This window comes from Psychrobacter sp. CCUG 69069, assembly GCF_021023115.1.
GTDB classification, from domain to species: Bacteria; Pseudomonadota; Gammaproteobacteria; order Pseudomonadales; family Moraxellaceae; genus Psychrobacter; species Psychrobacter namhaensis.
The window spans coordinates 1-57671 of the sequence record NZ_QQAI01000011.1 but is presented as its reverse complement, the minus strand read 5'-3'; the positions used below and the strand labels follow the sequence as shown (position 1 = coordinate 57671).

The window sequence follows — 57671 nt, the reverse complement described above, 5'->3', positions numbered from 1 at the left end:
CACTGTTAGAATGACGCGAAGCCACGGTATTTAATAAAACTAGCACACACTCAAGGCAGCAATCAATATACAATAACATATATTAACCTGATTATTTTTAAGACTCTCTACGCTTCTGCCGTATGGTTCGGCCACCGTTTCTGTGGTTTGAACTCACTTAGTGCCTTATACTTTGTTAGATTTCAATTTTTATCCTTATATATCCTTAAAAACGATATTGCTAATGCTTGATATTAATGAGCATCCAAGCTTTGCTCGGCATCAGGTTTGTCATGCACGCCGAATTTTTCTATCATCGCTTGGCTTGCTTCATTGAGACCTATCAGCTCAACGTCAGTCCCTTCGCGGCGAAACTTAATCATGACTTTGTCTATGGCAGCGACGGCCGTCACATCCCAAAAGTGCGCTCGCGATACATCAATGACCACTTTAGAGACAGACTCTTTGATATCAAATGAGTCAATCAAGCGCTCAGCTGATGAGAAAAAAACTTGTCCATCGACCTGATAATAACGCGTTCGTTCTGCTTCATCTAATTGCGTATGCACGCTCATATAACGCTCAATCTTATTGGCAAAAAATAGCGCTGATAGTAATACACCAATGAGCACGCCATACGCCAAGTTATGAGTCGCGACCACTACCGCAACCGTGGAGATCATGACGATATTACTTTGTAATGGCTTCGTTTTTAGCTCTTTAAAAGAACCCCAGTTAAACGTACCAATTGATACCATAATCATCACAGCGACTAATGCAGCCATTGGAATAATCTTTAACCAGTCGCTTAAGAACACCACCATTAATAGTAAGAATACCCCAGCAACCAAGGTCGAGAGACGTGTGTATCCGCCAGATTTTACATTGATGATAGACTGTCCAATCATGGCACAGCCTGCCATACCACCAAAAAAACCACTGACGACATTGGCTATACCCTGACCTTTACACTCTTGGGTGCGATCACCTTTGGTATCGGTTAAGTCATCCACAATGGTCATGGTCATCATAGACTCAAGCAAACCGACGATCGCAAGACTGATGGCATACGGCAAAATAATGAGTAGAGTATCTAAGTTTAAAGGAATATCAGGCAGTAAAAATATGGGTAAGGTATCCGGTAGCTGACCCATATCATTGATGGTGCGCGCCTCTGCGCCTAATAAAATAGCGACTGCCGTCACCAGTACAATACTGACCAGCGGTGACGGAATCACTTTGCCGATTTTTGGGAGGTAGGGATAACCATAGATGATCACTAGACCGAGAGCCACAAGACCATAGACGTGTATTAGGTTTGAGCCGTCTTGCGGCATCAGCTCGGGGATCTGCGACATGAAAATCAAAATCGCCAAGGCATTAATAAAGCCTAGGACAACAGATTGAGAGACATACTTCATCAAATTACCCAGCTTTAAAAAGCCAAAGATAATTTGTATGACCCCTGTCAAGACACTGGCAGCCAGTAGATATTGCAAGCCATGCTCTCTCACCAGCGTGACCATGAGTAATGCCATCGCGCCGGTTGCGGCCGAAATCATCGCTGGACGTCCGCCAACGAACGCAATCACGACGGCAATACAGAACGAAGCGTATAACCCAACTTGGGGATCGACACCAGCAATGATAGAAAACGCAATGGCTTCAGGAATAAGGGCTAACGCAACGACCGTACCAGCTAGGACGTCGGCTCTAACATTGGATAACCAATGCTCTTTAATGGTATTTAACATGTTGAACTCAGTTTTTAGAAACTGCTTTAGTCTGTCAATAATCGCGATATTTGAGATAAGAAATATCTCAAATAAGAGATACTTAAAATCAAAGGTCTAACACATTTTTAGCTAGGCACAACGCCCATTAAATAACGAATACAAAAATGTGAACCATCATATTGAGCGAGTTATTGTCATAACTTGCCTTTAATAGCTTGCTCTTAATAACTCAATAGATAAATCGATTATGGATACAAACATTAAAGCCGTGCACGTGCACAGGAAAAAGCGTCAGACGCTCTATGAGAGTAATTGCTATAGGGAGCAATTATTTACTGAGGAGGGGGAGAGACAACTAGATTGGCATATTCATCTTTATAGTAAGGTTTATATCGCATGACATGCTGTGACTTTGTTACTATTATAGCTAGGCCTATAACTAGGCGCCACAGCAATATCCTTTTAATAATGGCACTAATGTTAGCACACTAGCACATTCAAAGTAAGACACTATCAGACTGGCAGCGATGCTGTCGGATAAAAAATAGACTTTATACGCTCATCATTCTACCAGAAAAGAAAACCCTAAGCCGTCATTGAAAAGGCTTAGGATCAAGTAGAACCTCAGCAATTAGTCATCACTATCCGCGGCGCGGGCTTGACTGCGAATGATATTACCAGTCGTGCTATCAACAACGATTTTATAAACCTGATTGTCTTTACCAATTTCAACCTTATAGACAGGTTTGCCAAAATCTGTCTCAAACTCAGCTTCTAGCACGGTACCTTTTAGGGTTTGGTTGGCCTTGCTGATGGCTTGCGTCAAGGTAAGTTTAGCTTGTTTCATGGCTTTGTATTCTGCCAAATCCTCTTTAACTAAGCGCTCTACTTCCTCTTTTGTGACCTTACCTGTATTGGCGTGGACTTTTACTTCCTGTTCATTATTATTGGTAATAATTTTGATCTCATAATTTCCATTTACCGTACGATCTTCTTGATCATACTCTACACTGACGATGTCCCCTTTCACTGCTTTATTGGCGAGTAACAGCGCTTGCTCTAGATCAATCTTGCTCTGTGAAGCCGCCTGTAGCTCACTGCTCGGTGCTTTGGAGGTAGCAGCTTGACTGACTGCCACAGTTGCCACACTGATACTGGCCATACTTAGTGCCATTACGAGAGGTTTGCTCAATGTTGATAGTTTTTTCATAGTGTTATCCTAGAGTGCTCCAATTTTTCTAAAGACTGTTTATGAGTTTAGGCAGTGCCGTGCAACCTGCCTATCTTCATAAGATATTGATTTCGATTTGAATAATGACATAGAGTCAATTGGGATGTCTAAGTGATTTATGCTGTCAAAGCGTAACTGCTCGATTTATTTAGAGATGCCACGCTTCGACTACAGCTATGAAAATACTGGAGTGCTGAGTAATAACAAACGCTATTTAACAAGCGCTCTTTGCAAAACATAAACCACAAATCTGGCCTCAGTCCTAAACGCCTCTTTTTCAACGGTGGTCACTAACGCTTGTCTTTTCTCACTTTTGGCACGATAGGCATACGGGGTCATAGTCATTAGATCAGCCAAATCATCGGCTGACAAAGACATCTCATCACTGACGCGATAAGTATTCATCAGCGTAAAATAGGGGGCTAATTCTTGTAGGAACTTATCTGAATCGTGCTCGCGGACGCTATCAAATAACGCCTCACGCATTGACGCTAAATGCCCCTCATCTGGTTTGGCAATGATTAAATAACCATCCTTAGTCAACACCTCAGCAAAAGCCTTGGGCAAAATCGGACTAAAAATACTGCTGATACCCGTCATACTGTGAGCACGTAACGGTAGATGAGCAGCGCTCGTTACGAGGGGATAGATGGCGGTTGCCTTGTCGGTGTTATCTGTGTTTTTCTGATACCAAAGCCTTCCCGCCGCCTTGCTCTCTTTTGCCAATTCAACCAATGCAGGCTTGCTGATGTCAGCTGCGATTAAGGCATCTATGGTAACTACGGTATCTGACCCCATTTGTGCCATAGCCTGCGTGTAATAGCCCTCACCGCAACCGACATCTAACCAATTAACAGGCATGTTATGCGATGTCGCTACTGGCTCACGCTGCGCGAGTAACTGCCCCATTGTCTGACCAATTAACGCTTGCAACTTTTTATAATGTCCCCTATTCAAAAAGCGCTTTCGCGCCTCGATAGACGCTTGGCTATCACCTGGGGCCTTGGACTTCTTTTGTTGCACGGGCAACAGGTTGACATAGCCTTGCCGTGCCACATCAAAAGTATGGACGGTTTGTTTAGAGTTTAAGCTGCCATCACAGCGCCACGTATCTAGCGCGGGCTGTAGTGGTGATTGACAAAGCGGGCAAACAAATAAGGACACAAGCATCTCAAGATCATCGCAATATGGCGAGTATTTTAACAAAGTTCAGACTCGCTAAGTAATAAAAGGCGCAATAAAAAAGCCACCTCAATCACATGTGAGATGGCTTTTGATTGAATGATACAGCTGTCAATCAGGTATGTCTGCTTTAACGCAGTTTGAGCGTCATTAATCCAAGGATGACTAATATGATGGCAATGATCCAAAACCTTGCCACCACTTGCGTCTCTTTCCAGCCAATTTCTTCAAAGTGATGATGCAGTGGTGCCATGCGAAAGACGCGTTTTTTGCGCAGTTTATACGAACCAACTTGTAACATCACTGACAGCGCTTCGGCCACAAATAGCCCGCCCATAATCGCAAAAGCAATCTCTTGCCGCGTCATGACGGCTATGGTACCGAGCATCGCACCCAGTGCTAGCGCCCCAACATCACCCATAAACACTTGCGCTGGATGAGCATTGAACCATAAGAAACCAAGTCCGGCGCCAATCATCGCACCGCAGACAATAATCACTTCAGAGTTGTAAGCAATATAAGGCACATGCAAGTAATCAGCAAAACGTACGTCGCCTGACACATAAGCCATGGCACCCAGACCTGCCGCGACCAAGACCACAGGCAAAATTGCCAAGCCATCCAAGCCGTCGGTTAAATTAACAGCGTTAGACGCGCCATTAATCACAAAATACGTAAAAATAATAAAACCAATACCAAAAGGCACCGCCGAAAACGGAATCATCCAATCCTTAAAGATGGGCAATAACAAGTCTTGCATCTCACGAGTGGTGGCGACATCTGGTTGGAGCGTCGCGATATAATACAAAGAAACGCCGACGAATAACGCCCCCATGGATAACCAAAAGTACTTTTTGCGCGCGATTAACCCTTTCGGATCTTTGTATTTAATCTTGAGCCAATCATCCGCCCAGCCGACTGCGCCAAAGACAACCATCACAACGAGCAAAATCCAAACATACGGATTGTTCAAACGAGCCCACAGCAAGGTCGATACCCCAATCGCGCTCAAAATCAGCACCCCACCCATGGTCGGTGTGCCAGTTTTGGCCAAATGCGATTGCGGACCATCATTGCGAATGGCCTGACCATACTTAAGCGCCCGTAGACGCCGAATGACACGTCCGCCAAAAATCATGCTGAATGCGAGGGCGGTAATGACCGCGAGTAACGCACGTAGCGTGAGTGAGGAAACCGCAGAAAACGGTGTATAATACTGGCCAAGCCAGCCAAACAACCAAACTAACACCGCCTACTCCTCTACTAGCGCATGAATAAGGGTTTCCATCTGCATGGAACGAGAGCCTTTGAACAGCACAGTGCAAGGCTGAGACTGTTGCGCCTGCAAATACGGTTGTAAATACTGTAGTAAAAGGTCTTTATCGGTAAAAGCATGGGCACTGATATCAGAAATCTCTTGCGCACCCGCCACAGTGTAAGGCGCATATTCACCAACACAAAGCAGTACGTCAATACCAGTAGTCGCAATCGTACGTCCCAAGCTTTGATGTTCGCTAACGGCTGCGTCACCCAGCTCTCCAATGTCTCCTAACACCATGACCTGTATTCCCGTTTGCGCCGCCAGTACTTTTGCAGCTGCACGCACCGAGTGTGGGTTGGCATTATAAGTGTCATCAATCAAGCGATGCATCCCAAGCAGCTGACTGTTTAAACGGCCTTTAGCAGGTCGCGCATTTTCTAGCCCAATCACAATGTCACTCGCAGCAATATTTAACGCATGCGCACAAGCAGCAGCGGCTAACGCATTGTTGACGTTATGCTCCCCTGCCAGCGGCAAGTTAATGTCATGTAATTGGTTGCCAATATGCAGTTTAAACTCACTACGCTCAGGCTCTACATCCAAGTGACTCGCACTCACGTCGGTATTACCAAAACCAATGACATGCGAGGTGTATTTTTCAGCGATACGGCGTAGCTGATTGGTAAAATCATCTTTGTCAGGAACAATGGCGAACTGCGTGTCTGATAAGGTGTGATAAATCTCCGCTTTGGTTTGGCAAATGCCTTCACGACTACCAAACTCACCCAGATGGGCGGTACCGATATTTAAGATACAGGCCACGTCAGGCTGGACAATCTCAGTCGTGTAAGCAATCTCGCCAATATGATTGGCACCCAACTCTAAGATGGCATAACGATGATGATCTGACAGCTCAAGAAGCATCATCGGTACACCCAAATCATTGTTTAGATTGCCACGGGTAATCAGTGTCGGTGCCAGTCGGCCAAAGATACTACCGAGCATCTCTTTACAGGTGGTCTTACCGCTAGATCCAGTAATCGCAATCACAGTCAAGTCTTTATGCTGCTGGCGACGATACGCGGCCAATTGGCCGAGCGCCAAACGTGTGTCTTTCACCACCAACTGCGGAATACTCGTAGAAATAGGACGCGAGACGATAGCAGCGACCGCGCCTTTTGATGCCGCCATGTTGATATAATCATGACCATCAAAATTCTCACCACTGAGCGCCAAAAAGATGTCGCCGTTTTTTATGGTGCGCGTATCGGTGGCGATACGGTTACTCACCACTGCGTTTTTTGCTAGCTCTGACTGCCCGGTACTTACTTGCTCTTCTGAGAGCTGCCAATGCCCAGCAAGTGCGGTTGTCGCTGCGAGCAAATTGTCTACTTGCCACACATACAGCCCTTGTGACTGGATGGTGTTATCGTTATCGGCTGTCATAGTGCTTACCTTATATGATGACTACTTATTTTTTATATTTGAATTTTTTGTGAAACATGAAAAACCGCATGCAGCCGCTACTGTCTACACTCGACCAGCGTTGCTGAGGGCATGTTGTAAGACCACACTGTCATCAAAATCATAACGTACATTGTCAATTTCTTGATAGGTCTCATGACCTTTACCCGCGATAACCACAATGTCATCGACAGCCGCATGACTGACCGCATATTCAATGGCGGCTTGGCGCGCAGGTTCAATATGGGTGCGCTGGTATTGCTCGTCACTCATACCGGCTTGCATGTCTTGCAAAATCACATTGGGATCTTCGCTACGTGGATTGTCTGCCGTTAGAATGACTTGGTCTGCACCCGCCAGACCTGCCTGCGCCATCAATGGGCGCTTGCCAGCATCACGGTCACCGCCACACCCAAATACTGCCCATAGCTGACCTTTACAATGGGTCTTAAGACTTGCTAATACCTGACGTAGGGCATCAGGCGTATGAGCATAATCCACGATAAAACAACCATTATTAGAGGGCACGCGCTGCATACGTCCAACCGCACCTTGCAGCTTTGGCACGGCAGCAGCAATAGGCTCGATATCAGTATCAACATCAGAACCAAGTGCCACTGTAGCCGCCATAGCGGCGAGCAAATTTGCCACGTTAAAGCGTCCCAACAGTGGACTAACGACATTGATACTGCCATCTTTTTTGCCACCAAGATCCGTACCATCACAGTCAGTACTATCAACATCGACGCGCAGAGCAATCTCGACACCTTGTAGGCTTGGTTTGATGTCAGCGGCGACAAAAGTCGCAGTTTTGGACGCGTCTAAGCTGTATGTCCACACGGTTAAATCGCTGGCATGCGCCGTGTCCAGCATCACTTGTGCATACTCGTCATCGATATTAATAATGGCGTGGGTCAAATCTGGAAAGTGCGCTTTATCAAATAATTTGGCTTTGGCCGCCGCATATTCTGTCATATCAGCATGATAGTCTAAATGGTCACGGCTCAAGTTGGTATAAATCGCAACCGACACCGGTACGCCTTGCAAACGCTGCTGATCCAGACCGTGTGAGCTCGCCTCGAGTGCGAGTAACTCAGCGCCATCACAGCCCATTTGATATAAGAACTGCTGTACGGCTAGCGCATCACCTGTAGTGTGGCTGGCTTGAACCAACGCCCCCAGCTTACCATTGCCTGCCGTCCCCATCACCGCACTGCTCATGCCAGTCAGCTGGGTTAACTGTGCAACCAATTGACTGATGGTGGTTTTGCCGTTGGTGCCTGTCACTGCTACGACGGTGGGTAAACTCACTGGTTGTTGGTACTGCAAACGCGCTTGACACAAATCCCCTAAAAAATCACGAATGTTGGGTACGTATAAAACTGGACTAGGCAGCGCTGTGAGTTGCTGCTGTGCCGATGACTGAAAAGTATCAGAGGTTAAGGCAATATTGGCATGTGGGGGTACATTGGCGGTCGCGAGCAGCGCGATAGGATCGATTTCTGATAGGATAAAAGCCGCCTTTTTAGCGGCTTGATAGAGGTAGTCGCGGCTTTTTTGACAGTTTGGTATTTGGCTTTTTAATAAGACAAACACATCGCTGGTTGCTAACTGACGACTGTCTAAACGAAACTGGTGAAACGGGATATGGACAACCAAAGACACTTGATTTTCAGTCACTTGATTTTCAGTCACTTGATTGACTGATGTTTGCGCCGATGTCGTGATCATCGCGTTTAAGGCTTGCTGTAAACCATGTCTATGACTACTGCTGGCTTCAGCCAGTTGCTGCAAGGTGACAGTAGCGCTGCTTGGCGATGAAGTAGACGTGGTCATTGGCATATCCTAAACGGTTAAAACAAATCAAATAGTGAGTGGTGAAACAGGCAAAAATCTTATAGCAATATCTACTGAGCTTCCGTCTTTAATGGCTTATCCAAGGGCACATTATATAAACGTAGTGCCTCTTTCATAACATTATGAAAGACAGGTGCCACCGTTAAACCAGCATAAATTTGACCGCGTGGGTCTTCGATTAACATCACACCAACCAGCCTTGGGTTCGACGCTGGCGCCATACCAGCAAAAACGTTACGATACTGATCGGTATGATAGCCGCCTTCTGGATTGATACGGCGCGACGTTCCGGTTTTACCGGCGACGCGATAGCCATCGATAGCAGCGCCTTTAGCCGTACCGCCATCTTCGGTCACACTTTCCATCATTTGTACGATCGCCATCGCTTGTTCATGTGCCATGATACGTTTGCTGGGCTGTGGTTCGTTATCTTTAATGAGTGTTAAAGGATGCATAACCCCACCTGCCGCCAGTGCTGAGTAAGCCTGTGCGACCTGTGCCAGCGTCACTTGTAGACCATAACCATAACTGACCGTCGCGCGCCTTGCTGTTTCTTTTTCTTTTGGCGTGACCACCAGCCCGCTACCTTCGCCTGGGAACTGTAACGGCGTTTTTGTCCCAAAGCCAAACTGTTTTTGCATATTGGTAATAGCATCAGCGGGTAGCGATAGCGCAATCTTGGTTGAAGCCACGTTACTAGACTTCTGTAACAGCGTCGCCATATTAATCATGCCCAAATTATTATGATCGCGAATGGTATAACCACGAACACGGATAGAGCCAGGATTGGTATCAATTAAAGAGGTGGCTGTATATTTGCCTGAATCTAAGGCGGCAGCAACCGTGAAAGGCTTCATCACTGAACCGGGTTCAAAGACATCAAGGAGCGCACGGTTACGCTGGTTTTCACCCGTCATCTCATTGAGGTTATTGGAGTTAAATGATGGCCAAGTTGATAAGGCGAGCACCTCCCCAGTTTGTACATCGACGATCATGCCAGTAGACCAACGCGCTTTTTGTAAACGTCCGGCTTTTTCCAGCTCTTTATACAGCAAGTATTGCAAACGCGAATCAATGGTCAATGCCACATCTTTGCCCGCTATTTCAGGTTCAATCTGCTTAATTTCTTTAAGACTGTTTTGTTTGGCATCTTTTAGCACCAGTACTTTACCATCGGCACCCGCCAGCTCAGCTTCATACTGGCGTTCAACACCGGCACGCCCTTCGTAACCGCCTTCAGGGTCATTGGCGTTTTGTCCCATAAAGCCTAACAGTTGGGCATTCGGTTGCGGCTGTGGATAATAGCGCTGAAAGAAGTTTTTTTCATAGACGCCAGGAAAATCCAGCGAGCTGACACTTTGGGCAATCTCGGGCGTCACTTTATTCAAAAGAGGAAGATAATGCGAGCCTGCACCAGATGGCAGTGCCGCTTTGACGGCTTCTTCATCAGTCACATCGATACTGTCATCGATGGCAGTTGCTTTTTTTAGCTCACCGACCGAGATGTTGGCTGCCGCCGCCAATTGAGTTAAGTCCATGTTGTCCAAGCGCTTTTGCATACGCGCGACCAGCTGCGGACTCTCAGGGTTGGTGATGATAATGCGTTTAAGCTCGTAATATTCGCGAGCATAATCGTGTGGACTAAAAGAGACCGTCGCCAGTGGCGCACTAACCGCTAATGGCAAATGATTACGATCCGTAATCATACCGCGATAAGATTTTTGCGTCCGCACGCTGGTGATAAGCTCATCGCCTTTATCTTGATAAAACTGGGCATTAGCGACTTGTAAATAATAAGCACGGGCGATTAGCAAGCCCAAGATGACAAGAGCAATAGCCCAAATCATACGAAAGCGATTTTTATCCTGCTCAAAGCCGCCGCGAGATGAAGCCCCAGAGGCTTTCCCCAAAAACGCTCTTTTATTTTTCAGGTTTTTGACACTGGTATAAGCGCCTTGTTCTTCGTTCTTTTTTAGACGGCCAAATAGCGTGGATTTGCGGTTATCGGTGGATTGATTGTCAGCTTTGCTGCTCTTTTGTCCAGATTTAGCCGCACTCACACGGCGTAAAGGCTTGGTGACTTTTCCACTGGTGCCGCTGGTTGGTTTTTTGCTCGTATTCTTTGCGGTGGCTTTGTCGCTATTGGCGTTAGACTTCTTATCCGTCATTGTCCTGCCTCCGCTAGGTCGGAATCGGGCACAGACATCTCATTAGCGATTGCTGGTGCGATAATATCTGAATCATTAGCTGCAACCACCCCATCCGAGCCACTAGAACCGACTGGTGCTACCGCGACCGCCGCCCCCGGCTGGATAATCAGCTTATCTTTTAGAGTTGGTGAAAACATACCCAACTCTGCAACCGCACGACTGGCAATTTGCGGTGTCGCGCTAAATGTCTGCTGCTCAATCAACAGGCGCTGATGTTCAACTTGTAGCTTACGCTCTTGTTTTTTCATATCTTGCAAGGTTTTATAGTCCTGATGGTATTGCTGAACGCCGTCGGCCGTTTTGATACCACTCCATATAATAGCCGCTGCCAACAGCAACAGTATGACCACATAAATACTAACCACATTAAATCGGCGCACAAACAGTTCGCCAACATCAGCATTGTAGGCCGCTGCGGTACGACGGTTTGCAGGTTTGTCAGATATTGCCATGACCATCTCAAAAAAGTGAACTTCAAAATATAAAAAACGATAACGGTTGGTGAGTTATTAAAAACTCATGAGCCATCAGCACCATCAACAAAAGTAAAACCAAACCAAAAAGTAACTGCCGAGCCTAGCAGATAATGTTTACAGCTTTTTAACAGCAGCGTAATCATTAAAGCATTTACTCGTCTCTAGTCGCTAGAAAGCCGATTAAAATGATTTCCAGCAAAAAAGGAGCGGTTTATTGCTCGACGTCAGGTAAATAATCACTATCAGTACGTGTCGCCAGTCGTAACCACGCACTACGCGAACGTGGATTGTGGCTTATTTCAGCTTTACTTGGACCAACACGTTTAGGCTTACTAAAGTAACGCGGGCGCTTGGGCGGCATCGGTAAATTCTCATCTTCTGGATACTGCCCTTTGCTATGACGCTGCAAAAACTGCTTAATACGGCGATCTTCTAATGAGTGAAAGCTAATGACCGCAAGCTGTCCACCCGGCTTTAAAATTGGAATACTTTGCGCCAAAAAGTCATCGACGTCGCCAAGCTCATTGTTAATAAAAATACGCATGGCTTGAAAGCTTTGTGTCGCAGGATGTTTGCCGCGCTGCCAATTAGGATGGGCAATCTTAATCACTTCAGCCAGCTCAAGCGTTGACTCATAACTGTCCATCTGTTTGATGGCACGGGCGATGCGGCGACTGTGACGCTCCTCCCCAAACTCATACAGCACATTGGCCAAGGTTTCGTCATCGACTTTTTCTAGCCACTCAGCAACCGACTGGCCACGGCTGGTATCCATCCGCATATCGACCGCCCCATCGCGCATAAAGCTAAAGCCGCGGCTGCCATCATCAATCTGGGGTGATGAGATACCCAGATCTGCCATCAACCCATCCACTTGCGTAATACCGAGCGCGGCCAGACTGGACGTCAACGTCGCAAAACTATCATGTACCACATGTACCCGGCTGTCCGTACTTGCCAGCTCTTTGGCAACGCTAATGGCAGTCGGATCTTTATCAAAGACAATAAGCTTGGCATCATCAGCAAGATGACTCAATAATAAGCGACTATGGCCGCCGCGGCCAAAGGTTGCATCCACATAAATGCCGCTCATTTGTAAGCTATTTTGACCTTTGGTGGCATCTTTTTGGGGCGGTAAGGACTTGACGCCCAATACCGCCGCGACGGTCTCTGGCAAAAGCACGGCATCATGGATAAAACTCAACTCATCAGACGTGGCACAGTCTTCACCTGACTCTTGGGCGATATGTTGCCTACTCTCTTCAGTCAGGTTTTGAGCAGAATGAGCTTCTACAGAAGACAGGTTGGTCGCTGACTCAGCATGATCAGCAGCTGAAGAATCGTTGGCGTTAGAATTGGGCGTAGGTTTTGACTTCGATTTTGATAGTGACACAAATAACTCAGTAGATGACGACCATTTTGGCCAGTAATAGTAAAAAATCAGATGAAAATAAACAAGTTATGGCTTGTCTAGCATTATTATCGCAAGGATACACTGGTAGTCAAGCTCTAGAAGGGCATTTCGTTAAAAATATCCCATCTCTCTGTTATACTAACGCTATATTTTACGCTATTTTTCAACTTTGACTGCTATTGTTTCATCCGTATTTTTTACTCATATTTGTGGCTGATACTTGTCATTACCTTTTTTCACTATCTACAATATTCTGAGACCCCTATGATGCAAACCTCGACGACCCTGACGACAACTGCTAGCAGCAAGCGCCCTGTCCGCACGCGTATTGCCCCATCACCTACGGGCTTTCCTCATGTGGGAACGGCTTATATCGCCCTTTTTAACCTAGCCTTTGCTAAGGCACACGGTGGCGAATTTATTTTGCGTATCGAAGACACTGACCAAACTCGCTCGACTGAACAATCTGAAAAAATGATTTTAGATGCGCTGCGTTGGGTCGGTTTGGATTGGAGCGAGGGTCCAGATGTCGGTGGACCACACGCCCCTTATCGTCAAAGCGAGCGCAGTGAGATTTATAAAAAGCACGCTGAGCAATTGATTGATGCTGACCACGCATTTCGCTGTTTTTGTACCAGTGAAGAGCTAGACGCTATGCGCGCTGAGCAAATGGCCAATGGCGAGACGCCGCGCTATGATGGACGCTGTGCCCACCTCGCCGCCGAGAAAACCGAGCAATTGGTGAGCGAGGGCAAGCCCCATGTCATCCGTATGCGTGTGCCAACCGACGGCATCTGTCAGGTACATGACATGCTACGCGGCACCGTTGAGATTCCTTGGACCCAAGTTGACATGCAAGTGTTGCTCAAAACCGACGGCATGCCAACTTATCACTTAGCAAACGTCGTTGATGACCACTTGATGGATATCAGTCATGTGATGCGCGGTGAAGAGTGGCTGAACTCTGCGCCCAAACATCAGCTGCTTTATGATTACTTTGGTTGGGAGATGCCAGTCCTGTGTCACATGCCACTACTGCGTAACCCAGATAAATCCAAACTGTCTAAGCGTAAAAACCCAACGTCTATCACCTACTACCGTGATGCTGGCGTGTTGCCTGAAGCCCTACTCAACTATCTGGGCCGTATGGGCTACTCAATGCCTGATGAAGCGGAGAAATTCACCTTGGATGAGATGGTTGCGAGCTTTGATATTCAACGTGTGTCGCTCGGCGGGCCTATATTTGACATCGAAAAGCTTAACTGGCTCAACGCCGAATGGCTCCGTGCGCTCACGCCTGAACAGCTAAAAAATAAAATCCTTGCTTGGGCAAATGACAGCGATAAATTGACCGCTATCGCCGCCGCTATTCAACCCCGTATCGAGCTGCTGTCTGACGCGGTCAATTGGGGTGGTTTTTATTTCCAAAATCTGCCTGATATTAACGCTGAAAGCTTTACCCATAAGTCGCTGACGCCTGAGCAAATCATAGAAATGCTACAACTGGCACTGTGGCAGCTAGAGACCTTACCGACGTGGTCAGAAGAAAACATCTACGCGACGTTAAAAGGCCTTGCTGCTCATCTTGATATCAAAATGCGCGACTTTATGGCCCCATTCTTTATCGCCATCGCTGGTAGCACTTCATCGACGCCCGTCATGAACTCTATGGCGATCATCGGTGCTGATATGACGCTGACCCGCTTGCGCCATGCGGTTGATGTATTAGGCGGCCTCGGTAAAAAGAAATTGAAAAAGTTAGAGAAACAAGCGGCAGAGTTGCCAGATTTTTTGGCTGATAAATAGCTTGGCAGTTGCATAACAAATGAGCGGAAGTTTTTGAGTTTAAAAGGGTCAGGCAAGTTCTGACCCTTTTTTTAATTTATAACAACTTTGTACTGAACATCGCAACTGGAAACAAACATGACCAGAAAAACCGTCACAATAGAAAGCAAAGATTATGTCTTTAACACCCTAAAAGAAGCGCAAAAATACTATGATGCCATCGTAAAAGAGCTTTTTGAGGCAAACCGTACCCTAACAACAGGACAGGATTTTGAAGATTTAACATGGATATACAGCACTTACTGCGCCTATACCAAGCATAATCTAGAGAAATTAGGCGCATTTGATATAGTCAGTTTAAAATAAAACTGTTATGCCTTGGACAAATATCATAAAACAATTTGGATAAATCATTCTCCATCCAGCCTTGGCGTAGAAACTTCACCTGAGCCCATTTTTTCTCGATAGGGTTTAAGTCTGGGCTGTACGGCGGCAACCATAAAATACGATGACCATGCCTGTTCAGTAGCTTTTGAATACGCTTATTCTTATGAAATCGAGCATTATCCATGACAATCACGCATTTTGTTTTAAGACTTGGGATCAGGGTTTGTTTGCACCAGTCGTAGAATATGCTGCTGTTAATGTTGTACTTAAAGTAATCCAGTGCAAACAGCATCTTGTTATACAGAGCGCCGATAACGTTGGTTCGCTTTTTACCTTGCCAGTTATAGCGATCAATACAGGGTTTACCAATAGGCGCGTAACCATGAGAGCGGATGGTCTCGTGCTCAAAGCCACTTTCGTCAATATAGATAGTCGGATAGCCTTGGTGCGTAAAGCTATCAAGCTTTCTTTGATACGCCGCTCTTTTTATTGGACACGCTTTTGGGTGCTCTAAGGTCTTTTTTTTGACTGATGCCTAGGCGCTTTAGGGCATGATAAATGCCTGTTTTGCTACAGTTTAGACGACGTGCTCGCTCATACTGGTAATCATCAGGATGTTCTTTGACATCATTAAGTAGCACGTCATCTGGTATTTTATAGGGCTTGGTTTGTCTGGTTGTTTTGCTATGAACACGCCGCTTCCAGTTCTGTATGGTGGTTGGGCTCAGATTATAAAACTCAGCTGCCTCGGCAAAAGTCATACCCTCGTCTAAGCTTTTTAGTACTTGTTTGCGAAAATCTAGGGAGTAAGTCATGGTCTTTATGATAGCAATTAGGTTTGATAATTAGTTTATAACACTTTTAAGTGGGATTGACTATATTACAGGCTTTAAAGGTATAAGAACGATCCGAGAAAAAGGCGGTCAGTATGTGCCAGCGGAATGCTGTGCTGTCGTCTTTTCTGATGGCACAGAAGAAGAATTTCACACCGATAAAGCCATCAAAGAGATCGCGCTTAAGCAAAATCCACGCTAATTTGGGCTTGTTGAGCCTTTAAAATAGGCTAAAACGCTTTTTTTTGCATATTTATGAATTATTTTTAAAATAGCTGTTGACAAGAGCGCTGCTCTTACCTAAAATACGCACACTCTTAGCGAGGGGCTATAGCTCAGTTGGTAGAGCACTTGCATGGCATGCAAGGGGTCAACGGTTCGACTCCGTTTAGCTCCACCATCTATTTATCGCAATGCTCAGCATGGCTGAAACTTGATAATAAATACTCGCTAGAAGGACGATATCAGCACCTAGGCAACGCTTGCTCTATTATTAATAGGTAAGCTATCTGATATTGTGAAGTATCGTTGTAACCATTGGTTATAACACTCTATGCGTCCCCATCGTCTAGAGGCCTAGGACACCGCCCTTTCACGGCGGTAACGGGGGTTCGAATCCCCCTGGGGACGCCACTATTCGGCGTCACTTATTAGCCCTTTTGCGCTGCATTAGATAAGACTAGTAAGCGAACAATAAAAAAGCCCAGTCACAAAGTATGTGACTGGGCTTTTTTATTGTCTGAATTTTATCCCATGCCTAATTTTAATAGCGACTTACTCTCTACCTCTCCTCCAACTCCTCACCTGTCTCTAAAAATTCGTATAAATAGATCTCTTGCATAAGTCATTGCTAGCCTTTGATACTCCGTTAACGAAGGTCAATAAAACGGTACTTTTGCAAGAGGTCTAATGTTAATAGTTTAGCGCCTCCTACTTACACCTAGTTACATGTCAGCGATTTTGTCACTTACCTTAACATTGTTATACATAACGATTGTGTTTCTCTACTTAACAGTATTATTAATGCTGGGTTCTTTTCCTTATGCTGTCACTATATTCACTATTAATTGTCTCTGGCGAACACACGTTTAAGCGTAAATCCTGACAGTAAGATAGTGAACACTCTAAACATTAACGAAAGATTAGTGACCTTTAAAAAGGAATGATTATGTTAACTACTTATACCCCCCAACGTCGTCCATCGTGGCGCGGTGTGCTTGCCGGTCTTGTCATAGGCCTGATCGTAGTCATGGCAATGATTGCCCTCGCTTTGGTATTAAGCTCATTTTTACCATTTGATTTAAAAGGCACTAGTATCGCTGGTGGTATTTATGCTGCTATCACTGCTTTAGTGAGTGCTTTTGTCGCTGGTTATTTTGCCATTAAATTTTCAGCCCCTGAAGCTATATTCGGTGATGGGACGGCTATCGACTCAAAAGATGCCACCTTAACTGGTATATTAACGGCCGCATTGATTGTGTTGTTTACCACCTTTTTTACCTTAAGTAGTGCAACTGGCATTTTATCATCAGCTGGTAACGTAGTCGGTAGCACGGTGAGCACAGTAGCTAAGACCGCTGGTGGCGTAGCCGCAGCCAGTACATCAGCCGCTGGTACTGCAGCAGTAGCCGCACCAGATAGCACGGTAGAGCAAGTACAACAAACCGCTCAACAAGTCTATCAAACCGTATCTGGAGACATTAGCAAAGCTGATATCAGTGCGATGGTCGCTGAAAACACTCAGGATTTAAATGATCAACAAATCGAAGCGACAACCAATGTGTTGGATGAGATGATCAACAACACGCAAAATGATGTTGCTGCTATGGACTTCACCAGTGTCGACACATGGCGTAACATCGATGAGTACGCAAAACAGCGTATGGCATCGATTGAACAAACGCTACAAGGTCCTGAACTTATCAATCGCTTACAACAAGAAGGTCTAACTGAAGCGCAGGCTGTCGAAGTACGTAACGAAGTGACTCAATCATTTAATGAGTATAAAACTCAAACTGAGCAATATATTGCGCAGGCCCAACAGACAGTCGATCAAAACCTACAACAAGCTGAAGAGATTGCCCGTAAAACAGCGCTATACAGTGGTCTATTTTGGTTAATCAGCACGATCCTAACATTCGTTGCAGCTACTATGGGTGCAAAAAGTGCCGCTGCAAATTATCGCTTAGACAAGCCTATTGTCACACTCGGTGATAATGTTCGCTAAGACAGTATAAGTATAATTAATAAAATACTTAGTTTAAGTAGAGAAAAGCCCAGTTTATCACTGGGCTTTTTTTTATGAGGTTTTCTGTCTTATCAATTAAAAAGTTGATGCAGTTACCCTATACGTCATACCAATTTTTTTTCTTGAGAACCTAAGGTTTTATTAGACGCACCACGTAAATAGAAGCGCCAATTTGCAGATATTACTGCGCTAAATTATCCACCTCACCCTATAAAATACATAGGAATAGACTATGGTCAGTTGAAAATAAAACGGTTATATAAATTTAAACGCGCTACTAGCACAAATTTTACTTGCGTGCTGTGCCTACGCAGACAGAGGCTGCGTAAAATTCATCCTAGTAGCGCTATAACACTTTTTAAATGCATCGACTATATATAAAAAAGAGCGCAACACAGACAGTAAAATGGTGGCTCCTATTATAAATTGAGTAGCGTCTAAACGTGCTATGCACGTAACACTTTATCACCGCCCAAAAAAAGCCCAATCCCCTACTTTGTCTGGGATTGGGCTTTTATCATACTAAGACTAACGAGCCATTATGCAGCGTTTTTACTATCCGCGGCCAATTGACGTAGGACATAGTGCAACACCCCGCCATGACGCACATACTCACGCTCTTTTGGCGTCTGTAGCATCACGTTGACATCAAAGGTCTCCGTCGAGCCATCAGCACGGGTAGCCGTGACTGTCGCGGTCTTACTCTCGCCATTATCCAAACCAGTGATGCTAAGCACTTCTGACCCATCAAGCTGATAGGTGTCTGCGTTTTCACCGTCTTTGAAGGTCAATGGTAATACGCCCATACCGACTAGGTTCGAACGATGAATACGCTCAAACGAGCTGGTCAGCACCGCTTTTACACCAAGTAAAATCGTGCCTTTGGCCGCCCAGTCACGACTAGAGCCAGAGCCATATTCTGCGCCGCCAAGCACGACTAATGGGCGCTCGTCTTCCTTATACTTCATCGCAGCGTTATAGATAGGCATTTCTTCGCCATCTGCTAGCGTCGCGTTATCATCTTTGAAGTAATAAGTGTAGCCACCTTCTTTACCGTTCATCATGGTGTTTTTGATGCGAATATTAGCAAAAGTACCACGGGTCATGACCGCATCATTACCACGGCGTGAACCATAGCTGTTGAAGTCCGCTTCCATCACGCCGCGCTCTTGTAAGTATTTACCCGCTGGCGAGTCTGGATCGATATTACCTGCTGGTGAGATGTGGTCGGTGGTGATTGAGTCTCCAAACAAACCTAAAATACGGGCACCTTCAATATCAGGAATACCTTCTGGCTCCATCGTCATACCATCAAAGAACGGTGGGTTTTTGATGTACGTTGAGCCTTCATCCCATGGATACAGCTGACTGTCCGCCGAGCTAATCGCATTCCACGCTGCGCTACCATCGAACACTTCGCCATAGTTTTTGCGGAACATATCCGCATCAATATTGTTGGCAATCAGCTCATTAATCTCTTCTGAGGTAGGCCAGATGTCTTTTAAGAACACATCATTGCCGTCTTGATCCTGTCCTAGTGGATGTGTCGTCAAGTCAATATCGACCGTCCCCGCCAAGGCATAGGCGACAACCAGTGGCGGCGATGCTAAGTAGCTGGCCTTAACATGGGAGTGAATACGACCTTCAAAGTTACGGTTACCTGATAACACGGCAGCAGCAACCAAATCGTTTTTTTCAATACCTTTTTCGATTTCTTCAGGAAGTGGTCCTGAGTTACCGATACAGGTCGTACAACCATAGCCCACTAGATAAAAACCGGTTTTTTCTAGCTCATCCATCAGTTTGGTTTTTTCTAGGTAGTCTGTGACCACCTTAGACCCTGGCGCTAATGAAGTTTTTACCCAAGGCTTGGCTTTGAGGCCTTTTGCCGCCGCTTTTTTGGCAACCAAACCTGCCCCAATCATGACCGCAGGGTTTGAGGTGTTGGTACAAGAAGTAATGGCTGCAATGACCACTGAACCGTCACGTAATTCATGCTGCTTATCATCAATATTGACGTTTGAGAACACATTGTTAGCAGGCTGATACTGACTGTTATCCTCACTATGTGTGTCAACCTCAATCTTTGGTTCCGCTGCTAAAGTTTCGGCTTGTACTTGCTCGCCGCCCTCTTGATCAAAACGTACCTTACCTTCGATTTCTGATTTGCGGTCTTTGGTCATTTTTGCTAACGTTTCACCGAATTTTTCGTGCATGTCAGACAGGTTGATACGTTGCTGCGGCAAGTTAGGACCAGCAAGGGCTGGCTGTACGGACGCTAAATCCAGCTCCAGCTTACTTGAGTAGGTCGCAGCTGGCGTATCAGCATCGTGCCATAGACCTTGTGCTTTCGCATATTTTTCGACCAATTCAATTTGCGTCTCATTACGACCCGATAGGCGCAGATAATCAATCGCCATTTGGTCGATGGGGAAAATACCACACGTCGCGCCATATTCTGGTGACATATTGGCAATGGTGGCACGGTCAGCGAGCGGCATACTGTGCAGCCCCTCCCCATAGAACTCCACAAACTTACCCACTACGCCATGGGCACGTAGCATCTCTACCACACGTAATACCAAATCCGTTGCGGTGACGCCTTCAGTCAGCTTACCCGTCAACTCAAAACCGACGACCTGAGGAATGAGCATGGAGGATGGCTGGCCGAGCATTGCCGCTTCTGCTTCAATACCGCCCACACCCCAACCAAGAACGCCAATACCATTAATCATCGTCGTATGGCTGTCCGTCCCAAACACGGTATCAGGATACGCTGTCAGCTCGCCTTCCACTTCGGCTGCCATGACCACACGTGCTAAGTACTCAAGGTTTACCTGATGCACAATGCCCGTCGCTGGTGGTACCACAACGAAGTTTTCAAAAGCATTACGACCCCAATGCAAGAACTCATAACGTTCATTATTGCGCTTAAATTCAATTTTTTCGTTCAGATCCAACGCATCTTCGCGGCCATAAGCATCCACTTGCACTGAGTGATCGACCACAAGCTCGCTCGGAATAAACGGATTGATTTGCTCCGCTTTACCGCCCAGCTCAACCACGGCATCACGCATGGCTGCCAAATCGACCACCGATGGCACACCCGTGAAATCCTGCAAGACGACACGGGCTGGCATAAAGGCAATCTCTTTTGACGCTTCAGCGCCCGCATCCCAATTGGCAACGGCTTCGATATGGTTTTCACCGACAGATTGACCACCATCCTCATTCCGTAATAGATTCTCTAATACGATTTTCATGCAAAATGGCAGCTTGCTAATGTTCTCAAAGGTTTTGGTCAACTTGGGCAAACTGTAATAGGCATGATCCTTGCCATCGACCGAGATAGTGTCTTTTACATTGAAAATGTCACTCATGGTAGCTTCCTTATCGTTGTTATAAACCCTAACCGCAAACGCTGGTATGCTTGGGCTAAGGAGTGGTGGCTAGACAGATGATTGATCCATTTTTATTCACAATATCCACTGTTGGAAATAGGGAGACATAGGTTTGAGGTCACAAAATAGATAAGCATCTATTTAATACTTAACAATAACTTGCTATTACCATAACAAACATAGGGTCATTTGTTAACGCCTAGACGTTGTCAAATCGTGGCATAATCGTAACCGTAATAAGGGTTTCATGGTCTATAGATAAGAGCCATTCCTATTAGACGTACGGTCGGTCTATGGTATGATGTAGCGCCTTTTTACTGCTAGATAAGCGGTTTGATATGGCAGTTTTTGGCGCTATTTATTAATGAGTTCTTATGGCAAATTTTAACACCCACTTAAATGTCGCTTTCATGGTCAGTGGTACGCTAAGTTTAACGGTTTATAAAGCGGGATTGATTGATGATTCGGGGTTTTTGATGTGCGTGGCGCTTGGTACTATCGGCGGATTGTTGCCAGATTTAGATTCTGATAACTCAACCCCAATCAAGCTGGGTTTCAACATTATCTCTTTTATATTTGCCTTTGGTTTGGTCATGCACTGGCGCAGTGAGCTGAGCCTACTGGCGTTAATAGTGTTATGGCTGATTGGTTACGGCTTTATGCGGTATGTGGTTTTCTCTGTTTTTACCACCATAACCGTGCATCGTGGCGTGATCCATTCTGTCCCTTACATGGCGATACTGGGATTGGGGTTGACCTGCCTCAGCTACTACGGGTTGCAGCTGCCACTGACGACCAGCTGGTTTTATGGTTCATTTCTGTTTATCGGTGCATTGGTACATTTGTTATTAGATGAGCTATATAGCGTCAACTTGTCTAACATGAAAATGAAGCGCTCATCCGGTACCGCCATGAAGTTTTATCAACACAAAGACAAATGGTGGTATCTGCTTTTATATGCCACTGTGGTGCTATTGGTATACGCCGCCCCGCCCTTTGAGCTGTTTTGGTCAAGACTAAGTAACCCTTCAGCATGGGCTCAGCTAAAAGTGGGTATGCTGCCTGAGATGATAGAAAACATGCTGCGTTAAAATCTATACCGCCATTCAAACCAACATAAACATCAGAGTAAAGTATGCCATTCAACCTACACACTTGTCCTTGCCAGATCACTCCAGTCTCAAACGCTATCAGCTCGGTATTGGCGTATCAGGATTGCTGCCAGCCCTATCATGACGACGTTACTCGGCTGGGCGGTATCACAGCGGACACAGCCGAGCGACTGATGCGCACGCGATACAGCGCCTTTGTTTTGGTAAAACCCGATTATATCGTCAAGACCACGTTACCCGCCCAGCAAGCATTGCTTGATGAAAAAGCGATTGAAACGTGGGCAAAAGAGACAGATTGGGCAGGATTGGCAATCGTACAACACGTGCCACAGCTTGGTAAGCGCCACGCACAGGTGGCGTTTAAGGCCTATTTTAATACCGTAGACGGTATACAGGCGCATCATGAGCTGTCTGCCTTTGTAAAGGTAACAGACAAAGCACATCATGACGCGCGCTGGTATTTTTTAGACCCAACAGTGGCGATGACTGTCACCCAAAAGCAGCCGTGTATTTGCGGGTCTGGAGAAAAGTTTAAACGCTGTTGTGGGAGTTATTTGATTTAACAGCGCAGCCTTAAACACTTGCCCCAACCGCTCGGGCAATCGCAACTCCTTCCTCAATTGTTAAAAACTTACGCTGGCTAGGACTGTCTTTGTAAATCACGTCGCCGTCTTGAAAGATAAGACACTCATTGACCGCAAGCTGCTGCCATTTTTCATTTTCAGTGAGCGGCACGGTCACTAGAATCGTTACTTTGTCTTTATCGGTGGTGACGTCGCCAAAATTAATCGCCAAATCATCATCGGCCAATTTCGCCTCACCAAACGGTGCTTGGCGCGTGAGATAAAACAACAAACTACCCGCGTAAGCCAATTGCCACCTGCCGTTTGATATCAAGCAATTAAACAAACCATTGGCCGATAAATAGCGACATTGCGTGGTCAAAAAATTAAACAGCGTTTGGTCATCAGGGCGGGTTTTAAAACTGCTTTTTAGGCGATTGACCAAATAACAAAACGCCATTTCCGAATCGGTTGAACCGACGGGTTGGCAATGCGCGGCGTTACCATTGTCTTGCAGACGCTGACAGCGTTTAATAAACTCACTATTCATCTGCCCGTTATGAGCAAATACCCACTGCTCACCCCAAACTTCACGGACAAAAGGATGGGTATTTGCCAAGCAGTTCTGCCCTTGGGTCGCTTTACGAATATGAGCGATGACATTCATGGCCTTAATGGGATAGTTATTGACCAGATCGGCAACGGGCGATAAGTGACTGGGACGGTTGTCGTGAAACAAGCGCAGTCCAGTTGAGGTATTTACCGATTCGTCACGATTGGAGCGTTCATGATTAGAGCAGTCACTACGCTCAAAAAACGCAATGCCAAAGCCATCTTCATGGCTGTCGGTCATGCCGCCGCGCTTGCGAAAACCGGCAAAGCTAAAACCAATATCGGTTGGCGTATTACAGTTCATCCCTAAGAGTTGACACATTTATAGAGTACCGCCGTTATCGTTGTCTTTTGCAGGATTTAAAGTGGCATTTATAGTGGTATCTGCCGGTTCATCAAGCATCTCATAAGGAGCGGTGTCTCCCTCCGTATCGATACTGTTTAGAATACGCTGGGCGTGTGCCAGTTCGGTATCTTGTATCCACAATACAACCCCTGAGTTCATACCTGGCATCGCGCTTAGCGGTTGCAAGGAGACGGTAATACCGTTATTGCGTAGTAGATTGGCATGCAGCTCGCCTTGCATATTGGTGTCGTAGCGCGCCAGTTTGTGCCAGTTATCAATTTGATCGGTCATGGGAGCACCTTTATAGTGTAGAGACAGGAATAAATGAATAAGCCGTGTTTACAGACAGTGATCTAGCGTATATTCTTTGATTGATACGTTACCGCTAGGGCATAAGTCGTCACGCGCTTGTTCCGCTTGGGTAATACTGCTAAAAACACCTATTATGTGACTACCTTGCTCAACATTCACGTCCGCATTTAAGAGTATAAAAACGGTACTTTGCGCTTTTTCTACATGCGCCCAGTGATAAGCAGACAGACGTTTCATTAAGTCAGGGTTTTTGACCATGATATTGTCGCCCGTACGCCCTTCCGTACGGTTATAGTGGATCACATTTAACCGCAATAACCAAAAAATAACCGCCGCTTTGGCCAGCATCACAGGTAAAGCGCGCTTTTCATCAGTACCAAGAGGACGCTTAGACTCATATCCTTGTAAAAAAGCCGCCATTTTACTGCGGTCAAAATTCACCGATTCGCCTTGCTCAGCGTCGCCCCACGTGGTACAAAAATCATTAATGGTAATGGCAATATCCATGACGTAATGCTCGGCACTGACCTCGGTAAAGTCCAATAGCCCCGTCAAACGCGCCTCGCCTTTTTGCAAATGCCACAAGGTATTGTCCGCAAACATATCTAGATGACACAAGCCTTTTGGCAAGGTTGCAAGTGGTAAATCGGTATAAGCACGCCAAATGTCACTCATCAGCTTGGCTTCGTCACTTGGCATAAATTGGATTTCACGGTCGCGTACCTCGCTCCATGGATACAAAGGCACGCCATATTTTTCGCTAGGTTGCAGGGCTTGCAGGGTTTCATGTAACAATGCTAAGGCAGCGCCAATCTCATGACACATCGCTTGAGTGGTTTGTTCTGGATGCGCTCCTGCAAGGCAAGGCACCAGCGTAATCGCTTTGTCTTCATAATGGATCACATAGCGTTTATCGCCATCAGAGCCCGTTTTAGCCGCATCGGGCTCAATCACGGCGAGTGGCGCGGCAACGGGTAGCTTGCCATCCAACTGATTGAGAATAACTGCCATCTTTTCGATATCAGCAGGAGGACGCTCTTCAAATAAGGTAAACACGTAAGAGTGCGCGCCTGCTGCGTCGTCAGTCGTTTGAATAAACCAGTTAGAGTTTTTGATGCCTTGCGTAATCGGAATGGCACGGGCAAATGACACGCCAAAGCTTTGGCAAAAGGCGGCGAATTGGTCATCGGTTAACTGGGTATATACAGACATGACATCTCACTTTTGGCAATTGAATAAGAAGCTAAACAAGGTGGATATAGAGGGTACTAACAGTAATTGTACCGCGTATGAACAAACTGTGGCGAAAAGCGTAATAATCTTGCGAAAACCTGCCTGAAAGGGCAGTGATTTTGCTAGACTAGCGCTTACGAATGAATTGATTATAAGGTGAAAGACCCTATGTTAGCAAAGCGTATCATTCCTTGTTTGGACGTGGACAATGGCCGCGTGGTCAAGGGCGTGCAGTTTGTCGATATTAAAGACGCAGGCGACCCCGTTGAAGTGGCAAAACGCTACAACGAGCAAGGCGCCGATGAGATTACCTTTTTGGACATTACTGCCACCAATGATGAGCGCGACACCACGTATCATACCGTTGAACGTATGGCAGAAACCGTATTTGTGCCCTTAACGGTCGGCGGTGGCGTGCGCAAAATCGCCGATATTCGTAATTTGCTGAATGCTGGCGCGGACAAAGTCGCGATTAATTCAGCCGCAGTCTTTACCCCTGAATTTGTGGGCGAAGCCGCGCAAAAATTCGGCAATCAGTGTATCGTTGTGGCCATTGATGCCAAACGCGTCGATGATATTACCGTTGATGGCATTGTTATGCCGCGTTGGGAGATTTTTACCCATGGTGGTCGTAAGCCCACTGGCATTGATGCCGTCGCGTGGGCCAGCAAAATGGCAGAGCTGGGTGCAGGCGAGTTATTGGTCACCTCGATGGATGGTGATGGCACCAAAAAAGGCTATGATTTGGCGCTCATGCAACACATCACTAGCTGCGTCAACGTCCCTGTGATTGCCTCGGGCGGCGTTGGTAACTTACAACATTTGGCCGAAGGCGTCTTAGAAGGCGGCGTCGATGCAGTGCTCGCCGCCAGTATCTTCCATTTTGGTGAGTATACGGTTTTAGAAGCCAAAGAATACATGGCAGCACAAGGTATACAGATGCGTTTATAAGACATTGGTAAAATGCCAATAAATTAGAAAAAATGTTATCATAGCGCTAACCATTTATTTTTGTTCATTTAACTACCCATTCATTTGACTATTTATTCATAAGTAAACAGTCAAACAAGTTATTTAAACCTCTCTACTGTATTTAGCGATTCGTTTACTCCTATATCCCCATTACAAGCCAATTAAGCAAAGGATCTTTTATGTCGAATTTACAACAGCAGCGCAATGACGTCACCCATATCGATGGTAATTTGCATCAAAACACCGATGTCCGTATCGGTATTGTGGTTGGTCGTTTTAACGGTTTTGTCGTTGAATCTTTGGTAGATGGTGCGATTGATGCGCTTTTGCGTCACGGCGTATTGGGTAGCAATATTACCGTGATTCGCGTGCCGGGTGCTTTTGAGTTGCCATTGGTTGCACAGCGTGCGGCTGAATCTGATCGCTTTGATGCCATTATTGCTTTAGGCGCGATTATCCGTGGTAGCACGCCGCATTTTGACTTTGTCGCAAGCGAATCTGCCAAAGGCTTAAGCAGTGTGGCTATTGATTATAATATCCCAGTGGCCAATGGCGTATTGACGACCGACAGTATCGAACAAGCCATCGAACGCTCTGGCACCAAAGCTGGTAATAAAGGCTCTGAAGCGGCTATGGTTGTATTAGAGATGATTGCTGTGCTCTCACAGCTAGATATTGATGATGATAGCGATGATGCTTAAGCTTTATTAATCAAGCGGCCTTTGTTTCAGCTACCGCTGTGTCAACGCTCTTTGTTCAAACGAAGGCCAAATGATTCACGTTGTCTAGTCTAAACGTTTGGTTATAGTAGCTACTTGTCGATAATAACGACAATTAAATAGCCGCTATTATCAAAGATAAAACACTGATTATTTATTGAATTTTCGCCGTATTTCTATACCTTTTCCAAAATATAAAGTAGTGAAAGACGCAAACACACGCCCTATAAGCGGTACGTTTGAGGATTTCCATGGCACCCGTTGCTGACTGATGTGTTGGTTAGGTATTATCTCAAAAATTTAGGTACAGACCCCCTATGACTGACCAACTCAAGCGCGCTATTAGCGCTGCGAAAACCGCACAAGCCAATGATCAACAAGCTGAAGCTACCCGTATAGCGAGCAGTAGTGCGGGCGATCAAACCTTCGATATGAGTGAGTCTTCTTATAAGACCAGTCACACTGCCATCCGTAAGGCACGGCGCTTTGCCATGCAAGGCCTATACGAATGGCTCGTCACTGATCGCCGCTTTGATATAGATGGTAAACTTGGCTGGAAAGCCAATCCCCCACATGACATCGCCGCTCGTACACGTGCGACCAATGCCATGCATACCGTACACATCGGCTATTATCACGAGATGATGCGCGATATCCCAGAGCAGATTGAAGCGCTAGATGCCCTTATCAGCCAGCATCTTGATCGTGGCATTGATAAACTGGATACCGTTGAACACGCCATTTTATTGATTGGGGCTTATGAGCTACAGAATCGTTTAGAGATTCCGTATAAAGTAGTGCTTGATGAGGCGATGAAGCTCAACAATCATTTTGGGGCGACTGATGCCCATAAACTGATTAACGCCGTACTCGATAGAATGGCCATTGAACTGCGTGCCCTTGAAGTAGAGTCAGATACCAAAGCCAATCTACGCATATCACAAAAAGCCGTCAGTAAACAGTCTGAAGCCAAACCAGTCGATACGACTGAAACAGCTCCTGAGACCGATAGTGACAGCCAACCAACTGCCTCAAACAAACCGCGTATCAGTGCCAATAATGCCAGCGTCAAACGTAATAGCGCTAGCAAAGCCAGTGCTAATATCAGTGAGTTTAAGGCCAGTAAAAAAGACGCTAACACCAAAAGCCAAGACTGATCATGAACGAATTTGAGCTGATTGAGCGCATATTTTCACAAATGCAAGCAGCACCGCCACCCTCAAGTAGTATCGAAAAAGGTATTGGTGATGATGCCGCGGTAATGGCATTGCCTGCAGGTTCGCGCTTAGTCAGCTGCATTGACACACTCGTTCAGGGTCGACACTTTAGTGCCGACTGGGAACAGGTTAACACCCTAGCCTTTGCGATTGGTTATAAAGCGGTGGCCGTTAATGTCTCAGACATTGCGGCCATGGGGGCCACGCCGCATAGTATTTTGCTCGCGTTGGCGCTACCTGAACGTTTAGCAAATAACGAATGGCTCACTGAGTTTGCCAAAGGGTTATTTCATGCTTGCCAGCTATTTGGTGTGGCCCTAATCGGCGGTGATACCACACGCAGCGATAATCTAGTACTGAGCGTGAGTGCGCAGGGATTTCTAGCTACTGATACGCCAGCGGTTTACCGTTCAGGTGCGCAAGTCGGTGATAAAGTCTATGTATCAGGCACACTTGGCGATGCCAGCTACGCGTTGCAAAACCCTGACAACGTGCAAGGTATAAAGCTTGCACATCGTCTGCACATGCCCACCCCAAGGATTGCGTTAGGGGCCGCATTGGCAAAAATCGGTGCCACAGCAATGATAGACATCTCTGATGGTCTCTATCAAGATTTGGGACACGTCTGTCATCAAAGCGCCGTTAGTATGCGCCTACATCTAGAACAGCTACCTATTAGCACACCATTAGCGACCGTTGATTTGTCTGAGCGTCTGTTGTGTCAGTTGACGGGTGGTGATGATTACGAGCTGGCTTTTACCTTACCTGCTCACATCGAACCGCCTAACGGCAGTACACCAGTAACTTGTATTGGTGAAGTGGTGGCGCTAGCAGATAGTACTGACACTACTGTAGAAGGGGCGACAAGTCTGTATCCTGAGCTGTATTATCAAGGACAGTCAGTCATCCCCTCCCATCCCGCTCCGTTTTCCACATGGCCCACTCTGACGGGTTACCAACATTTTGCAGGTTAACCCATGACCGATCATGACTTATCTAAGCCCGATATTCGTAAAGCCAATGACTGCCCACCTCTACCAGTAAATGCCAGTGTGCTTGACCGTACGGTCTATTGGCTCGGTATTGGTTTAGGTAGCGGTCTACCCCGCCGTGCACCCGGTACTTGGGGTACGGCGGGTGGTCTGATTGTAGGCGTGCCGCTCATAAGCTTGGGGTTTATCCCTTTTTTAGCGCTGACCATTTTTTCTTGTTTGATTGGGGTTTGGATCTGCGGACGTACGTCTGATTTGATGCAGGTACATGATGATCCGCACATTGTGTGGGATGAATGGGCAGGGATGTGGATTACCTTATTACCTTTATCTTATATTTTTTCTTATGTGTTCCCGACACCTGAGGATCCCTTGTTGATGCTGTTGCAGCCGATGTTTTGGGGTTGGCTACCGACGGCATTTATCCTATTTCGTGTGTTTGATATCTTAAAACCGCCACCGATTGGCTGGGCGGATAAAAAAGTGGCTGGTGGTCTTGGCGTGATGTTAGACGACATTATTGCCGGTGTCATGGCAGCAGTTGTCTGGCTGGTTATTTTTATAAGTGTGATGACGTTTGTGCCTGATAGCCTACCCTTGTTGGTACCTCAGTGACTGACATAAGTGACATATGATTATTAAGAGACAAGCTCAATCGTAAAACACGGTATATTTGACTGCTGATAAGTGCTTACTATCAATCGCCATAACTTTCTATCGGATTTTTTTGTTACTTTTAGCGTCGTAATGTGCTACAGCGTTTGACCATATTGGGTTACAAAGCCTGCACGCGTTGGCACTTTTTTGTCGATACTTTTAGGCTATACTTTATAAAATATTTAGTTACATGTTTAGGATTTTTATGCAACCGTCTCTTTCTGTGATTATTTTAGCTGCCGGTAAAGGCACACGTATGCAATCGGCCAAGCCAAAAGTATTGCAAACGCTGGCTGGCAAATCCCTGTTGGCTCACGTATTAGATACCTGTCACCAGCTCACTGTGGATGAAACGATTATTGTCCATGGTTTTGGCGGTGAACAAGTCAAGTCAGAAATTACCAATCAGTATGCCCAGTCCTCCATCACTTGGGTCGCGCAAACTGAACAGCTAGGTACGGGCCATGCGGTCAAAGTCACCCTGTCTGATTTACCAACAGAGGGCCAAAGCCTTATTCTGTATGGCGATGTACCGTTGGTCAGCTGCCAAACATTGGCAGCATTAAAAACGGCAAATATAGATGGTATGTCCATGCTGACGTTGACCGTTGATAATCCATTTGGCCTTGGCCGTATCAAGCGTGACCAAGCGGGTAATATTACTGCCATCATTGAGCAAAAAGACGCGGATACTGATGAGCAAGGTATCAAAGAGATCAACAGCGGCATTTATTGCGTTGATAATGCGCTACTACATAAGTATTTGCCTGAGTTATCTAACGACAATGCCCAGCAAGAATACTATCTGACCGATATCGTAAAAATGGCAGTCGCTGACGGTATTACTATTGCCGCCATTGAACCTGAGCATACGTTTGAGATTGAAGGCGTTAACAACCGCCAACAGCTCGCCAGCTTAGAGCGTACATGGCAAAGCAAGCTGGTCGCGGACTTACAAGAAGCAGGCGTACAGTTCGCCGACCCTACCCGCGTTGATATTCGTGGCACTTTGACTGCTGGTCAAGACGTGTTCGTCGATGTCGGTGTGGTATTCGAAGGCGATTGCACGTTAGGCGATAATGTCTATATCGAAGCGGGCTGTATCATCAAAAATGCCCACATTGGTAACGCTTGTCACCTCAAGCCTTATTGTGTGATTGATAGTACCGAAGTCGGCGCGGCGGTCGATATTGGTCCTTTTGCCCATTTGCGTCCTCAAACCGTATTGGCTGATAACAGTAAAGTGGGTAATTTCGTCGAGATTAAAAAATCGACCATTGGTCACGGCAGCAAGGTTAACCACTTAAGCTACGTTGGTGACGCCACCGTCGGGTCAGGCGTTAATGTTGGTGCAGGTGTGATTACGTGTAATTATGATGGGGTCAATAAGTCACAGACCATTATTGAAGATAATGCATTCATCGGTTCTAACGCCAGTTTGGTGGCGCCAGTAACCATAGGAGAAACTGCTACTGTGGCAGCCGGTTCAGTGATTACCAAAGACGTGGACGCTAAAGCGTTAGCGTTTGGACGTGCTCGGCAAACACAAAAAAATGATTACCAGCGCCCCACTAAAAAGTAACGGATACATTCGCTAAATTGATGCCAGTCATCCTTTAGCACACTGAAGCAGTGCGGCAATTTTTGTGGTGCTGCTTCATCATATTTATCAATCCGTCACGGTATGCGTCGCTAATCATCAAACAGACGTCTTATTGACTAAATATAACCATTCTCAAAATATCAAAAATTAACTTTAAGGAATAGCCATGTGTGGAATTGTAGGAGCAGTTGCTGAGCGTAATATCGCCAATATCTTACTTGAAGGTCTCAAGCGCTTGGAATACAGAGGCTATGATTCTGCTGGTTTAACCGTTATTCGTAATGGCGAGCTACATCGCGAACGTCAAGTGGGCAAAGTGCAGGCACTGGTCGATGCCGTTGCCGTCAACCCAGAATTCTTTGATGGTCATATCGGTATCGCTCACACACGCTGGGCGACTCATGGCGAACCCGCCCAACGTAATGCACACCCGCATGTGTCCGGTAAAATCGCCGTGGTGCATAATGGTATTGTTGAAAACTACGCTGAGCTCAAAGAAACGCTCGTGGCCAAAGGTTATGAGTTTACCTCACAAACAGATACCGAAGTCGTGGCCCATTTGATTAATGATATCTATCAAGAAACGCCTGACTTACTAGAAGCGGTTCGCACTGTGACCCCACTATTACACGGTGCTTTTGCCCTTGGCATTGTGCATATCGATTGTCCAGATGAGCTGATTAGCGTACGTTTAGGCTCACCACTGGTGATTGGCGTTGGTATCGGTGAGAACTTTATCGCCTCAGATCAGTTGGCACTGTTACCCGTGACCAACCGCTTTATGTATTTAGAAGAAGGCGATATTGCCAAGCTGACTCGTAAAAGTATTCAAATTTATGCTGATGGTGTGGAAGTCACCCGTCAAATACATGAAATTGATGCGACCCAGCACAATGCTGACAAAGGTGAGTTTAAGCACTATATGCTCAAAGAGATCTATGAGCAGCCAGATGCGGTCGCCCGTACTATTGAGATGGCTTTAGACAATAATGAAACCTCTAAGCTGCGTGATGACTTCTTGCAGCGTTATGAGACGCAACTTGCAGGTATCCGCCACGTACAGATCCTCGCTTGTGGAACCAGTTATCACTCAGGTCTGGTCGCAAAATACTGGTTTGAAAGTCTTATCCGGGTGCCCTGTTCCGTTGAAGTGGCCAGTGAATTCCGTTATCGCAATCCAGTCGTCGTGGATAACTGCTTGGTGATTTGTATTTCTCAGTCGGGTGAAACTGCTGACACGTTATCCGCGCTACGTGATATCCAAAAGCAGACGCCAGCAGGCCTCGTAAGTTTAGCATTGTGCAACGTCCCGACCTCGTCACTGGTACGCGAGACAGATATTTTCTTACCGACCCTAGCAGGACCAGAAATTGGCGTGGCTTCTACCAAAGCCTTTACGACTCAACTTGCCGCTTTAATGTTACTGGTGTTAAAGGTCGGGGTTATTCAACAGCGTGTGACCGGTGAGCGTTTGACTACGTTGATTGGCGAGCTACAACAACTGCCTGGTCAGCTGTATGCCAGCTTAAACCTCGATGCGCCTATTAAGACAATGAGCGAGCATTTTGAAGACAAGAAAAGCTGCCTGTTTTTGGGACGTGGTCTCCAGTTCCCAATTGCACTAGAGGGCGCACTAAAACTAAAAGAAATATCCTACATTCACGCAGAAGGTTATGCCGCAGGTGAGCTCAAGCATGGCCCATTGGCGTTGGTCGATAAAGACATGCCAATCGTCGTACTCGCCCCGAAAGACAGTATGTTTGATAAGCTCAAAGCCAACATGCAAGAAGTACACGCCCGTCACGGTGAGCTATTTGTCTTCGCCAGTGAAGCCAGTCAAATGGTCGCAGAAGACCGTTTGCACGTGGTGTACGTGCCTGAAGTCTGCGAAGTCTTAGCGCCTATCGTCTATAGCGTGCCAGTGCAGCTATTGTCATACCATGTGGCTGTGATGCGCGGCACCGATGTCGACCAGCCACGCAATTTGGCAAAATCAGTTACAGTAGAATAAAGTTTACTATTTTGATGATTTTTTATGTCATTGAGTAATTACCTATCATACCAAGTAATAAAGATTCATACTGAGTAATAAAGATTCATACTATTAACCCCTGCTATTGTTGAGCGCAACATTAGCAGGGGTTTTTTATGCCCTCACAATGACTAAAAAATAGCTTATAGATAATCGTATCGCACGCTGTGTGAGTAAACCGTTAAGTGAAGACCTTTAAATATTAATCTAAATGCTAAACATTTTTCTAATATTTCGTAAAAAGTTAAATGACTGTGTATAAAAAATAGTGATACCCCGATCTTAAATGAGGTATCACTATTAGAAGTGTGCTTAACTAATGATTATGTTTAGCTATTTTAAAGGCGTTTAGTCTCTTTCTAGCACCACTCTATAGCGCGCGTTACCGCTCTCTAGGCGCTCAAATGCTTCGTTAATCTCAGACATTTTGTAGGTTTCAATCACTGGCTGAATATTGTGTCGAGCGGCAAAATCTAGCATTTTCCGAAGGGTGGATGGTGAGCCAACTGGTGAGCCTGAGAGACTGTTTTGAGCCATAATCATTGGCGCAGCCGATATCTCTAGCGGCGCTTCTAAAATCCCAACAAAGTGTAGCTTACCCTTTGGTCTCAACGTCTTAATAACCATATCCCAGTTCATATCTACGTTCACTGTTGAGATGATTAAATCAAAAGAGCCCGCGGCTTTTTCGATTTCGCTATCCTCTCTTGAGTTTAATGAGTGGTGAGCGCCCATCTCTTTTGCTTCCTCCATTTTTGACTCACTGGTAAATGCCGTCACTTCACAGCCCCACGCATTGGCAAATTGCAGTGCCAAATGACCTAAGCCGCCAATACCAATCACAGCCACTCTAGAGGTTGGCTTGATGTCGTACTGCATAAGTGGGTTGAACACAGTGACGCCGCCGCATAACAAGGGTCCTACAGCGTTAAAATCAAGCCCTTCAGGTATTTTAATAACGCTGGTGTCTTTTGCCCGTACTTTATCCGCAAAGCCGCCATGGTTACCAATGATCGTACCTTCTTGCTCAGGGCACAGGTTGTGGTCGCCACCGATACATAGATCACAAACATTGCAGTATCCTTTATGCCACCCAAGACCCACTTTATCGCCTAACTCGAGATGTTTGACGTGCTTGCCTTTTGCAAGAACTTTTCCGGCAACTTCATGACCACCTACAAACGGATACTCGGTCATGCCCCATTCGTTTTGCCACATCGACAAATCACTGTGGCAGATACCGCAGCTATGCACTTCGATTTCTACTTCATGATCACCCAAAGTGCCAGGGTCATATTGATACGGTACAAACTTTCCGCCTTTTTCTTCTGCTGCATATGCATTAATCATCGCTATTCCTTATTTTTTCGTATTTGGAGGTATGGGTTTATCGTTCTAGTAATTATTAAGTTAATAATAAATAAGACACGGATAAGCTACTGATAAACACAGTGCCATTAACATACAGTGCCTTTGACAAATTCAACTCAAGCGACTATAGCAAAGACGGGGTTAATGAAGCCACTCAACTTACCCGTTTAAGACTAACGTCATACAAATAACCATACTTAACGCCCATAACCTTAGTCGCTTGTCTCTCAACAATCTATATGACGCCTATTCAATTTTATAAAAGCATTCTCTAGTAGCGAATAGCGGACCCATAAAAAAGCTCAAACTGTCTCTGAATACAATTTGAGCTTTTTACGTTGAGCTTTTTACGTCACTTACTAAGGATGATTAATACTGTTAGAGCGCTATTTTTCCTCCGTCACTGTCTCTGGCTTACCATGCGGCGTGAGCCACTTAGCAAACCAACCTGACACATCATCCATCAAGGTGTAAACCACTGGAATCACCACCAAACTCAATAACGTAGAGGTCACCAAACCACCCAATACAGCCGCTGCCATTGGGCGTCTAAACGTAGGATCAGCATCTCCCCAACCAAACACTAATGGCAACATGCCAGCACCCATCGCAATGGTCGTCATAATAATAGGACGCGCACGTTTACGACACGCATCAATAATCGCTTCAAAACGTGCCAAACCGCGACGCTGAGCAATCAGTGCATAATCAACCAGCAAGATAGAGTTTTTGGTCGCGATGCCCATCAACATAATAAAACCGATCATTGAGGGCATAGAGAGGCTACTATTGGTAATAACCAAGCCCACAAAGGCGCCGCCAATAGAGAGCGGTAACGCCATCAGAATGGTAAAAGGTTGTAGTATACGACCGAATAGTAAAATCAGCACCCCTAAGATACAAACCACACCCACCGACATCGCAATCACAAAGCCACTAAATAGATCCGCCATGTTCTCTGCTTGACCTTGATCAATAATCGTAATCGAAGGCGGTAATTTTTGCATCGCAGGTACGGCTTTGACCGCTTGCACCAAATCACCAAGCTCGCCATTCGCTGGCTGAACTGTAATACTAATAGCACGCTCTCGATCAAGCCTATTAATTTGTGCAGGCCCTGTACCAAAGTCTAAGGATGCGACCTCACCCACACGCACGCCCTGTCCTGCTGGTAGTGAGCTTGGCACGTACAAACCTTCTAACTGACTAACGTTTTGCTTGGCAACATCTGGCAGGCGTATCACAATAGGAATCTGGCGCGTGTCTAAATTGAGCTTGGATAAACGCTGCTCATAGTCACCAACGGTCGCCACACGTAACGTCGTGGCGATGTCTTGTGTGGTCACGCCCTTATCAGCCATCGCCAATCGGTCTGGTGTTACCGTCAGCTCTTGACGCGGCAGACTGCGGTCACTGGTCACTGAGCCTGCACTAGGCAGACTTCGGATCTCTGACATAATCTGCTGAGCTGTCTGTTCAAGCAACTGCGGATTGGTACTGGTCATCGAAAAGTTATAGCCGCTTTCACCGCCACTCGACAGACCGACAGTAAAGCGAGCGCCGGGCACCTCTACCAATAAACGGCTAATTTTTCGTTCAATCTCTTGTTTGGTGCCGCGCTCTGCCCTTGGGGCAAGCACAATATCTAAACCTGCGATGTTCTCAGCCTTGCCGCCACTCGAGGTTGAGTCCATCGTCGCTTGCGCTTCCCCTACTGACGTAAAAATATTGGTCACTTCAGGCATGGCTAAAATACGCGCGCTTGCCAGTGCTGCTACTCGTTCAGTATCTTCTAGCGCCACATCAGGGGTCAGCTCAATCGCCACACGCGTTTGATCAATGTCATTATCAGGAATAAAAGACGTGGGTAATAGCTTCACAAGCGTCAGCGAGGCCACAAATAATATTAAAGTTGCCCCCATCGTAAGCCAGCGATGATGCAAGGTCCATGCTACTACTTTAAGATACCCATCCATCAGCGCGCTTTGTTTTTCAACATGCTTTTTTTCTGGTCGCAATATATACGCGGCCATCATGGGGGTAATCAGACGCGCCACCATCAATGACGCAAAAATCGACAAGGCTGCCGTCCAGCCAAACTGGCGAAAGAACTGTCCAACAATGCCGCCCATAAAGGCTGTGGGCAAAAATACCGCAATCAAAGTAAAGGTGGTTGCCACCACCGCCAAACCAATCTCATCCGCCGCTTCCATCGCGGCTTCATAAGGCGTCTTACCCATGCGCAGATGTCGTATGATATTTTCGACTTCGACGATAGCATCATCAACCAGTACGCCGATCACCAAGGATAGTGCCAACAGCGAGATGATATTGAGACTAAAGCCAAACAAATACATACCCAAAAAGGTGGGAATGACAGACAGCGGCAAGGCAACAGCGGCCACGATGGTCGCCCGAATATTGCGTAAAAACAAGAAAACCACCACCACTGCTAATAGGCCACCTTCAATCAGCATGCGTAATGAGGCCTGATAGTCCTCAGCAATTGGCGTTGCCCGATCATAGACTTTTTCGATACTGATATTGCCGACATCGGCCGTGAGCTTGGCAAGCTCTGCATCGACAAGTTCCATCACTTCAACTTCACTGGCACCGCGTGATCGGGTAATATTAAATGCCACCACGGTTTGACCATTTAGCTTGGCAATAGAGCTTGGGTCCACCGCACCATCCGTGATTTGTGCCATGCGCCCAAGGGCTTGCGTGCCGCCTGTAGGGACAGCCACTTGTAAGTCATTAAGCTCACTGGCACGCTCAACAGCGCCAAGCACTCGAATGGTCTGAGTGGTTTTGCCCACCTCTGCTTCACCACCTGAGCTGTCTTGCTGAATCCCTGCTATTTGCTGCGATAACTGTGTAATAGGAAATGTTAAGCCGCTGAGTGCGATTGGATCAGCGGCGACGGTAATCTCACGCTGCAGCCCACCAATACGGCTGACCGTGCTGACACCTGGGATATCAGAGAGTCGTTTGGTGACGGTATCATCCACGAACCATGATAAGTCTTCCACATTCATGTTTTCAGACGCGACAGAGTAAGTCACGACTGGAAACCCTGCGGTTGAGACTTTGGTAATAATAGGATCATTAGCGGCAGCCGGCAGATCGCCACGTACTTCGCCGACCGCTGACCGCACATCATCCACCGCTTCTTGGATGTCTTTTTCTAGGACAAATTCAGTAACCATGGTGGCTGCACCAGTTTGGAGCGTCGTCCTAATATGCTTGACGCCTTCGATGCTGGTGAGTTTGTTCTCTACCTTTTTGGCAATGTCATTTTCGAGCTGTGCTGGCGCAGCACCCGGTAAAGTGACCGTGACCACGACCGCAGGTAGGTCAATATCCGGAAACTGCTGCACCTTCATTTTCATAAAGCCGTATATGCCGCCGAGCGTCAGCAGCACAAACAGTAAAATAGCGACCAGTGGGTTTTTAATCGAGTAAGCTGAGACATTTAAACTCATGCGCGCGCCTGCGTGGCTGTGCCAGTGGTTGTTCTATCCGTCGTAGTATCTGCTGGATTGTCTGTTGAGCGCGCACTATTAACGATGCGTACCAAATCTCCATCATTTAAGAAACTACCGCCCTGTTGCACAATTCGACTATCGCTAGGGATTGGCTCTGAGACCGCGACACTATCGCCCAAGCGTTCGCCTAACGTGACTCGCTGTTGCTGAATACGACCGATTGTTTGACCGTTTTTAGTCGTTATGTTGGTGACCAGCATCACATAGTCGTAACCATCGTTGCTCACAATAGCGCTATTGGGAACCGTTTGTGTACTGGTACTGCCCAATAAAAATTCGCCAGTTTGATACATACCGGCACGTACTTTGGCATTGGCAGCTAAGCTGGCATAAATGGTAACCTGACGGTTGTTGTCTGCCGTCGGTGCAATACGGCTCACCTGCCCCATCACAGAATCGTCATCTGGCAAGCTCACGCGTACAGGAGTACCGATATTAATATCACTGACCAGCTTAGGGTCGATATCCGCACGCCATTCTAAAACGCCGCCTTTAATAATAGTAAACAATGGCTCACCACCGGCCACCATACCAACCTCAGCCATTTTTTCACTGACGATACCACTGACTGGCGCGACAACTTCGGCGTTCTCTAACGTCAACCGCTGCGTACTTAATCTGGCTTTTGCTGCCTGCAAAGCGGCTCTGGCTTTCATCTCGGCGGTGCGATAGCGGTCGGCCTCTTGTTTACTGATGGCATCAATATCTATCAGGGGCAAAACACGCGCAGCATCGGCGCTGGCATTGGCAAGCGTTGCCTCAGCCTCTGCAACGTCTGCTTCTGCTTGTAAAACTTGCTGCTCCGTGGCATCGGTATCAAACACTGCCAACACTTGGCCCGCTTTGACGCGATCACCTTCTTCAACCAATATACGCTCAATAGCGACGCCGGTCACTTTTGCACTGACATTCGCCGTATTTTTGGCATTGATCGTGCCATCAGCACTCAAGGTATTACCAATATCATCTTGGTTTGGCCCAATCGTTTCTACTGACAAGACCGCTTGCTCAGCACTAGCGCCACTTAGATTATTACCATCACTTGGCGCACTGTTAGAGGCTATTGAATCAACGTCGGCTGTTTCGTTATTACCGTCCCAATACTTGCCAAGCAGCACACCGATGACGAGCACCACTGCCAATACTGGTAACAACCATAATGGTAGCTTTGAAGCCGATTTGTGAGACCCTGAGTCAGACTGACGATAGGGTGGCAGCTCTGTTTCTACAGCTGGCTTGGGTTTGGTTTCTTTAAGATCGCTCATGATGACTCTCTATAAATACGGGCAATAATAAAATTAAAAGGTCAGACATGTGAGTGCTGATAAAAGAATATTCATACGTCACACTAATCATAAAAAATAACACGCCATTGGCATAACATCTAAATCGCTTTACTGCGCGGCTTATCTACTAGAGAAAACTCTCACTCTCTAAAGTGCTGTTTATTATTACAATATCCGATGAAGTTATTGAGAATAGCACATTCCTGTGGTCATCTTATTTTTTATAATTTACGTTTTATGTCAATAAATCACGCTAAATAGGCAAAGTAACATGGGTCAAAAAACAAAAAAAAGACCCTGTTTTATAGAATAAAGTATTGAGAGGTCAAAAGATTAGCACCCTAAAAACAGGCCAGCCCCATAACACAACGCACACCCTTAAGAATGTGCGTTATCATTAGCTAAGTACGTTATCTTTTGCACAGAATGAATTAGAAACGATAGCCGACGCCAAGATAACTAATGTACGGATCGATATCCAGATTAGACTTTGAGCGAATAAGCTCTTCACCTGCATCGTTTTTGACAGTGATAGTCGTCTCACTATCGAGTTTTGCGTAGGACAAAGAACCCACACCAAACCATCTGTCATTAAAGTCATAGGTAGCGCCAATTGTCAGGATAGGCGCAAAAGCACTCTCTGCGTCAACATCGACATGCATACCACTACTAGACTTTAGATTCTCTAGAGCAGCACCAGCTTTACCATCTTTGATATTTTGAATCTGATCGCCTGCGCGCTCTAAATCCTGACGAATACCATCATTAAGTTCGATATCATTAAAATAGGCGTACATGACCCCTGCCACGACATAAGGGCGGAATTTATTGACGCCAGACTGGCCAAATTGATACTGTATACCAGCGGCTGGTAACCACGCCCGCGCCGTTGATGCGACACCACTACCTTGCTCTAAATCGGTAATCGGAATGTCTTTTTTGATATCAAACTCTGGTAATCCTGAGCCTACCCCACTAGCGGTAACCTCGCCAGTGAAAGGCGCAAAGACCTGCCCCTTACCCATAATATCCACTTTTGGCGGCACACCAGCTTTAAACTCTACTGACCAGTTGTCATCCAGATAGTAGTTAAACAGTAAACCTACCGTATCGACATCATCGGACTCAAGGCCAGTCCCAGCACTGGTCCAGCTTTCTAAGCCATTAACTTTGGTAGTGCCTGATGCACCCAACGCTCCCAGATCGGTATTAGCAGGCAAGATACCTAAGAGTCCATTTACAGCTCCTAACGTTACTGCATCTTGATCAGGATCAATGACCTCTCTAACCGTTGAAACCCGTACGCTTCCATTATCTGCCACGGTACCATCTTTGATAGCAGTGGTGTTTTTTAACGCATTGGCATCACCTTGTGGCGCTGCATGCAACCAACCAGCAGACACTGAAAAGCGCTTAAAACTACCATCTGTCTTAAAATAGTCAAACTCAGCAAATGCAGCTTGACTAAATAACAGTGGGCTCACAACAGCGCAAGCGAAGATGAACGTTTTTTTCATGACACATCCTTGTATTGACATTCAAACAGTTAAATAAATAGTAAACCCGATCACTATTAAATAACCCCTAAGTGCACTAACAATACTGAAAACTGCTAACGTCCTGTTAGCAGTCGTTACACCCACAATTGCTGTCTTGCTGATTAACTCGTTGTTCTAAAAAATACGTTATGACGATCAAACATGAGCAAATGTGGAGGTCATAAAATAGCGATCTAGTATCATAAGCTGCCACACTGACAACCACATATCAATAATAATTAGCGAACACATAAGTCAATATTAGTTGATAAAAAATACTAAAAGTCCAGTTTATAAGTTTAGTCCGTAGAGGAGTTTGGATAAAAAAGGTTGATTCCACTAGCTCGACATTTATTATTTACACTGGCGCATACATGATTCTGACAAGGAAAGATAAAGGAGTGAATGAAACGTCAAAATAAAGCTAAAAAACCTCGGTTAGGCATTAGTATAACGACTCGCCTCTGGCATCCAGCGATGAATAAGCTGGCTGACATCAGCTTTGCGCGCTGGGTCTGCAATCAAATGCTTGGCCAACCGCTGTGCTATGGCAAATAGCTGCTCATCACGGATGAGATCGGCCAAGTAATAACCCACATTGCCCGTTTGCCGTTTACCCAACAGCTCTCCCGGTCCGCGTAGCTCTAAGTCTTTTTGCGCAATGACAAAGCCGTCTGTACTATCACGTAGAACGTTTAGGCGCTCAGTCCCCGTTTCAGACAAGGGCTTTTGGTAGAGCAGAACACAGTAGCTTTTGGTTGAGCCACGTCCAACGCGCCCGCGCAATTGATGTAATTGCGATAGACCCAATCGTTCTGCATTTTCGATGACCATTAATGAGGCATTGGGCACATCGACGCCAACTTCAATGACCGTGGTAGCAATCAGTAAATCCAGATGACCTGCTTTAAAAGATTGCATGATGGCTTGTTTGTCTGCTGATTTCATTTTGCCATGTACCAGCCCAATACGAATATTTAACCGCTCGTTTAAATCTTCATAAGTCGCTTCCGCCGCTTGCGCATCGAGCACACTAGACTCTTCTACCAGTGAGCACACCCAATATGCTTGCCTGCCAGCTTCGCAGTTAATCGCAATACGCTCAATGACATCATCACGGCGATTGCGGTCAATCGTCACGGTAGTAATCGGGGTCCGCCCAGGCGGTAACTCATCGATAATCGAGGTATCCATTTCGCCGTAGACACTCATCGCAAGCGTACGCGGAATCGGCGTTGCCGTCATAATCAGCTGATGCGGCGTACTGTTGGCCACGCCTTTATTGGTCAATGCCATACGCTGCTCGACGCCAAACCGATGCTGCTCATCAATAATAACCAGCCCCAATTTGGCAAATTGCACCTGCTCTTGAAACAGCGCATGAGTACCAACGACGATCTGTACCGTGTTTTCTGCCACCGCTTCTAACGCTTCACGGCGCTGCTTTGCGGTTTGCTTACCCGCAAGCCAACCCACCCCAATACCTAACGGTTCAAACCAGTGTTTAAAGTTAAGTAAATGCTGCTCTGCCAAAATCTCCGTCGGTGCCATAACTGCCACTTGCCAGCCGCTATCAAGAGCATAGCCTGCTGCCCCTGCTGCTACCAACGTCTTGCCAGCGCCCACATCCCCTTGTACCAGTCGCAGCATAGGGATCGAGGTTGCCATATCAGTCGTGATGTCTCTCATCACTCTTTTTTGTGCGCCCGTTAAGTCAAAAGGCAATGCAGCAAATAATTGCTCAGCCAATGGACTTTTAGTGGCACACTTGGGCGCCTTATGCTGATGCAATTGCTGGCGGCGATATAATAAACTGAGCTGATGAGCCGTCAGCTCCTCAATGATTAAACGCTGACAAGCAGCGTGCGTGCGCGCACTTAATTGCGTTAACAATTTATACTGCTGACCCGCATCGGTATAAGTGGGCGGCGTATGCAGTAACACCAGTGCTTCAAATATCGTCAAATTATAGACATTATTATTGGCCACCCTAACGGCTTCGGTAATGACATTATGATTGGCATCATAAGCCGTTGTATTGGTTTGATTGAGACTGTTATCTGGCACACTACGCGCCAATGTGGAGAAGATATCTTCTGGATAGTCTGGCTCTGTCGTAAGCGACTTAGTCGGCTCAAAAGGCACTAAGGGTAAGTCAGCCACGACTGAAAAATCTGCCGCTGTCAATAGTGTCATTGGCAGGCCTTGACTGCGCACGGTCTGTAATGCAAGCTTGATCAATGTGCGCAGCTTATTCTGATGTAAGCCTTTGACGCTTGGATAAATGGGCTGCAAACCTGTATTGGTAATAGCGGCGTTATCAGTAATGATGTGATATTCAGGATGATGCATCTGTTTACCATAACGACTGACTTTGACTTCACCGAACAGTTGCAACCATGTGCCTAGGCTCATGGTCTGGGCCAGACCACGATAAACCTTAAAGAAGCGCAGAGACATGGTGCCAGTATCATCATCTACCACCACTGTCATACCGCTGCGTTTGGCATCAACGTGTACCACACGTCCTGTGATTAACGCCGATTGCCCATGAGCCACCTCTGCGATAGACAATAATCGACTGCGATCCTCATAAGCACGTGGCAGATGCAGCAGCAAATCAAATATTCGTTTGATGCTCAGCTGTTCTAATTGTTCGGCCACTTTTACACCCACACCAGCCAGCGCAGTAACTGGCATATCTAACGCCGAGACTGGTGGCTCAGACCTAGGATAGTCTGATGGACTAATTGAAGAGTGGCTAACCGATGTGGGCATCAAAGATCCTAAAGATAAGGTTTTTAAACTTTATATACGCGACTAACTTATGTTACAACGTACCGTGTGTTATAAGCGTAATAATCAGTGCGCGATAAAACATGACTTCAGTTATATCATACCAATAACTGCTGTCTTCTTTGCTAGATTATGGCAATTATATAAGGTCTTTTTTATGCCTGCTTCTTTCGTTTCGCATCTATACCGTCATCATTCAGTAGTAACGCATGTGAGCACACTTATAGCATTGACACTATTTATGAGTGCTTGTAGCACAGTGACCCCAACGATTAAAGCACCTGCAATAGCGTCACCTAGTGTTGCGTTAGTTTTGGGTGGTGGCGGAGCCAAGGGCTTTGCTCATATCGGGGTGATTAAAGCATTAGAAGAGAACGGTATTACGCCGACGCTCATCGTTGGTACCAGCGTCGGCAGCTTGGTTGGCAGCCTATATGCCAGTGGCTATACACCAGCGCAGCTTGAGCATTTAGCACTGACGACGGCTGATAACGAGTTAACAGACTTTGTCTTATCTAACCAAGGTTTTGTCGAGGGCTTCAAACTCAGAAATTTTATCAATAACAAAGTGGATGGACGAGCAATAGAAGACTTCCCAATCGGCTTTGCGGCGGTCGCTGCGGAAAAGCACACGTTAAAAAAGACTGTCTTTACCTCAGGGAATGCCGGACTGGCCGTCCAAGCTTCCTGTAGCGTGCCCAATATTTTTATCGCCCCACGTATTCCAGAAAAAGTGGGCAAAAAATACATCGACGGCGGTGTGGTGAGCTTGGTACCAGTTGATAGTGCCCGTGCTTTGGGCGCTGACGTTATCATTGCTGTTGATGTGACCACTGCTAATAACCGCTCTTTTGCTCTCAAGCGCATATCAACCTTCAATTCAATGAGCAGCTTTTGGGGATTTTTAGAGCATAATATCACCACTCAGCCAAACACCAATCGCGCCTTATCAATGCGTCATGAACGGGATCGTGCTGACATTGTCATTACCCCTGACGTGGGTCACATCAGCTCAATAGATACCAGTCAGCGCCAAGCTTTGATTACCGCGGGCACGCAAGCCACGACTTCACAAATTTATGCCATTAAACAGTTAATCAAACAGAAATCTGACAGTAAATACGCGACTCTCTGATTTATTGATAAGCAGCCCTGATAAAAATCTCTAGATTTTGACGAAAAAAAAGCACCACAGTTTAAAGCTGTGGTGCTTTTTTGATTTTATCCATGACAATTAAGCAAAAAATTATATTAAACGTCTACTTACTTAACGCGCGCGCGATACTTAACCACGACTGTGTCATTGAGGCCCACACCTTCAAGATCCCAACGAACCGCTTTGTAATACTTCATTGCGACATCTTGTAGCTGATTATCAACCTTTGTACGTAGTGGCATACGCGCAAAATTGTTGCCATCGACACTGCCATATGGAAAATCAGGAGATACCGTCTTCAATAATTCTACTTGCTCAGGGATACTCATCGTCACTGTCATCTTACGGACTCGATCCGCATTGGTATTGGTAAAATACCCTTGATACTCTAAAACATTCCCTGATTGCAAGCGTGTGCTGGCATTTACAGGAACCAAAACTTCTTGACCATTTGCGTCCGTACTAATCAGTGACGCGGTAATTTTACTATTGACGGCTTGCGCACTTGAGTTACTGCTTTGATTGGCACTTGCCTGCATAGCCACTGACCCATCAACCGCTTGTTCTGGCGTCGGCAGCATTGCTGAAGCTTGCGTTACTACCATGGCACCGATGAGCGTACCAGCAACAACGTGAAACAAGCGATGGCCGCTCCAAGCACTAAATGGACTAGCAAATTGGTTATTCTTTTTCATGACTTTCATTATCCCTAGTTAATATATCGGTAAAACGCAGCTGGTAAAGCAATAGCGTTTAGCATAACAAAAAGCGTTTGTACGTACACTAACCCCGTGTAGAGGTTGTGTATATAGTCAATCCCTGATCAGCATTGATGAACACTATGAAATAAAAGATAGCTCATAACGGCGTTTTTTGCTATGGTAAATCTTTAGCGATAGGCATTTTTTTGCTGCGCCCTTTTTCTTTTTCTGACAATCACTGCTCCTATTATGACTACTAGCGCTATGCCACAAATCAACCCTGAATACGTCCATTGGTTTCGTAACTCCGCTCCCTACATTAATACCCATCGCGGCAAAACGTTCGTGATTATGTTTGGGGGAGAGGCGGTCAATCATCCTAACTTTAGCACTCTGATACACGATTTCGCTTTGTTACATAGCTTAGGTATCAAGCTCGTGTTGGTGCATGGGGCGCGACCGCAAATTGAGAATAATCTAAAAAATACCGGTATCGCCTCCCCACTACATCAAGACATTCGCATTACCCCAAGGGTCGCGATGCCCGCTATTTTACAAGCGGTAGGGGCGATTCGCTTGCAAATTGAAGCACAGCTGTCGATGGGACTGGCCAACTCCCCTATGTACGGCTCGCGCATCGATGCCATATCAGGGAATTTTGTCACCGCACGCCCTTATGGTATCCGTGATGGTGTCGATTACCAAATGACGGGGGAAGTACGCTCTATCGATGTGGAAGCCATCAAAAATAACCTTTTACACGACCATATCGTGATTTTAGGTTCAATGGGCTATTCAGCCACTGGTGAAGTCTTTAATTTACTGGCTGAAGATGTGGCGCTTAGCGCAGCCGTGGCACTGGGTGCTGATAAGCTCATATTTTTGGGTGAAGAGGCTGGCATCAATCACGACGACCGCCTGTTACGCGAAATGATTCCAAACGAAGTCGACCGCTTTTTACGTGATCGTGATTTAAACTGTGAGATTAACTACTTTTTAAGCTGCGCCAGTAATGCTTGCCGCCAAGGTGTTCATCGTACGCATATTATTTCCTATGCCAAAGATGGCGCGCTCCTAGAGGAGCTATTTACCCGTGATGGTTCTGGCACCCTTATTAGCCATGATCCTTATGAAGAAATTCGTCGTGCCAATATTGACGATGTGGTCGGGCTTATTGAGCTGTTATCACCTCTGGAAGAACAAGGCATTTTAGTCAGCCGCTCGCGTGAGCGCTTAGAGCAAGAGATTGATCACTATAGTGTCATTGAGCGTGATGGTATGATTTTAGGCTGTGCCGCCCTTTATCCCCTAGATGCAGACTCAGCAGAAGTGGCTTGTGTGGCCGTACATCCTGAGTATCGTAGCGGAAGCCGTGGCGCTGACTTATTAGCATTTTTAGAGCAACAAGCACGCAGTCATGGTCTGCATAAGTTATTTGTTTTGACCACTCGTACAGCCCATTGGTTCGTCGAACAAGGCTTTGCTGAAGTTGAGGCCAGCGCCCTACCGGAATCACGTCAAGAAAAATACCACAACGGTCGCAACTCCAAAGTATTCCAAAAAAATCTGTAACTAATGCCGAACTGACAACGCATTTATGAGCTACTACACTTTTTTAACAGACTGACAACACTCAAATGCAACCAGTTCATCCATAAAAAAGCCTTCATAGTCGCTATGAAGGCTTTTTATTCTCTAGCAATGCTTAGCTAATAATGCATTATTTTACGTCTAATAGCTCAACCGTAAAGATGAGCGTGCTATTTGGCTCAATACCTGCGTTACCCGCTTCGCCATAAGCGATGTCTGATGGGATATAAAACTCGTATTTACCGCCCTCTTTCATCAACTGAAGCCCTTCCGTCCAGCCAGCGATGACTTGATTTAATGGGAACTCAATTGGCTCACCACGCTCATAAGAGCTATCAAATACCGTACCATCAATCAATTTACCTTCGTAGTTTACTTCGACCACGTCAGTGGCTTTTGGTGATTGACCCGTACCAGCTTCGATGACTTTATACTGTAAACCAGAAGCCGTTTCTGTTACGCCCTCTTTCTTAGCGTTTTCGGCTAAGAAGGCTGCGCCCTTGGTTTTGTTTTCTGCCGCTTTTGATTCCATATCTTTAACAAACTTCTCTTCTTGCTCTTTTTGATACGTCATCAATACTTCTTGCATCTGCTCTTGCGTCAACGCGGATTCGTTACCTTCGTAACCATCACGGAAGCCTTGTTCAAAAGTGTCAAGGTTTAGATCACCGACCGCTTCTTTATTCCCTTCAGCCATCATATAACCCAAACTATAACCTACTTTTTCATTTGCTGAGCTTTGTTCGGTGATAGAAACGCTTTGAGCGGCTGTCTCTTGGTTGCCGTTATTGGTGCTACAACCCGTGATCAATAACATAGCACTCGCAAGTGCACTAACGCTTAAAGTAGTGATTTTTTTCATAAAGTACTCTCAAATTGTAAGAATAGTGGCGAGATGTCACATGCTTCTATCATAACAAATCTTAGTTTTAGGAGCCATATTTGGGATGAAATTATCGGGCGAATGTACAGTCTATGTAAATATACCTCATCATAATAACAAGTTATCACACAAATACAGTCTCACGTTAAGCTTTCTATCTTTAAAACCAGCAATACATAAGCTAAGCTGAATAAGTTAAGGTGATAAGTAATTGAGCGTAAATTTTTATCATGGTTATTTAGAGTTTGGTATTAACGCTATCAAGATGAGGCAAACCGATACTTTTGATAAGACTATATCCTCAAAAATTGTAATATCGCCGCCTAACTTAATTAAAAAATTACTATTTATTATAATCATCTATATATTGGTTCCGCTCACTAATAGCTATCTGCATATTTTTTAGCGGCTTTTATATGATGCTTCAAGGAGGATAAGATGAACCCAACGTATACATCGTTCAATGGTTATTTGGGTGGACCTATTGGTTCTATTATCGGCGCTATTTTAATTTTTATCATCGGTTGGTTGGTGGCCCTTGGCATCGCAGCTCTGGTCCGCGGAGTGTTAGCCAAAGTTAACTTAAACCAACGTATGAACTCGTCAACAGGTAAAACCTACGATCTTGAGGGGATTATCTCTAAGATTGTTTTTTGGTTTATTTTTATCATCGCGATCTCTGGGGCACTTAGCCAATTGAATTTAAACTCTATTTCGGCACCATTTGCAAATATGGTCAACCAAGTATTGGCGTTTATTCCTAACCTGATCGGTGCTATCGCCATTGGTGTGATTGGTTGGGTGGTGGCGACAGTTGCCCGCACAGCGATCAATGCAGCCCTAGCCAAAACGTCAATGGATGAGCGTTTGAGTGCGCGAGCTGGCGTAAAACCAATGAGCAGCACGATTGCTGATATGGTTTATTGGTTTATCTTATTGGTGGTTTTGACCATGGTACTTGGCCAGTTAGAGCTTGATGGTTTATTTGCTCCATTGACGAATATGGTGGATAAAATCTTTAGCTTTATTCCTAACATTATCATTGCTGGTGTGGTTTTCGTGGTCGGTTATATCATTGCGAAAGTCGTACGCGGCATTGTGACCAACCTTGTTTCTACTTTTAATGTACAAGAACTTGCGTCAAAAGCAGGCTTGAGCGAACAGAATAGCCTACCAAATATTGCGGGTTCATTAGCATTTTTAGTGATTATCATCCCAACTATTATTGCAGCACTAAACGCTCTGAAAATCGAAGTCATTGCTCGTCCGGCGACGAACATGCTAAACAAAATCATGGAAGCGCTACCAAACATCTTTATGGCAGCGGCTATCCTAGTGGTCACTTTCTACGTCGTACGTATGGTCGCTAACATTGTCAAAGGTCTAATCGAAAATACCGAGGTTAATCAGCTGCCAGCCAAGGTTGGCCTGCAAGAAACCATGGGTAACCAGAAAATCTCTGACCTCGTTGCCTATGCAATTATCTTCTTTGCCATGTTGTTTGCTGCTATCGCCGCCGCTGATCTATTAGGGTTTGAAGCTATCTCAGCCATCATCACGATGTTTATCGCTTTTGGTGCCAATATCATCTTAGGCGCCATCATTCTATTTATTGGCTTTTGGCTTGCCAATATCATTGCTGGAGTCGTTGAGCGTTCTGAGCAAGGCTCACAGTTTCTAGCCAATATCGTACGTGTATTGATCATGGGCTTGGTACTTGCGATGGGTCTCAAGGCGATGGGTATCGCTGATTCGATCGTTAATCTAGCATTTGGTCTGACACTAGGCGCTGTCGCTGTCGCCTTTGCACTATCATTTGGTCTTGGCGGTCAAGAAGCAGCCGCCCGCTTCCTACGCAAGATGCAGGATAAGGTAGAAGAAGAACGCACTGGTCTTAAAGTAAAAACCACGCGTCACACTAAGACCACATCAGACACTGCAGATAAAGTTGCTGATTCAGTTCGTGAAAACACGCCGACTGCATCAAGTACACCAACAACGACAAGCACGTCAACGACTGACTTGCGTACGGATGTAGTGGACACACCTCACGTTAATACTGATGACATTCACAACGATAACGTGGATGACAACAATACAATCAATAATGACAAATTACTGCCTGGAAGCGGTCTTAACGACGACTTCAATAATAAGTAGTTATTCATTATTCTTTAGTCTAAAATACAAAAAAGACAGCTTAAGCTGTCTTTTTTTATGGAAATAGAGGTCTTAAATCTTTGATCATTTTACTGATGAGTGGCCTCTAAAAAAACCACTTTGCTACAACTAAGACTCGCCTTTACGAGCAGGAATAGATAGCCTTTACGAGCAGGAATAGATAAGGGTAGCCGCACTTGAGACAATTTACTGGATTGTTTGCTTTTTACAAACGTTTGACCTGTTCTCGCCGTTTACGACGCTATTTGCTGTTTAAGTCGCTGCACGTGTTTAGTAAGCTGACGCTCGCGTTGGGTCATCGCAGCAACTGGTTGGGTCCACAGGTCGATGTCGATAAAGGTGTCGTTAGCCTCGGTGATAAAATCAATACCAAGGACGATGACGTGATGAGGCTCAGCTATCGGTAGTCGGGTGGCAACATCCTGCGCGATCTTTGCCCAGTTCAGCTGAATGACTTTTTTTACCCTGTTGTCCTTACCTATTGCCTTATCATCGAATGCCTCTATTATCTTGTGTGGCACATTGCTAATGATGAGATAAAATCCCTATTATGAGCACGGCAGATATATTTTGGCCACGAAAATTTAAGCTACATAAGCGCTATCAGACACAGTCGCTTTCATAGCAATGAATTGTTATGATGATATCAAAGCAATATAGCTTGTACGTAGGTCTTACAGTTATAGACTGCGCTCACGTACTCCTTGTAAGCTGTCCATCACAGGTACGTGTATTAAGACTATTTAATGACCCTCATATAATAACAAGGATTGAACATTATGAAACGCTTTAAAGAAAAAACGGTTATCGTCACAGGTGCAGGCTCAGGTATTGGCCGGGCAACCGCCATTCGCTTTGCTCAAGAAGGCGCCAGCGTTGTTTTAGTAGGCCGCACGCCTGAAACCTTACAAGCCACCGCTCAAGAGTTTCCGGAAGATCATTCTTGGATTCACACTGACAACTATCTGACCGTGACGTGTGACATTAGCGTACAAAGCCAAGTACAAGAGATGGTCCAGGCTGTGATAGATAAGTTTGAAAAGATCGATATTTTGGTCAACAATGCGGGCAAAGCCACGCAAGGAAAAATAACAGACCTATCTGCTGAGGACTGGAAATCCGCCATTGATGTCAATTTAAATGGGACTTTTTATGTCTCACAAGCTGTCATGCCGCATCTAATAGCAACTAAAGGCAATATTGTGAATGTCTCATCACTATCAGGGGTGGGCGGTGATTGGAACATGGCCGCTTACAATGCCGCCAAAGCTGGAGTGACCAATTTAACGCGCACTCTCGCCTTAGACCATGGACCGGATGGCGTTCGTGTCAATGCCGTCAACCCAAGCGTGACTAAAACAAACATGACGACTGCCATTCAAGACAATGAGGCGAAACAGGATAAATTCTTTGCCCGCTCTGCCCTTGGTCGTCTGGCAACGCCCGAAGATATTGCCGCCGCGATTACTTTTTTAGCGAGTGATGATGCGGCTATGATTACAGGCGTTAACTTGCCTGTTGATGGCGGTGTCAGTGCCTCTAATGGTCAGCCAAATTTTTAGCATCTCTGATATTTTGAATGGATAAATATTTAACCCATGTAACCTGACAGTAACCCCCCCCTGATATGTACTATCAGGAGGGGTTTTGGTTATTAAGCTCAGTTATTAAAGATCAGTCATTAAAGATCCGTGATAAACGTTTAGCCAAATAAGTGTCAGTAACTCTGCCACAACCCTTATTCAGCCGCGTTATTGATATCCTGTAACGGCTGCGATAAGCGCTCAGGATGTCTTGGTACTACCCCCTTATACTGAGCATAGATTTTTGGCAAATCAGCGTCGATATCGCCACTAGGATAGACCGGCGACATAAAACGCACCTCTTTGGTCTTATAGTCCATGGCCACGGGTAGAATTGGGACACCCGCGCCTAACGCTAAATAATAAAAACCTGTCTTCCAAGTTTCAGTGTATTGACGAGTACCCTCTGGCGCCAACCCTAAAAACAGAGGTTCGCCAGTTTTGAACTTATCAATACTGGCTTGCAGCACTGAACCTTTATTACCCCGATCAATAGGAATGACCCCTATCCAGTTTAACAGCTGCGCAAACACCGGCACTTTAAATAGCGTATGCTTAGCCATGATGCTGATGTTTACATCTAAGGCAAACAAGCTTGGAATCGCGTAAATTCCATCGACATTAGACGTGTGGGGCAGCGCCAGTACCACGGCCTGCGGAATATTAGGTATCTCACCCACATTGCGCCAGCCCGCCATTTTTAGCAGCATTGCTGCAATAACTGGCGTAAATTTACCGCCTCGTTTTGGGACTAAGTTACCCAGCTGTTTTTTGCTGAGCTTCGGCAGTATTTTAGAGCGTTTAGGCTGCGAAACAACCGTTTTAGAACCCTTAAAAAAACTTGATGTCATGACGGCACCGTATAATAAAAGATGCCTACATAATAGCATTAAGCGTCTGTTACCACGTTGAATTTTATCAGCTTTTATTACTTGCCAGCTTACGCATTTATCAACTGCTATAAATGGAAATCTAACAGCGAAAAGACTAATAAAGCTTTCTAAGGGATATTGGCCAAATTACCTTTATTCTCAAGCCATGACTTACGATCAGTCGCGCGTTTTTTTGCCAACAGCATGTCCATAATACTATTGGTCAGCACCATGTCGTCCATATCTAGCTGAACTAAGCGCCGAGTATCACGGTTCATCGTGGTTTCACGTAGCTGCTCTGCACTCATCTCCCCAAGCCCTTTAAAGCGGGTAATTTGAGCTTTTTTATTCCCAGGAACATTTTCTAAAATATGTTCCAGCTCAGGCTCATCTAACGCATAATGCACCTCTTTACCCACATCCACTCGATATAATGGCGGCATGGCGACAAATAAGTGACCGGCATCGACCAGTGCTGGGAAATGTTTGACGAATAACGCGCAAATCAGTGTGGCAATATGCAAGCCATCAGAGTCGGCATCCGCCAAGATACATACTTTGTCATAGCGCAGCTCGGACAAGTCGTCAGAGGCGGGATCGACACCGATCGCAATCGCGATGTCATGAATCTCTTGGCTCGAGAGTACCGTGTCTGATGACACCTCCCACGTATTAAGAATCTTCCCACGCAACGGTAGTATTGCTTGATAATGGCGGTCACGGGCTTGTTTGGCTGAGCCGCCCGCCGAGTCACCTTCTACTAAGAACAGCTCAGCACCATCGCGTAGATCCCCGCGACAATCTGCTAATTTGCCCGGTAAGGCAGGACCCTGTGTGATTTTTTTACGCGCGACTTTTTTGGCCGATTTGAGACGACGGCCAGCTTTATTAATCGCCAGCTCGGCAATTTGAGCACCCATATCAGCATGCTGGTTAAGCCATAAGCTAAAAGCATCTTTTGCCAGCGTCTGTACCGCGCCAGCCGCTTCACGACTCGACAAACGCTCTTTGGTTTGTCCAGAAAACTGCGGCTCAGAAAACTTAAGCGACAAGATATAGTTGACCCCATCCCAGACATCTTCTGCCGTCAGCTTCACACTACGAGGCAATAAGTTATGGATGTCACAAAATTCACGGAGTGCTTCTAAAATACCTGTGCGCAAGCCATTAACATGCGTGCCACCTTGAGCGGTCGGAATCAGGTTCACATAGCTCTCTTGAATGGGTGTGCCACCATCCGGCAACCAAGATAGCGCAAAGGTAATACCCGCACGCGCGCCATTTTTGGCTTCATGGTTATAATAAAATGGGGCTTCGGGCAAGGTTTCAAGACCATCAAGTTGCTCGTTTAAATATTCAACCACGCCATCCGTAAACTGCCAAACCACCTTTTCATCATTAATATCATCAGTGAACTCAATCGTGAGACCCGCGGCTAAAACTGCTTTAGCCTTTAAATTATGCTTGAGTTGTTTGACATTAAACTTAGGCGTGTCAAAGAAGCTGCCATCCGCCCAAAAATGCACTCTAGTACCACGTTTACGCTTATTTGAGCTAATGGTTTCAGTAAGAGGTGTCACTGCTGCACCGTTTTCAAACGCCATCTCAAACTGCGTACTATCGCGCCATACTGTTACTTCAACACGTGTGGATAGCGCATTGACAACCGAGATACCCACGCCATGTAGACCGCCTGACACCTCATAGTTAGAGGTTGAAAACTTCCCACCCGCATGCAAGCGGGTCAAAATCAGCTCAATCCCTGATTGACCAAATTCAGGGTGAATATCGGTCGGCATACCGCGACCATCATCTTCAACTGACAACGAGCCATCACTATGCAGCTGAACCTTGATGGTTTTTGCATAGCCCGCCAATGCTTCATCCACCGAATTATCAATGACCTCTTGCGCCAAATGATTGGGCCGTGTGGTGTCAGTGTACATACCGGGGCGACGACGAACTGGCTCAAGTCCTTCTAAAACTTCTAATGATTGCGCATTATATTGACTCACAAATGCATCCTTAATTGTTCACGTGCGTTTAATTCTATTGAACCATTATAACGAAAAACAGCGACATTAACGTTAATAGTCAGTCGCTCACGTCATATAATGTCGTCTATTTAACGGTTTACTCAAGCTTGGATTAATCGGCTAATTGTTGTAACAGTTTAATGACCATCGGTAATTGCTCATGAAAGTCACTAAATCGATGATCGCCCCCTGCTTGCACCGTCACTGCTGCTCCTTGGGTTTGGTAAAAGCTTTTAGACAATTCAGCATTTAATAGCTCATCGCCTGCTTTAATCAGGACAGCGACCTTGCTAGGATAGTTTACTGCCGATAACGGATGATTGGCAAACCACTGTAGATCCGCGTTGGTAATATCCCAGCCGCCTGCCGTTGAATGGATAATATGATCGTCGGACGATGTATCTTTGCCACTATCAGCAGATACGGCTTCATTGGCAAATCGTTGTAGGGTAACGTGTGGCTGAGTACTCGGGTTTAATAAAAGCGCCGGACAGCCGGTATGATTACTGACTAGCGTAGAAAAATAACCACCTAATGAACTACCTACTAATACCGTATTTGCCGCTCCAAACTGCGCGCTTTTAATACGCTCGCTTTTATTATTGGCACTTTCTATTAAGAACAGTATGTGATTAAAAACGTGGTCAGGCGATTGATTCAGATCAGGGCGTAATACATTGATATCAGGATGGTACTGCTGACAGTATTTTTCTAACAGCCTCCCTTTAGTAGAATTGGCATCGCTGTCCAATCCATGAATATAAATTATGTTCATGTCTCATCTCACTTATTAGTTTTGTTATGATTATCTTATATTGGCTAGTAAAGCTCAGCATAGCACCCGCCCAGTAAACATAGTAACAATAAAACGGCACACTATTATTCAGTATTTGCGACATAATGGGCTATGACAATAGTTTGCGCCAATCAAAGGAATGATAGCAATAGCGATGGAGCTACCATGAATCAACAGTTTGAGCTGTTCGACATTGACAACCCTTGTATCGGTGTCTGTCAAAGCAACAAAAAAGGCTATTGCTTTGGTTGCCTGCGCAGTCGAACTGAGCGCCAACAGTGGCTGAGTATGAGTACAGAGCAGCAACGCGAGGTATTACGGCTTATCGTAGGACGTAAACAACGTATCGAGCAAATGAGACAACGCAAAGGTGAGCAGTTGGGATTTGATTTTGAGGAAGAGTTTGAGATGGGTGAGTTGTTTTGAAGGATTAATTTTATGATATAAAAGCAGACAATCATATCAACTACGACTCGAACAACTTTTTCCGAGTTGTTCAAGCTCTATAATTTAGTCACTATGAAGGACTTTAATATAAATTTATTTTGAGCCATAACGCCTTGCTCAGTTGTGGAAAAGCAGTTGACTAAAACAATAAAAAAGTTAACTATTTTTTTGAGACATTTACTATATATATTTACTTCGAATCAGGTAGTTCTTGTGCCTTTTCTTTCAAGATTTTTTCAACTTGACTTTTGAATGAGTTCAATTGCAAATGAAATTGAGAATTCGACGCAATCTGTCCCATTTCAAATGCAAACTCACTCTGATTATCAGCTACAGAATGATGCATCCCTCTAACTATTGTAATAGGATATATATCATCAGATCGTTTAAGCTGAAAAACCTCTTTTGAAAAATTTACTTCTTCACTCACAATGTGAACCTCGTTATACCCTGTTTTTTCTTTTGGTTTCAACAGACTACCTATAGCTGAGAATGGAAGGTTATCATTTTTAACGTATCCAATATACTCCTTTAATTTAATTGGTCTCTCTAGAAACTGATTTAAAGAAGTTTCTAAATCTTTGAGAACTTCTTCGTTATCTCTACTTATAAAGGACTAGTCACTAAACTATAAAGAGTACGTACGCCATTAATATAATTGCCCATCCGCATGTTTTCATTCGCAGTGTGCTGATTATTGTCGGCATTTACTAGCGGCACAATGTCGAATGGCACTTGTAGGGCGTCCACAATCTCCGCTGTTGGCACAGTGCCGCCCATCATGCGAATACGTATTGGCGCAGGCTTTGCGCCAAACGCTTCTACCATCGTCTGATATGCCCATTTACCGACAGGTGCATCTGAGCTTTAGGAAATAACACACAAAGAAAAGCCCCTTGATACGTTAGTATCAAGGGGCAAATCAGGAATAGAGAGCTGACGATGACCTACTCTCACATGGGCGAACCACACTACCATTGGCGCTACGATGTTTCACTTCTGAGTTCGGGAAGGGATCAGGTGGTGCCATCGTGCTATTGTCGTCAGCAAAGG

General features: G+C 45.6%; 44 protein-coding genes, 2 tRNA genes, 1 rRNA gene and 1 pseudogene. 19 read left to right on the top strand and 29 right to left on the bottom strand.

Features of this window, described 5'->3' with window-relative positions:
- Window positions 1–233 precede the first annotated feature (233 nt).
- The 9 genes from DVY93_RS08580 to rsmH all read right to left on the bottom strand — a co-directional run bounded on the left by DVY93_RS08580 (window position 234) and on the right by rsmH (window position 12642).
- Window positions 234–1733, bottom strand: a complete 1500-nt coding sequence (locus tag DVY93_RS08580; protein ID WP_198334408.1) for a SulP family inorganic anion transporter — start codon at window positions 1731–1733, stop codon at window positions 234–236.
- Window positions 1734–2346: 613 nt separating this feature from the next.
- The gene (locus DVY93_RS08575; RefSeq protein ID WP_230710307.1) at window positions 2347–2925 is read right to left on the bottom strand and encodes a PepSY domain-containing protein; all 579 of its coding nucleotides are present in this window, start codon (window positions 2923–2925) and stop codon (window positions 2347–2349) included.
- A 231-nt stretch (window positions 2926–3156) separates the two neighbouring features.
- Complete coding sequence (locus DVY93_RS08570) at window positions 3157–4116, bottom strand: putative RNA methyltransferase (protein WP_230710305.1); 960 nt, start codon at window positions 4114–4116, stop codon at window positions 3157–3159.
- Between the two features lie 142 nt (window positions 4117–4258).
- Window positions 4259–5377: a phospho-N-acetylmuramoyl-pentapeptide-transferase gene (gene mraY, locus DVY93_RS08565; RefSeq protein WP_193006503.1), complete on the bottom strand. Its 1119-nt coding sequence runs from the start codon at window positions 5375–5377 to the stop codon at window positions 4259–4261.
- A gap of 3 nt (window positions 5378–5380) precedes the next feature.
- Entirely contained in the window at window positions 5381–6835 is a 1455-nt protein-coding gene (locus tag DVY93_RS08560) for a UDP-N-acetylmuramoyl-tripeptide--D-alanyl-D-alanine ligase (protein ID WP_193006502.1), read from the bottom strand.
- A gap of 84 nt (window positions 6836–6919) precedes the next feature.
- A complete protein-coding gene (locus DVY93_RS08555) occupies window positions 6920–8689 on the bottom strand; it encodes a UDP-N-acetylmuramoyl-L-alanyl-D-glutamate--2,6-diaminopimelate ligase (protein WP_230710302.1) in 1770 nt (589 codons plus the stop codon).
- A gap of 71 nt (window positions 8690–8760) precedes the next feature.
- Window positions 8761–10878: a peptidoglycan D,D-transpeptidase FtsI family protein gene (locus DVY93_RS08550; RefSeq protein ID WP_198334404.1), complete on the bottom strand. Its 2118-nt coding sequence runs from the start codon at window positions 10876–10878 to the stop codon at window positions 8761–8763.
- Entirely contained in the window at window positions 10875–11372 is a 498-nt protein-coding gene (gene ftsL, locus DVY93_RS08545) for a cell division protein FtsL (protein WP_198334403.1), read from the bottom strand. The genes DVY93_RS08550 and ftsL overlap by 4 nt, the downstream gene beginning before the upstream one ends.
- A 235-nt stretch (window positions 11373–11607) precedes the next feature.
- On the bottom strand, window positions 11608–12642 hold the full coding sequence (gene rsmH, locus DVY93_RS08540; protein ID WP_227670116.1) for a 16S rRNA (cytosine(1402)-N(4))-methyltransferase RsmH: 1035 nt from the start codon (window positions 12640–12642) through the stop codon (window positions 11608–11610).
- A gap of 432 nt (window positions 12643–13074) precedes the next feature.
- Here rsmH and gltX point away from each other — a divergent pair, with 432 nt between their 5' ends.
- The gene (gltX, locus tag DVY93_RS08535; protein ID WP_230710300.1) at window positions 13075–14616 is read left to right on the top strand and encodes a glutamate--tRNA ligase; all 1542 of its coding nucleotides are present in this window, start codon (window positions 13075–13077) and stop codon (window positions 14614–14616) included.
- 117 nt (window positions 14617–14733) lie between these two features.
- A complete protein-coding gene (locus DVY93_RS08530) occupies window positions 14734–14961 on the top strand; it encodes a hypothetical protein (protein ID WP_230710299.1) in 228 nt (75 codons plus the stop codon).
- Here the strand turns inward: DVY93_RS08530 and DVY93_RS12525 are convergent.
- Both DVY93_RS12525 and DVY93_RS08525 read right to left on the bottom strand, forming a co-directional pair.
- Window positions 14948–15472: an IS630 family transposase gene (locus tag DVY93_RS12525; RefSeq protein ID WP_442966515.1), complete on the bottom strand. Its 525-nt coding sequence runs from the start codon at window positions 15470–15472 to the stop codon at window positions 14948–14950. The two genes, DVY93_RS08530 and DVY93_RS12525, sit on opposite strands and share 14 nt — an antisense overlap.
- The gene (locus tag DVY93_RS08525; protein WP_193006464.1) at window positions 15441–15797 is read right to left on the bottom strand and encodes an IS630 transposase-related protein; all 357 of its coding nucleotides are present in this window, start codon (window positions 15795–15797) and stop codon (window positions 15441–15443) included. Before DVY93_RS08525 ends, DVY93_RS12525 begins: the two co-directional genes overlap by 32 nt.
- 342 nt (window positions 15798–16139) lie before the next feature.
- Here DVY93_RS08525 and DVY93_RS08520 point away from each other — a divergent pair.
- The 3 genes from DVY93_RS08520 (at window position 16140) to DVY93_RS08510 (ending at window position 18042) form a co-directional block, all read left to right on the top strand.
- A tRNA-Ala gene (locus tag DVY93_RS08520) sits at window positions 16140–16215 on the top strand.
- A gap of 157 nt (window positions 16216–16372) precedes the next feature.
- Window positions 16373–16448 (top strand) — tRNA-Glu (locus tag DVY93_RS08515).
- Window positions 16449–16983: 535 nt separating this feature from the next.
- Window positions 16984–18042, top strand: a complete 1059-nt coding sequence (locus tag DVY93_RS08510; RefSeq protein ID WP_193006495.1) for a hypothetical protein — start codon at window positions 16984–16986, stop codon at window positions 18040–18042.
- Window positions 18043–18602: 560 nt separating this feature from the next.
- Here DVY93_RS08510 and DVY93_RS08505 read toward each other — a convergent pair.
- Entirely contained in the window at window positions 18603–21443 is a 2841-nt protein-coding gene (locus tag DVY93_RS08505; protein ID WP_230710297.1) for an aconitate hydratase, read from the bottom strand.
- Between the two features lie 395 nt (window positions 21444–21838).
- Here DVY93_RS08505 and DVY93_RS08500 point away from each other — a divergent pair, with 395 nt between their 5' ends.
- Both DVY93_RS08500 and DVY93_RS08495 read left to right on the top strand, forming a co-directional pair.
- Window positions 21839–22555, top strand: a complete 717-nt coding sequence (locus DVY93_RS08500; protein ID WP_230710295.1) for a metal-dependent hydrolase — start codon at window positions 21839–21841, stop codon at window positions 22553–22555.
- A 44-nt stretch (window positions 22556–22599) separates the two neighbouring features.
- Window positions 22600–23139: a YchJ family protein gene (locus DVY93_RS08495; protein WP_230710293.1), complete on the top strand. Its 540-nt coding sequence runs from the start codon at window positions 22600–22602 to the stop codon at window positions 23137–23139.
- 10 nt (window positions 23140–23149) lie between these two features.
- Here the strand turns inward: DVY93_RS08495 and DVY93_RS08490 are convergent, their stop codons facing one another.
- The 3 genes from DVY93_RS08490 to DVY93_RS08480 are packed head-to-tail and all read right to left on the bottom strand — an operon-like array spanning window position 23150 to window position 25621.
- Window positions 23150–24073 carry a class II glutamine amidotransferase gene (locus DVY93_RS08490; RefSeq protein WP_230710292.1) on the bottom strand — a complete coding sequence of 308 codons (924 nt, stop codon included), beginning with the start codon at window positions 24071–24073 and terminating at the stop codon, window positions 23150–23152.
- On the bottom strand, window positions 24074–24388 hold the full coding sequence (locus DVY93_RS08485; protein WP_230710290.1) for a hypothetical protein: 315 nt from the start codon (window positions 24386–24388) through the stop codon (window positions 24074–24076). It lies immediately after the preceding gene.
- 48 nt (window positions 24389–24436) lie between these two features.
- Window positions 24437–25621: a homoserine kinase gene (locus DVY93_RS08480; RefSeq protein WP_230710288.1), complete on the bottom strand. Its 1185-nt coding sequence runs from the start codon at window positions 25619–25621 to the stop codon at window positions 24437–24439.
- 189 nt (window positions 25622–25810) lie between these two features.
- On the opposite strand from DVY93_RS08480, the gene hisF reads away from it, so the two are divergent.
- The 7 genes and pseudogenes from hisF to glmS all read left to right on the top strand — a co-directional run bounded on the left by hisF (window position 25811) and on the right by glmS (window position 33813).
- Window positions 25811–26593: an imidazole glycerol phosphate synthase subunit HisF gene (gene hisF / locus DVY93_RS08475; protein WP_193006489.1), complete on the top strand. Its 783-nt coding sequence runs from the start codon at window positions 25811–25813 to the stop codon at window positions 26591–26593.
- Window positions 26594–26793: 200 nt separating this feature from the next.
- Window positions 26794–27315: a 6,7-dimethyl-8-ribityllumazine synthase gene (ribH, locus tag DVY93_RS08470; protein WP_193006488.1), complete on the top strand. Its 522-nt coding sequence runs from the start codon at window positions 26794–26796 to the stop codon at window positions 27313–27315.
- A 335-nt stretch (window positions 27316–27650) separates the two neighbouring features.
- Window positions 27651–28466: pseudogene (gene nusB, locus DVY93_RS08465) on the top strand (transcription antitermination factor NusB); the annotation flags it as partial.
- Between the two features lie 26 nt (window positions 28467–28492).
- Window positions 28493–29524, top strand: coding sequence for a thiamine-phosphate kinase (gene thiL, locus DVY93_RS08460; protein ID WP_230710284.1), 1032 nt, complete (start codon window positions 28493–28495; stop codon window positions 29522–29524).
- A 3-nt stretch (window positions 29525–29527) separates the two neighbouring features.
- Window positions 29528–30157, top strand: a complete 630-nt coding sequence (locus DVY93_RS08455; protein WP_230710282.1) for a phosphatidylglycerophosphatase A family protein — start codon at window positions 29528–29530, stop codon at window positions 30155–30157.
- 247 nt (window positions 30158–30404) lie between these two features.
- On the top strand, window positions 30405–31781 hold the full coding sequence (gene glmU, locus DVY93_RS08450) for a bifunctional UDP-N-acetylglucosamine diphosphorylase/glucosamine-1-phosphate N-acetyltransferase GlmU (protein WP_230710280.1): 1377 nt from the start codon (window positions 30405–30407) through the stop codon (window positions 31779–31781).
- Window positions 31782–31968: 187 nt separating this feature from the next.
- Window positions 31969–33813: a glutamine--fructose-6-phosphate transaminase (isomerizing) gene (glmS, locus tag DVY93_RS08445; protein WP_198334389.1), complete on the top strand. Its 1845-nt coding sequence runs from the start codon at window positions 31969–31971 to the stop codon at window positions 33811–33813.
- 369 nt (window positions 33814–34182) lie between these two features.
- Here the strand turns inward: glmS and ahr are convergent, their stop codons facing one another.
- The 5 genes from ahr to recG all read right to left on the bottom strand — a co-directional run bounded on the left by ahr (window position 34183) and on the right by recG (window position 44355).
- Window positions 34183–35184 (bottom strand): NADPH-dependent aldehyde reductase Ahr, encoded by a 1002-nt coding sequence (gene ahr, locus DVY93_RS08440; RefSeq protein WP_230710279.1) that lies wholly within the window; start codon window positions 35182–35184, stop codon window positions 34183–34185.
- A gap of 407 nt (window positions 35185–35591) precedes the next feature.
- The gene (locus tag DVY93_RS08435) at window positions 35592–38690 is read right to left on the bottom strand and encodes an efflux RND transporter permease subunit (RefSeq protein ID WP_230710277.1); all 3099 of its coding nucleotides are present in this window, start codon (window positions 38688–38690) and stop codon (window positions 35592–35594) included.
- Entirely contained in the window at window positions 38687–40018 is a 1332-nt protein-coding gene (locus DVY93_RS08430; protein ID WP_230710275.1) for an efflux RND transporter periplasmic adaptor subunit, read from the bottom strand. The genes DVY93_RS08435 and DVY93_RS08430 overlap by 4 nt, the downstream gene beginning before the upstream one ends.
- 452 nt (window positions 40019–40470) lie before the next feature.
- Complete coding sequence (locus DVY93_RS08425) at window positions 40471–41556, bottom strand: OmpW/AlkL family protein (protein ID WP_230710273.1); 1086 nt, start codon at window positions 41554–41556, stop codon at window positions 40471–40473.
- A 459-nt stretch (window positions 41557–42015) separates the two neighbouring features.
- The gene (recG, locus tag DVY93_RS08420; protein WP_230710272.1) at window positions 42016–44355 is read right to left on the bottom strand and encodes an ATP-dependent DNA helicase RecG; all 2340 of its coding nucleotides are present in this window, start codon (window positions 44353–44355) and stop codon (window positions 42016–42018) included.
- A gap of 175 nt (window positions 44356–44530) precedes the next feature.
- Between recG and DVY93_RS08415 the strand changes: the two genes are divergently transcribed.
- The gene (locus tag DVY93_RS08415; RefSeq protein WP_230710270.1) at window positions 44531–45508 is read left to right on the top strand and encodes a patatin-like phospholipase family protein; all 978 of its coding nucleotides are present in this window, start codon (window positions 44531–44533) and stop codon (window positions 45506–45508) included.
- A gap of 128 nt (window positions 45509–45636) precedes the next feature.
- Here the strand turns inward: DVY93_RS08415 and DVY93_RS08410 are convergent, their stop codons facing one another.
- On the bottom strand, window positions 45637–46224 hold the full coding sequence (locus tag DVY93_RS08410; protein ID WP_198334384.1) for a hypothetical protein: 588 nt from the start codon (window positions 46222–46224) through the stop codon (window positions 45637–45639).
- Window positions 46225–46479: 255 nt separating this feature from the next.
- Between DVY93_RS08410 and argA the strand changes: the two genes are divergently transcribed.
- Window positions 46480–47802: an amino-acid N-acetyltransferase gene (gene argA / locus DVY93_RS08405; RefSeq protein ID WP_193006476.1), complete on the top strand. Its 1323-nt coding sequence runs from the start codon at window positions 46480–46482 to the stop codon at window positions 47800–47802.
- Between the two features lie 148 nt (window positions 47803–47950).
- Here the strand turns inward: argA and DVY93_RS08400 are convergent, their stop codons facing one another.
- A complete protein-coding gene (locus DVY93_RS08400) occupies window positions 47951–48682 on the bottom strand; it encodes an FKBP-type peptidyl-prolyl cis-trans isomerase (protein ID WP_193006475.1) in 732 nt (243 codons plus the stop codon).
- A gap of 459 nt (window positions 48683–49141) precedes the next feature.
- On the opposite strand from DVY93_RS08400, the gene DVY93_RS08395 reads away from it, so the two are divergent.
- On the top strand, window positions 49142–50863 hold the full coding sequence (locus tag DVY93_RS08395) for a mechanosensitive ion channel (RefSeq protein WP_230710268.1): 1722 nt from the start codon (window positions 49142–49144) through the stop codon (window positions 50861–50863).
- 254 nt (window positions 50864–51117) lie between these two features.
- On the opposite strand, the gene DVY93_RS08390 is transcribed toward DVY93_RS08395, so the two are convergent.
- Complete coding sequence (locus DVY93_RS08390) at window positions 51118–51405, bottom strand: hypothetical protein (protein ID WP_230710266.1); 288 nt, start codon at window positions 51403–51405, stop codon at window positions 51118–51120.
- A 258-nt stretch (window positions 51406–51663) separates the two neighbouring features.
- On the opposite strand from DVY93_RS08390, the gene DVY93_RS08385 reads away from it, so the two are divergent.
- Entirely contained in the window at window positions 51664–52446 is a 783-nt protein-coding gene (locus DVY93_RS08385) for an SDR family NAD(P)-dependent oxidoreductase (RefSeq protein ID WP_193006473.1), read from the top strand.
- Window positions 52447–52622: 176 nt separating this feature from the next.
- On the opposite strand, the gene DVY93_RS08380 is transcribed toward DVY93_RS08385, so the two are convergent.
- From DVY93_RS08380 to DVY93_RS08370, 3 genes are all read right to left on the bottom strand, one after another.
- Window positions 52623–53318, bottom strand: a complete 696-nt coding sequence (locus tag DVY93_RS08380) for a lysophospholipid acyltransferase family protein (protein WP_230710264.1) — start codon at window positions 53316–53318, stop codon at window positions 52623–52625.
- Window positions 53319–53467: 149 nt separating this feature from the next.
- Entirely contained in the window at window positions 53468–55354 is a 1887-nt protein-coding gene (parE, locus tag DVY93_RS08375; protein WP_230710262.1) for a DNA topoisomerase IV subunit B, read from the bottom strand.
- Window positions 55355–55487: 133 nt separating this feature from the next.
- Window positions 55488–56150, bottom strand: a complete 663-nt coding sequence (locus tag DVY93_RS08370) for a YqiA/YcfP family alpha/beta fold hydrolase (RefSeq protein ID WP_230710260.1) — start codon at window positions 56148–56150, stop codon at window positions 55488–55490.
- A 186-nt stretch (window positions 56151–56336) separates the two neighbouring features.
- Here DVY93_RS08370 and DVY93_RS08365 point away from each other — a divergent pair, with 186 nt between their 5' ends.
- Entirely contained in the window at window positions 56337–56597 is a 261-nt protein-coding gene (locus DVY93_RS08365; protein WP_230710258.1) for a DUF1289 domain-containing protein, read from the top strand.
- A 211-nt stretch (window positions 56598–56808) separates the two neighbouring features.
- Here DVY93_RS08365 and DVY93_RS08360 read toward each other — a convergent pair whose 3' ends face one another.
- From DVY93_RS08360 to rrf, 3 genes are all read right to left on the bottom strand, one after another.
- Complete coding sequence (locus DVY93_RS08360) at window positions 56809–57048, bottom strand: hypothetical protein (RefSeq protein WP_230710256.1); 240 nt, start codon at window positions 57046–57048, stop codon at window positions 56809–56811.
- Window positions 57049–57224: 176 nt separating this feature from the next.
- Window positions 57225–57446 (bottom strand): hypothetical protein, encoded by a 222-nt coding sequence (locus DVY93_RS08355; protein WP_230710254.1) that lies wholly within the window; start codon window positions 57444–57446, stop codon window positions 57225–57227.
- Window positions 57447–57552: 106 nt separating this feature from the next.
- Window positions 57553–57666 (bottom strand): 5S ribosomal RNA (gene rrf / locus DVY93_RS08350).
- Window positions 57667–57671 lie beyond the last annotated feature (5 nt).

Bases quoted from the DNA above. Each gene is read 5' to 3' on its own strand.
- DVY93_RS08580 (WP_198334408.1), bottom strand. From the start codon at position 1,733: ATGTTAAATACCATTAAAGAGCATTGGTTATCCAATGTTAGAGCCGAC.
- DVY93_RS08575 (WP_230710307.1), bottom strand. From the start codon at position 2,925: ATGAAAAAACTATCAACATTGAGCAAACCTCTCGTAATGGCACTAAGT.
- DVY93_RS08570 (WP_230710305.1), bottom strand. From the start codon at position 4,116: ATGCTTGTGTCCTTATTTGTTTGCCCGCTTTGTCAATCACCACTACAG.
- DVY93_RS08560 (WP_193006502.1), bottom strand. From the start codon at position 6,835: ATGACAGCCGATAACGATAACACCATCCAGTCACAAGGGCTGTATGTG.
- DVY93_RS08555 (WP_230710302.1), bottom strand. From the start codon at position 8,689: ATGACCACGTCTACTTCATCGCCAAGCAGCGCTACTGTCACCTTGCAG.
- DVY93_RS08550 (WP_198334404.1), bottom strand. From the start codon at position 10,878: ATGACGGATAAGAAGTCTAACGCCAATAGCGACAAAGCCACCGCAAAG.
- ftsL (WP_198334403.1), bottom strand. From the start codon at position 11,372: ATGGCAATATCTGACAAACCTGCAAACCGTCGTACCGCAGCGGCCTAC.
- gltX (WP_230710300.1), top strand. From the start codon at position 13,075: ATGATGCAAACCTCGACGACCCTGACGACAACTGCTAGCAGCAAGCGC.
- DVY93_RS08530 (WP_230710299.1), top strand. From the start codon at position 14,734: ATGACCAGAAAAACCGTCACAATAGAAAGCAAAGATTATGTCTTTAAC.
- DVY93_RS08525 (WP_193006464.1), bottom strand. From the start codon at position 15,797: ATGACTTACTCCCTAGATTTTCGCAAACAAGTACTAAAAAGCTTAGAC.
- DVY93_RS08510 (WP_193006495.1), top strand. From the start codon at position 16,984: ATGTTAACTACTTATACCCCCCAACGTCGTCCATCGTGGCGCGGTGTG.
- DVY93_RS08505 (WP_230710297.1), bottom strand. From the start codon at position 21,443: ATGAGTGACATTTTCAATGTAAAAGACACTATCTCGGTCGATGGCAAG.
- DVY93_RS08500 (WP_230710295.1), top strand. From the start codon at position 21,839: ATGGCAAATTTTAACACCCACTTAAATGTCGCTTTCATGGTCAGTGGT.
- DVY93_RS08495 (WP_230710293.1), top strand. From the start codon at position 22,600: ATGCCATTCAACCTACACACTTGTCCTTGCCAGATCACTCCAGTCTCA.
- DVY93_RS08490 (WP_230710292.1), bottom strand. From the start codon at position 24,073: ATGTGTCAACTCTTAGGGATGAACTGTAATACGCCAACCGATATTGGT.
- DVY93_RS08485 (WP_230710290.1), bottom strand. From the start codon at position 24,388: ATGACCGATCAAATTGATAACTGGCACAAACTGGCGCGCTACGACACC.
- DVY93_RS08480 (WP_230710288.1), bottom strand. From the start codon at position 25,621: ATGTCTGTATATACCCAGTTAACCGATGACCAATTCGCCGCCTTTTGC.
- hisF (WP_193006489.1), top strand. From the start codon at position 25,811: ATGTTAGCAAAGCGTATCATTCCTTGTTTGGACGTGGACAATGGCCGC.
- ribH (WP_193006488.1), top strand. From the start codon at position 26,794: ATGTCGAATTTACAACAGCAGCGCAATGACGTCACCCATATCGATGGT.
- thiL (WP_230710284.1), top strand. From the start codon at position 28,493: ATGAACGAATTTGAGCTGATTGAGCGCATATTTTCACAAATGCAAGCA.
- DVY93_RS08455 (WP_230710282.1), top strand. From the start codon at position 29,528: ATGACCGATCATGACTTATCTAAGCCCGATATTCGTAAAGCCAATGAC.
- glmU (WP_230710280.1), top strand. From the start codon at position 30,405: ATGCAACCGTCTCTTTCTGTGATTATTTTAGCTGCCGGTAAAGGCACA.
- glmS (WP_198334389.1), top strand. From the start codon at position 31,969: ATGTGTGGAATTGTAGGAGCAGTTGCTGAGCGTAATATCGCCAATATC.
- ahr (WP_230710279.1), bottom strand. From the start codon at position 35,184: ATGATTAATGCATATGCAGCAGAAGAAAAAGGCGGAAAGTTTGTACCG.
- DVY93_RS08435 (WP_230710277.1), bottom strand. From the start codon at position 38,690: ATGAGTTTAAATGTCTCAGCTTACTCGATTAAAAACCCACTGGTCGCT.
- DVY93_RS08430 (WP_230710275.1), bottom strand. From the start codon at position 40,018: ATGAGCGATCTTAAAGAAACCAAACCCAAGCCAGCTGTAGAAACAGAG.
- DVY93_RS08425 (WP_230710273.1), bottom strand. From the start codon at position 41,556: ATGAAAAAAACGTTCATCTTCGCTTGCGCTGTTGTGAGCCCACTGTTA.
- recG (WP_230710272.1), bottom strand. From the start codon at position 44,355: ATGCCCACATCGGTTAGCCACTCTTCAATTAGTCCATCAGACTATCCT.
- DVY93_RS08415 (WP_230710270.1), top strand. From the start codon at position 44,531: ATGCCTGCTTCTTTCGTTTCGCATCTATACCGTCATCATTCAGTAGTA.
- DVY93_RS08410 (WP_198334384.1), bottom strand. From the start codon at position 46,224: ATGAAAAAGAATAACCAATTTGCTAGTCCATTTAGTGCTTGGAGCGGC.
- argA (WP_193006476.1), top strand. From the start codon at position 46,480: ATGACTACTAGCGCTATGCCACAAATCAACCCTGAATACGTCCATTGG.
- DVY93_RS08400 (WP_193006475.1), bottom strand. From the start codon at position 48,682: ATGAAAAAAATCACTACTTTAAGCGTTAGTGCACTTGCGAGTGCTATG.
- DVY93_RS08395 (WP_230710268.1), top strand. From the start codon at position 49,142: ATGAACCCAACGTATACATCGTTCAATGGTTATTTGGGTGGACCTATT.
- DVY93_RS08385 (WP_193006473.1), top strand. From the start codon at position 51,664: ATGAAACGCTTTAAAGAAAAAACGGTTATCGTCACAGGTGCAGGCTCA.
- DVY93_RS08380 (WP_230710264.1), bottom strand. From the start codon at position 53,318: ATGACATCAAGTTTTTTTAAGGGTTCTAAAACGGTTGTTTCGCAGCCT.
- DVY93_RS08370 (WP_230710260.1), bottom strand. From the start codon at position 56,150: ATGAACATAATTTATATTCATGGATTGGACAGCGATGCCAATTCTACT.
- DVY93_RS08365 (WP_230710258.1), top strand. From the start codon at position 56,337: ATGAATCAACAGTTTGAGCTGTTCGACATTGACAACCCTTGTATCGGT.
- DVY93_RS08355 (WP_230710254.1), bottom strand. From the start codon at position 57,446: ATGGTAGAAGCGTTTGGCGCAAAGCCTGCGCCAATACGTATTCGCATG.